The 56,574-nt window shown below is 63.0% G+C and carries 53 protein-coding genes and 2 tRNA genes (2 of these 55 running past the window's edge); 24 read left to right on the top strand and 31 right to left on the bottom strand.

Going from position 1 to position 56,574, the window contains the following annotated elements; translation table 11 throughout:
• The 3 genes from ACIGJE_RS05160 to ACIGJE_RS05150 all read right to left on the bottom strand — a co-directional run.
• Positions 1-1,101, bottom strand: the 5' portion of a protein-coding gene (locus ACIGJE_RS05160) for a KpsE/RkpR family capsule polysaccharide export protein (RefSeq protein ID WP_483679449.1). 195 nt of this gene lie to the left of the window's left edge; 1,101 of the gene's 1,296 nt are visible here — the first part of the coding sequence; the start codon lies at positions 1,099-1,101; its stop codon lies beyond the left edge, outside the window.
• A complete protein-coding gene (locus tag ACIGJE_RS05155) occupies positions 1,073-1,804 on the bottom strand; it encodes an ABC transporter permease (RefSeq protein ID WP_367623726.1) in 732 nt (243 codons plus the stop codon). Before ACIGJE_RS05155 ends, ACIGJE_RS05160 begins: the two co-directional genes overlap by 29 nt.
• A gap of 98 nt (positions 1,805-1,902) precedes the next feature.
• Positions 1,903-2,973 (bottom strand): KpsE/RkpR family capsule polysaccharide export protein, encoded by a 1,071-nt coding sequence (locus ACIGJE_RS05150; protein ID WP_311934753.1) that lies wholly within the window; start codon positions 2,971-2,973, stop codon positions 1,903-1,905.
• A 706-nt stretch (positions 2,974-3,679) separates the two neighbouring features.
• On the opposite strand from ACIGJE_RS05150, the gene ACIGJE_RS05145 reads away from it, so the two are divergent.
• The 5 genes from ACIGJE_RS05145 to ACIGJE_RS05125 all read left to right on the top strand — a co-directional run bounded on the left by ACIGJE_RS05145 (position 3,680) and on the right by ACIGJE_RS05125 (position 11,853).
• Positions 3,680-4,600 carry a WcbI family polysaccharide biosynthesis putative acetyltransferase gene (locus ACIGJE_RS05145; protein ID WP_415082901.1) on the top strand — a complete coding sequence of 307 codons (921 nt, stop codon included), beginning with the start codon at positions 3,680-3,682 and terminating at the stop codon, positions 4,598-4,600.
• A gap of 20 nt (positions 4,601-4,620) precedes the next feature.
• Complete coding sequence (locus tag ACIGJE_RS05140) at positions 4,621-5,685, top strand: GSCFA domain-containing protein (protein WP_311934755.1); 1,065 nt, start codon at positions 4,621-4,623, stop codon at positions 5,683-5,685.
• Positions 5,686-5,795: 110 nt separating this feature from the next.
• On the top strand, positions 5,796-8,738 hold the full coding sequence (locus tag ACIGJE_RS05135; RefSeq protein WP_415082899.1) for a glycosyltransferase family protein: 2,943 nt from the start codon (positions 5,796-5,798) through the stop codon (positions 8,736-8,738).
• A 100-nt stretch (positions 8,739-8,838) separates the two neighbouring features.
• Positions 8,839-10,299: a hypothetical protein gene (locus ACIGJE_RS05130; protein WP_311934757.1), complete on the top strand. Its 1,461-nt coding sequence runs from the start codon at positions 8,839-8,841 to the stop codon at positions 10,297-10,299.
• Positions 10,300-10,545: 246 nt separating this feature from the next.
• Positions 10,546-11,853: a glycosyltransferase family 4 protein gene (locus ACIGJE_RS05125; protein ID WP_311934758.1), complete on the top strand. Its 1,308-nt coding sequence runs from the start codon at positions 10,546-10,548 to the stop codon at positions 11,851-11,853.
• A 99-nt stretch (positions 11,854-11,952) separates the two neighbouring features.
• Here the strand turns inward: ACIGJE_RS05125 and ACIGJE_RS05120 are convergent, their stop codons facing one another.
• Both ACIGJE_RS05120 and ACIGJE_RS05115 read right to left on the bottom strand, forming a co-directional pair.
• Positions 11,953-13,392 (bottom strand): mannose-1-phosphate guanylyltransferase/mannose-6-phosphate isomerase, encoded by a 1,440-nt coding sequence (locus tag ACIGJE_RS05120; protein WP_415083024.1) that lies wholly within the window; start codon positions 13,390-13,392, stop codon positions 11,953-11,955.
• 478 nt (positions 13,393-13,870) lie between these two features.
• A complete protein-coding gene (locus ACIGJE_RS05115) occupies positions 13,871-15,043 on the bottom strand; it encodes a polysaccharide biosynthesis/export family protein (protein ID WP_367623722.1) in 1,173 nt (390 codons plus the stop codon).
• 354 nt (positions 15,044-15,397) lie between these two features.
• Between ACIGJE_RS05115 and ACIGJE_RS05110 the strand changes: the two genes are divergently transcribed.
• The 4 genes from ACIGJE_RS05110 to ACIGJE_RS05095 all read left to right on the top strand — a co-directional run bounded on the left by ACIGJE_RS05110 (position 15,398) and on the right by ACIGJE_RS05095 (position 20,212).
• A complete protein-coding gene (locus tag ACIGJE_RS05110) occupies positions 15,398-15,907 on the top strand; it encodes a hypothetical protein (RefSeq protein ID WP_311934760.1) in 510 nt (169 codons plus the stop codon).
• Complete coding sequence (locus tag ACIGJE_RS05105; RefSeq protein ID WP_311934761.1) at positions 15,907-17,946, top strand: capsular polysaccharide biosynthesis protein; 2,040 nt, start codon at positions 15,907-15,909, stop codon at positions 17,944-17,946. Before ACIGJE_RS05110 ends, ACIGJE_RS05105 begins: the two co-directional genes overlap by 1 nt.
• On the top strand, positions 17,930-19,261 hold the full coding sequence (locus ACIGJE_RS05100; protein ID WP_415082896.1) for a glycosyltransferase family 4 protein: 1,332 nt from the start codon (positions 17,930-17,932) through the stop codon (positions 19,259-19,261). The genes ACIGJE_RS05105 and ACIGJE_RS05100 overlap by 17 nt, the downstream gene beginning before the upstream one ends.
• Positions 19,262-19,522: 261 nt before the next feature.
• Positions 19,523-20,212: an outer membrane protein gene (locus ACIGJE_RS05095; RefSeq protein WP_068292809.1), complete on the top strand. Its 690-nt coding sequence runs from the start codon at positions 19,523-19,525 to the stop codon at positions 20,210-20,212.
• A 273-nt stretch (positions 20,213-20,485) separates the two neighbouring features.
• Here ACIGJE_RS05095 and ACIGJE_RS05090 read toward each other — a convergent pair whose 3' ends face one another.
• Both ACIGJE_RS05090 and ACIGJE_RS05085 read right to left on the bottom strand, forming a co-directional pair.
• Positions 20,486-21,748 carry a capsule biosynthesis protein gene (locus tag ACIGJE_RS05090; RefSeq protein WP_483679445.1) on the bottom strand — a complete coding sequence of 421 codons (1,263 nt, stop codon included), beginning with the start codon at positions 21,746-21,748 and terminating at the stop codon, positions 20,486-20,488.
• 209 nt (positions 21,749-21,957) lie between these two features.
• Positions 21,958-22,866, bottom strand: a complete 909-nt coding sequence (locus ACIGJE_RS05085; RefSeq protein ID WP_394313373.1) for a LysR family transcriptional regulator — start codon at positions 22,864-22,866, stop codon at positions 21,958-21,960.
• Positions 22,867-22,965: 99 nt separating this feature from the next.
• On the opposite strand from ACIGJE_RS05085, the gene wrbA reads away from it, so the two are divergent.
• The 4 genes from wrbA (at position 22,966) to ACIGJE_RS05065 (ending at position 27,109) form a co-directional block, all read left to right on the top strand.
• Positions 22,966-23,592, top strand: coding sequence for an NAD(P)H:quinone oxidoreductase (gene wrbA, locus ACIGJE_RS05080; RefSeq protein ID WP_311934765.1), 627 nt, complete (start codon positions 22,966-22,968; stop codon positions 23,590-23,592).
• Positions 23,592-24,806, top strand: coding sequence for an MFS transporter (locus tag ACIGJE_RS05075; RefSeq protein WP_483679443.1), 1,215 nt, complete (start codon positions 23,592-23,594; stop codon positions 24,804-24,806). Before wrbA ends, ACIGJE_RS05075 begins: the two co-directional genes overlap by 1 nt.
• A gap of 246 nt (positions 24,807-25,052) precedes the next feature.
• Complete coding sequence (locus tag ACIGJE_RS05070) at positions 25,053-25,727, top strand: response regulator transcription factor (protein WP_483679441.1); 675 nt, start codon at positions 25,053-25,055, stop codon at positions 25,725-25,727.
• Entirely contained in the window at positions 25,724-27,109 is a 1,386-nt protein-coding gene (locus tag ACIGJE_RS05065; RefSeq protein ID WP_483679439.1) for a sensor histidine kinase, read from the top strand. Before ACIGJE_RS05070 ends, ACIGJE_RS05065 begins: the two co-directional genes overlap by 4 nt.
• A 71-nt stretch (positions 27,110-27,180) precedes the next feature.
• Here the strand turns inward: ACIGJE_RS05065 and ACIGJE_RS05060 are convergent, their stop codons facing one another.
• Complete coding sequence (locus tag ACIGJE_RS05060; protein WP_311934772.1) at positions 27,181-27,504, bottom strand: ArsR/SmtB family transcription factor; 324 nt, start codon at positions 27,502-27,504, stop codon at positions 27,181-27,183.
• A gap of 49 nt (positions 27,505-27,553) precedes the next feature.
• On the opposite strand from ACIGJE_RS05060, the gene ACIGJE_RS05055 reads away from it, so the two are divergent.
• From ACIGJE_RS05055 to ACIGJE_RS05045, 3 genes are all read left to right on the top strand, one after another.
• A complete protein-coding gene (locus ACIGJE_RS05055; protein WP_483679437.1) occupies positions 27,554-28,048 on the top strand; it encodes an SRPBCC domain-containing protein in 495 nt (164 codons plus the stop codon).
• A 20-nt stretch (positions 28,049-28,068) separates the two neighbouring features.
• Positions 28,069-28,431, top strand: a complete 363-nt coding sequence (locus ACIGJE_RS05050) for a VOC family protein (RefSeq protein WP_483679435.1) — start codon at positions 28,069-28,071, stop codon at positions 28,429-28,431.
• A gap of 348 nt (positions 28,432-28,779) precedes the next feature.
• Positions 28,780-29,535, top strand: a complete 756-nt coding sequence (locus ACIGJE_RS05045) for an SDR family oxidoreductase (protein WP_483679433.1) — start codon at positions 28,780-28,782, stop codon at positions 29,533-29,535.
• Between the two features lie 88 nt (positions 29,536-29,623).
• Here the strand turns inward: ACIGJE_RS05045 and ACIGJE_RS05040 are convergent.
• From ACIGJE_RS05040 to ACIGJE_RS05005, 8 genes are all read right to left on the bottom strand, one after another.
• Positions 29,624-29,700 (bottom strand) — tRNA-Arg (locus tag ACIGJE_RS05040).
• A gap of 60 nt (positions 29,701-29,760) precedes the next feature.
• Positions 29,761-30,894: an ABC transporter permease gene (locus tag ACIGJE_RS05035; RefSeq protein ID WP_367623709.1), complete on the bottom strand. Its 1,134-nt coding sequence runs from the start codon at positions 30,892-30,894 to the stop codon at positions 29,761-29,763.
• Between the two features lies 1 nt (position 30,895).
• Positions 30,896-31,969: a microcin C ABC transporter permease YejB gene (locus ACIGJE_RS05030; RefSeq protein WP_367623708.1), complete on the bottom strand. Its 1,074-nt coding sequence runs from the start codon at positions 31,967-31,969 to the stop codon at positions 30,896-30,898.
• 243 nt (positions 31,970-32,212) lie between these two features.
• Positions 32,213-33,022: an LPS export ABC transporter ATP-binding protein gene (lptB, locus tag ACIGJE_RS05025; protein WP_376717713.1), complete on the bottom strand. Its 810-nt coding sequence runs from the start codon at positions 33,020-33,022 to the stop codon at positions 32,213-32,215.
• Between the two features lie 297 nt (positions 33,023-33,319).
• A complete protein-coding gene (locus ACIGJE_RS05020; RefSeq protein ID WP_415083022.1) occupies positions 33,320-33,988 on the bottom strand; it encodes an LptA/OstA family protein in 669 nt (222 codons plus the stop codon).
• Between the two features lie 15 nt (positions 33,989-34,003).
• Entirely contained in the window at positions 34,004-34,780 is a 777-nt protein-coding gene (locus ACIGJE_RS05015) for an LptA/OstA family protein (protein ID WP_311939747.1), read from the bottom strand.
• Entirely contained in the window at positions 34,777-35,574 is a 798-nt protein-coding gene (gene lptC, locus ACIGJE_RS05010; protein ID WP_415082877.1) for an LPS export ABC transporter periplasmic protein LptC, read from the bottom strand. Before lptC ends, ACIGJE_RS05015 begins: the two co-directional genes overlap by 4 nt.
• Positions 35,575-35,834: 260 nt before the next feature.
• A complete protein-coding gene (locus ACIGJE_RS05005; RefSeq protein ID WP_367623704.1) occupies positions 35,835-36,449 on the bottom strand; it encodes a ribonuclease D in 615 nt (204 codons plus the stop codon).
• 192 nt (positions 36,450-36,641) lie between these two features.
• On the opposite strand from ACIGJE_RS05005, the gene ubiB reads away from it, so the two are divergent.
• Positions 36,642-38,177, top strand: coding sequence for a 2-polyprenylphenol 6-hydroxylase (gene ubiB / locus ACIGJE_RS05000; protein ID WP_394313517.1), 1,536 nt, complete (start codon positions 36,642-36,644; stop codon positions 38,175-38,177).
• Between the two features lie 88 nt (positions 38,178-38,265).
• Here ubiB and ACIGJE_RS04995 read toward each other — a convergent pair whose 3' ends face one another.
• From ACIGJE_RS04995 to metB, 10 genes are all read right to left on the bottom strand, one after another.
• The gene (locus ACIGJE_RS04995) at positions 38,266-38,676 is read right to left on the bottom strand and encodes a DUF805 domain-containing protein (RefSeq protein ID WP_415082875.1); all 411 of its coding nucleotides are present in this window, start codon (positions 38,674-38,676) and stop codon (positions 38,266-38,268) included.
• Positions 38,677-38,950: 274 nt separating this feature from the next.
• Entirely contained in the window at positions 38,951-39,391 is a 441-nt protein-coding gene (locus tag ACIGJE_RS04990) for a DUF805 domain-containing protein (protein WP_483679430.1), read from the bottom strand.
• Between the two features lie 236 nt (positions 39,392-39,627).
• Complete coding sequence (locus tag ACIGJE_RS04985; protein WP_415082871.1) at positions 39,628-40,053, bottom strand: DUF805 domain-containing protein; 426 nt, start codon at positions 40,051-40,053, stop codon at positions 39,628-39,630.
• 156 nt (positions 40,054-40,209) lie between these two features.
• Positions 40,210-42,129, bottom strand: coding sequence for a sulfate adenylyltransferase subunit CysN (gene cysN / locus ACIGJE_RS04980; RefSeq protein ID WP_394313400.1), 1,920 nt, complete (start codon positions 42,127-42,129; stop codon positions 40,210-40,212).
• Positions 42,129-43,037, bottom strand: a complete 909-nt coding sequence (cysD, locus tag ACIGJE_RS04975) for a sulfate adenylyltransferase subunit CysD (RefSeq protein ID WP_311939757.1) — start codon at positions 43,035-43,037, stop codon at positions 42,129-42,131. Before cysD ends, cysN begins: the two co-directional genes overlap by 1 nt.
• Before the next feature lie 213 nt (positions 43,038-43,250).
• Complete coding sequence (locus ACIGJE_RS04970; RefSeq protein WP_311939759.1) at positions 43,251-43,598, bottom strand: cupredoxin domain-containing protein; 348 nt, start codon at positions 43,596-43,598, stop codon at positions 43,251-43,253.
• Complete coding sequence (locus ACIGJE_RS04965; protein ID WP_311939760.1) at positions 43,595-44,119, bottom strand: DUF4142 domain-containing protein; 525 nt, start codon at positions 44,117-44,119, stop codon at positions 43,595-43,597. Before ACIGJE_RS04965 ends, ACIGJE_RS04970 begins: the two co-directional genes overlap by 4 nt.
• Positions 44,120-44,188: 69 nt before the next feature.
• A complete protein-coding gene (locus ACIGJE_RS04960) occupies positions 44,189-44,863 on the bottom strand; it encodes an RNA polymerase sigma factor (RefSeq protein ID WP_415082868.1) in 675 nt (224 codons plus the stop codon).
• A 106-nt stretch (positions 44,864-44,969) separates the two neighbouring features.
• Complete coding sequence (locus tag ACIGJE_RS04955; protein WP_311939763.1) at positions 44,970-45,668, bottom strand: 5-formyltetrahydrofolate cyclo-ligase; 699 nt, start codon at positions 45,666-45,668, stop codon at positions 44,970-44,972.
• A gap of 31 nt (positions 45,669-45,699) precedes the next feature.
• Positions 45,700-46,893, bottom strand: coding sequence for a cystathionine gamma-synthase (gene metB / locus ACIGJE_RS04950; protein ID WP_415082865.1), 1,194 nt, complete (start codon positions 46,891-46,893; stop codon positions 45,700-45,702).
• A 195-nt stretch (positions 46,894-47,088) separates the two neighbouring features.
• Between metB and ACIGJE_RS04945 the strand changes: the two genes are divergently transcribed.
• The 4 genes from ACIGJE_RS04945 to ACIGJE_RS04930 all read left to right on the top strand — a co-directional run bounded on the left by ACIGJE_RS04945 (position 47,089) and on the right by ACIGJE_RS04930 (position 51,388).
• Positions 47,089-47,964, top strand: a complete 876-nt coding sequence (locus ACIGJE_RS04945) for a LysR family transcriptional regulator (RefSeq protein WP_415082863.1) — start codon at positions 47,089-47,091, stop codon at positions 47,962-47,964.
• Between the two features lie 140 nt (positions 47,965-48,104).
• A complete protein-coding gene (locus ACIGJE_RS04940; RefSeq protein ID WP_415082861.1) occupies positions 48,105-48,989 on the top strand; it encodes a sugar phosphate isomerase/epimerase family protein in 885 nt (294 codons plus the stop codon).
• A gap of 180 nt (positions 48,990-49,169) precedes the next feature.
• The gene (locus ACIGJE_RS04935; RefSeq protein WP_367623695.1) at positions 49,170-50,396 is read left to right on the top strand and encodes an ROK family protein; all 1,227 of its coding nucleotides are present in this window, start codon (positions 49,170-49,172) and stop codon (positions 50,394-50,396) included.
• 44 nt (positions 50,397-50,440) lie between these two features.
• Positions 50,441-51,388 carry a tagatose kinase gene (locus tag ACIGJE_RS04930; RefSeq protein WP_415082859.1) on the top strand — a complete coding sequence of 316 codons (948 nt, stop codon included), beginning with the start codon at positions 50,441-50,443 and terminating at the stop codon, positions 51,386-51,388.
• 178 nt (positions 51,389-51,566) lie between these two features.
• Here the strand turns inward: ACIGJE_RS04930 and ACIGJE_RS04925 are convergent, their stop codons facing one another.
• The 4 genes from ACIGJE_RS04925 to ACIGJE_RS04910 all read right to left on the bottom strand — a co-directional run bounded on the left by ACIGJE_RS04925 (position 51,567) and on the right by ACIGJE_RS04910 (position 53,295).
• A complete protein-coding gene (locus ACIGJE_RS04925; protein ID WP_311939775.1) occupies positions 51,567-51,824 on the bottom strand; it encodes a GlsB/YeaQ/YmgE family stress response membrane protein in 258 nt (85 codons plus the stop codon).
• Positions 51,825-51,914: 90 nt separating this feature from the next.
• The gene (locus tag ACIGJE_RS04920) at positions 51,915-52,346 is read right to left on the bottom strand and encodes a hypothetical protein (protein ID WP_483679426.1); all 432 of its coding nucleotides are present in this window, start codon (positions 52,344-52,346) and stop codon (positions 51,915-51,917) included.
• Between the two features lie 290 nt (positions 52,347-52,636).
• Positions 52,637-52,712 (bottom strand) — tRNA-Ala (locus ACIGJE_RS04915).
• Between the two features lie 187 nt (positions 52,713-52,899).
• A complete protein-coding gene (locus ACIGJE_RS04910; RefSeq protein ID WP_311939779.1) occupies positions 52,900-53,295 on the bottom strand; it encodes a TIGR02300 family protein in 396 nt (131 codons plus the stop codon).
• A gap of 268 nt (positions 53,296-53,563) precedes the next feature.
• Here ACIGJE_RS04910 and ACIGJE_RS04905 point away from each other — a divergent pair, with 268 nt between their 5' ends.
• The 3 genes from ACIGJE_RS04905 (at position 53,564) to grpE (ending at position 55,754) form a co-directional block, all read left to right on the top strand.
• Complete coding sequence (locus tag ACIGJE_RS04905; protein WP_415082855.1) at positions 53,564-54,349, top strand: 3-phosphoshikimate 1-carboxyvinyltransferase; 786 nt, start codon at positions 53,564-53,566, stop codon at positions 54,347-54,349.
• Positions 54,350-54,378: 29 nt separating this feature from the next.
• Complete coding sequence (gene cmk / locus ACIGJE_RS04900; protein WP_311939783.1) at positions 54,379-55,002, top strand: (d)CMP kinase; 624 nt, start codon at positions 54,379-54,381, stop codon at positions 55,000-55,002.
• Positions 55,003-55,100: 98 nt separating this feature from the next.
• Positions 55,101-55,754 carry a nucleotide exchange factor GrpE gene (grpE, locus tag ACIGJE_RS04895; RefSeq protein ID WP_415082853.1) on the top strand — a complete coding sequence of 218 codons (654 nt, stop codon included), beginning with the start codon at positions 55,101-55,103 and terminating at the stop codon, positions 55,752-55,754.
• Positions 55,755-55,817: 63 nt separating this feature from the next.
• Here the strand turns inward: grpE and ggt are convergent, their stop codons facing one another.
• Positions 55,818-56,574, bottom strand: partial view of a gamma-glutamyltransferase gene (ggt, locus tag ACIGJE_RS04890; RefSeq protein WP_483679423.1) — the end only. Its footprint extends 989 nt past the window's final position; 757 of the gene's 1,746 nt are visible here — the last part of the coding sequence; the start codon falls outside the window, past its right edge; it ends in the stop codon at positions 55,818-55,820.

Below are 56,574 nucleotides of genomic sequence, written 5' to 3'. Positions count from 1 at the left end.
TTCCGCGCTGGCCAACGCACGCGCTGCAATGTCCCGTTCCAGAGTGAACTGCTCGAACTTCGCCATCTTGGCAGCAATGGATGTCGTACCGCCGGCCATGAGCTGCTTCTGATTGTCGATCTCACCCGTCAGGGCCCGGATACTCTCCCTCAATTTCGACACCGCCGGACTGTTCGGCGTGAGCGCGAGCTGCAGACTGAGATTGATCTGGGCCTTGGACAGTTCGGTCGACAGGCTGGTGATGGTCTTCATCGCCGCCGATGTCTCGGTCTCCGGATCGACGATACCGTTGCTGTTGCGATAATCGGCAAGGCGGGTTTCGGCGGCCTGAAGCTTCGAGCCGGCCTGCAGAACCATACTGTCGGCATAGGAAAGCTCATTCTCCTGAGCCCGACGGTTGAGAACATTGACAAGCCCTTCTGCATTGGTCAGCAGGGCTTGGGCAATGGCCTGCGCATCCTCCCGCCTGAAAGCCGTCACCTTCACCGTCGAGATGCCCGTCACGGGGTCGACCTCGGCGCTGACCATGCGCTTGAAATAGGCGAAGAGCTCTTCATTGTTATCGCGCTCCCAAAATCGCGGGTAGCGATTGAAGATGTCGGCCTCGTTCCTGGCAATGATGGTTTTGAGATCGTTTTGCTGAACCAGCTTGGCGAGCAGGTCGCGGGAAGTGACGTAATCGCCGACGATATAGGCTTCATCGCCGGCACGGGCCAGGCCCTGGCTGGCGAGCAAAGCCGCCGCCGTGTCGCCCGTACCCGTCGTAACCGACCGAACGATGAAACGAGCTTCGGATACATACTGATCCGAAGCCACGAAAAACAGGTAGATGAAGCCGGCCAGCATCGGCAGCACGAATGACAACAGGAAAAGCAACGGCGGCGACGAACCCGTCTTGGTGCCGGCTTCCTCGTACGGAATGATCTCTCTGTCGGTGTCCGAAACCTGCCCATCCTGTACAAGCGAACGCCCGGCAGCGGAGGCAACCGGTCGTACCGGACGCAGGACGATCTCCTGCAGAGGCGGCGGCAAGGATGTCGTGTTTTCCTGATCGTCTTTCACGACATCACTCCTAAGCACTCTCGACCCTGCGCTCGGCATAGCGCACGAGCGGAAGCGCGATCACGGTCAGGGCCAGGCTCCAGGCCACGATGTACCCTGCATCCCACTCGGTCGGAACGTCCGGCGGAAACAGGCCGGCCCGGAACATTTCAACGCCATTGACCATTGGCGACCACAACATGATTTCACGAGCACGCGGCGGCAGCCAATCGACCAGGAAAAAGGCGCCCGTCAGCGGCATGGTCAGATACATTGCCGGGCCAACAATCTGGTGGACCGTTTCACTGAATTCAGAAACCGCGGCGATGATCAGCGCAAAGGAGAAGGAAAACCAGGAGCACAGCAGCCAGCCGACCACCAGAAGCAGCGGATCGTTGATACCGGGACACAGCCCCACCAACCACAGCGGCAAGAGAGCGATCAGGAAGGCAGCAAAGATGCTGATGACCTCCAGGAGGCCACGCGCCAGGAGGATGTCGAAATATTTGACATAGATATGATAGACAAGCGGCGAACCATTGGTCATGACGCGCATCGATTTGAAGACGAGGTGCCGCCACAGCGTCAGGAACGAATATCCCGTCAGCGCGAATGGAATGACGCCGACCTCCTCCCCGCCATGGCTCTGTCCTGTAAACGTCCAGAGAACCATGACGCCCAGGGTGAGCAGCAACGGCTCGCCGATGATCCAGAAGAAACCGAGATTCTCGTGGCCATATCGCGCCATCACCTCGCGGATCATCAAGGCACCGATGACACGCAGCTGAATGGCCAGTCCGTGCAGGAAGCCCTTCGCGCGAGCCTCCTTGCGGATGGGGGGCAGTTGAGGGACGCTATGGGTCATTCCGACACATGCTCCTTCGAGCCCGTGACCAACAGCCACCCAACGGCGGTCAGCGCGAAGGAAAACACCAGGAAGGTTGCGATCATGCGCAGCCGGCGCGGCTCGGTGGATTTATCGGGAAGATTGGGCTCGGTGATTTCCTCGATATAGATCTGCTGGCGACGAGCCTCCTGACGGGCCGACCCCAAGGACGAAATTGCCGCCGCAAGGCGTTTTTCGGCCATGGTGCGTTCGAGGATCAGCCGATCATAGGTGGCGAGCTTTGATGCCAGGGCAGCGGCCGAACCGGCCAATTTCGCGCGCTCGGCCTCGATCCCCGCGCTATAGGCCGCGCTTTGGGTCTCCAGTGCGGAAGCAGCCGGGTTCGCCGGCGCATTCTTGGACGATTGCGCAATCTGAGCCCTGGTATTTGCCAGGGCTGTAGACAAAGTCGTGATCGTTTGAAGCACGGATTGGGCATTCGCGCCTGGGTCGATCAGGTACTCCGCATTTCTGAAATCTGCGAGAGCCTGCTGGGCGTTCTTGAGAATAGTTTCCGCACCGTCGACATCACGCTCGGCCGAGCCAATCGCGTCACCATGTGCGCGCTCGTTCATCTCGTTGACCTTGGCCTCGCCGAGCTTCAGCAGTACCTCGGCGATCGCCTTGGCTTGCGCCGGTTCGAAGGCCTGGACACGCAAAACCGAAATCCCCTTGGAGGGTTGCTGCGTGACACTCACACGATCGAGATAGTAATCATATAGATCTTCGAAGCTTTCTCCCGCCCAGAATCGAGGAAACCTCGAGATTATATCCGCTCCCGCGGGAGAAAAATAGCTACGCAATGGCACCTGTTTCTCCAGGGCCCGAACAGCATCTCTGGACAGTAAATAATTTTGAACGACGTTGGTGTCATCTTGAGTTCTCGCCAGCCCAAACGTTCGAAAGAACATTTCCAATCCCGACGTCCGACTGCTCGAAATACCTCTGACGACGAAACTAGCCTCGGAAACATAGCGATCGGTGGCAACGAAACCATAGTAAATCAACGCCACGAGCGTCGGTATGCCAACCCCGATGAGAAACATCGTGCGGGGGCGCAATAGCTCCCTAAGGCTACGCTTGGCGCCTCCCTTCCTGCGAAATCCCTGAGAGCTACCGAGCTTCGGCTGAAGAAGGTTTACCGGCAAACCGCCCTACCTGTCCGCGTGTTGGCTGAACGCGCCATAACCTGCCAATGTGACCAAATTTACGCTCGGGCCCTACAGGCCCGCTCGACCTGGATCACCTCGGTCACCAAATGGCGATATCGCTGAAGAGTTTCGTCTGTCACCGAGTGTCTCGTCAATGCCGAAGCGGCATATCAATCATGACCAAGCACCCTCGATCGCACTTGTCAAACACCATAATGCGATTCGAGTCGTTCCAGGCTCATGAAATTCCACAACGCCTAATACTAAAGACTTATTGACACATATATACATATATAGCCCTGCAAAAAAGCCACATTTCTGATCGCCTAGAGTCTCGCTATCAACCCAATTGTCGCATATCCGATTCAATGTCTGCCTATATGAAAGTATCTATGTACGAACATAAGGGAAGGCTCCGCTCGGGCCGCGCACCACTCGTCCCCCGCACCGAACGCGCGGCACAATCGGTTCATCCGATCATCTCATGACGATCGCGAGGCCGGCGCCCAGTCCGTTTCATGTCCTGGCACGAAAGTGGGGAAGAAGTTTTCGTGCACGCAAGCACCAAGGCCCAACAGGAATTATGAGATCAGAGGTAAATATGCCGCGAATTGCCGTCGTAGGAAATTGTCAGGCTCTCGGCGTGGCAGAAATACTAAAATACCTCCTCCCCAATTCTTTTATCAAGCAATCAATTTCGTGGGAAATTCAAAACTGGATTAGTTCTTACGAGGATTTTGTTCGAGACCTCGCAACTTTCGATCACGTATTCGTTCAAGACGTTGCATTTGGAAATTTCCCCGGCGCCAACCTCGAACGGCTTCGTCAAGATCTCCCAAACGTCGTCGAATTTCCCATCGTCGTATTTCCCGCTTTCCATCCCGATTTGGTTTATGTTTCGAATAAAAAGAGAGAAAATTCTAATTTTATATTATCTCCAATTGGACCATACAATTCGGCCATAGCATTGTATGCATACAAGAGGGATTATACTGTTATCGAAACTCTCAACCTCTTCAAAGAGAACGTCTATAAGAGACTTGGATATTTTGATTTTTGGGATTCCTCTACAGACGCGCTATTGGCCAATGGCAAACGCCTCGGATTCGACCTGACCGAAAACCTCGCACGCTGGAGCCGCGAGGGATGCTTCATGCATTCCATCAACCACGCGAAATTGATCGTTCTGGCTGACATAGCCCAGCTTCTCCTCGAGAAAGTTGGCATCCGAGCTCGCCAAAACAATTGGAAAGACTATGTCGTCGATCCGGCTCAGATGGATGCGATATGGCCTGTATATACGGAAGTAGCCTCAAAATTCGCCTTCAATGGCTCATACATTTTCAAAAAACCGAACTACGCCTTGAAAGAAAATACTCAATTCTTCACTTTGGATACTTTTGTATCGAAGAGTTTTGAATCCTATAAGCACTTTCCAAAAACCGACCTGCTTTGCGAGCGCGTCGACCAGTGGCTGGCAGACGAGAGTCTCGCTGCCTTCCTCGACAAAGCAGCAATGTGAGAGCCTTGAAGGAGGGTAAAATGCCGGAGAATCCTTATCGCGGTCTCCCATCGCATCACTTCTGGCGGCAGTCGGTGGCCGCAATTCCCCCGTTTGCGATCGATCCGCTCGTACGTTTTCCGTTCGAACTCGCGCAAGACCACAAAGTGGCGGCCGCCGGCTCATGCTTTGCGCAGCATATATCCCAGGCCTTGCAGCGACACGGCTTCAACTACTTCATGACGGAGCCACCCCCGGCCGGCATGTCCAGGGAGGCGGTCCAGGCTGACAATTATGGCGTTTACTCCGCACGCTACGGGAATATCTACACCGCGCGGCAATTGCGGCAGCTGATCGAGCGGGCTTTCGGTGAATTCTCACCGGATCTGCCTGAATGGCGCGACCGGCGCGGGCATTTCGTCGATCCTTTCCGTCCCCAGATCCAGCCGTCGGGCTTCGCCTCGACGGACGCCATGCGCTCCGCGCGCGAGGCGCATCTGGGCCAGGTTCGCCGGCTCGTCGAGGAGTTGGATGTTCTCGTGTTCACGCTCGGCCTGACTGAAGGGTGGGTCCATATCGCCGATGGCGCCGTGATCCCGCTCGCACCGGGAGTCGCAGGCGGCACCTTCGACGAGTCTGTCTATAAATTCGTCAACTTCTCCACCGCGGAGATCGTTCAGGATCTGTGCGCCTCGATCGACCTCATTCGAAAGGTCAACCCAAACGCTCGCTTTATCTTCACCGTATCCCCCGTGCCGCTGATCGCGACCTACCGCGATCAGCACGTATTGGTCTCGAATACATACAGTAAAGCCTCGCTGCGTGTAGCAGCAGAAGAAATTTCTCTCGCCAGGCCTGGGGTTGCCTATTTTCCTTCCTACGAAATTATCACCAGCCCCGCGACATCGCGAAATTACTATCTCGACGACTTGCGTTCCGTCTCATTATTGGGCGTTGATCACGTCATGCGCGTCTTCTTTGCTCACTGTGTCGCCGGCAGCAAAAAGACCGCAGCTTCTCCGCCTGCCCTCCCCTCCGAGTTACGGGAGGAAATCAGGAACGTTGGACAAATAGTCTGCGACGAGGAAGCTATAGTTAAATTATAAAAATACGATCTTCTTCTATCGAATTCCGCAATAATTGTGATCTGCATATAGACTGATCACAATATGCCTCAAAAGAATGAGCAAAACTTGAGTTTCGAGAGAGCTGCACTATGAACGGTCTCCAGAGGATGTTCGGCTTCAGATCTTCAAAACGCTGGGTCTCGGAGGGGCGAGACGCCAGCCGCCGGCGCGACTGGACGGCGGCAGCGTCCGCCTATCGCGAGGCCCTGTCGATCAACCCCAAATTATGGAAGATCTGGGTCCAGTATGGCCATGCCATGAAGGAAAGCGGCCACCTCAAGGAAGCGGAGGATGCCTATCGACGCTCGCTCCAACTCTCGCCCGGCATTTCCGACACGCATCTGCAGCTCGGCCATGTCCTCAAGCTGAAGAAAGATGCCACGGCGGCAAGCTCGGCCTATCTGCAGGCCGCGGTCCTGGATCCAGACAATCTGCATGCCTTTACGGAACTGGGTGCACTGGGCTGGACCAAGGAAGAGGTCATCGAGATCGTCGACCCGCAGGGGCGTCAACGCACCAAGGCCAGCATTCCCGCAGGTCGGTCGGAGATCACCAGGATCGCGACGGCGGGCTCACCATCCTTCGACGCCCAGGCCTATGTCGGCCGTTTTGCCGACGTCCGTACGCTGCTGGATCTGGGCCTGATCAGTTCTGCTGAACAGCACTATCTGCATTACGGCTATCGCGGCGGCCGGGACATCCTGGCGACCTTCGCCGACAAGCCACCGACGCGCGTCTTCGTTCTTTGCCCCAGTTTCTTCAAACGATGCGGAATCGGCGAACATGCCCGCTATCTCGCCGACAGCATCGAAACTTTCGGCCTGGAAACGCACCGGGTCCGCACGACAGCAGTGCTCGAGACCTATCCGCCGGAGCAACTCCGCGACGCCGTGGTCATTGTCAATCACGGCCCGGGCCTGTTCGATGGCTACAATCCCGAGCTTTCGGAGGGCGAAGCGACCACGGACCTGATCACCAAGCTCCTGGCGCTTCACCGCGCTCATGGCCTGAGGCCCGTGGTCTTCATGCATTCCTTGCTGGATCGCGACAACGTCATCATGTTTCCGCGCCAGCAATTCTGGCTCGAGAGCCCGATTCCGGTCGTCACCACGATCGAGGCGGCCGGGAACGTCTTCAACATCTTGCGGGTGGAGCACGGCATGCAGCCCGCTCCGACGCCGGTGCGCAGCGAGAAGGCGCTGAATCGACGGGACCGGCCTGTCATCGGCTTCTTCGGTTTCTTCCAATGGGGTGGCAAGAATTTCGATGCGCTTCTGGATGTCGTCCAACGGCTGAAGGGCAAGCTCGTCGGCTCGGTCGCCACAGGCAGCGAATATGATGTCGAGAAGTTGCGGGGCCTCATTGCCGACCGAAACATCCAATGCAACCTCGGCACCGGCTGGGTCGAAGATTCCGAACTCATGCAGCGCCTCGCCGAGGCGGATTACTATTACCTGCCCCAGCATGACTACGACCATTGGAACAACAGCGGTACAGCGCGCCTGGTGATGAACTTCCATCAGCCGGTCATCCTGCCGCCCCACAATCCCTTCCTGGACCTGCGCGAATTCGCCATCTTCGCCGACGAACACGACCTGCCCGGCCTCATGGCCTGGATGCGCGACGAAAAGGTCTATCAGAGCGCTTGCGCCCGGGCCGCCCGCTATGCTGCCGAACATCCGATGACGGTCGAGATGCCAAAGCTGGCTATGTCGCTGCACGAGGTCGCGTCGGAAACCGGCGCCCGCAACTTCATCGACGAGAGCGCATTCAGTACCTGGTCCCTGCTCGCGATCCCGTTTGAGCAGTTCCTGGCAAGGGTTCGCCGCAGACTGCCAGAAAACGCCCTGTATTATCTGGAGAAGACACAATCGGATAGCGCCGACCGGGCTGCGCAGATCAAGACATTGAAGCTGGACAATCCCGGAAAATTCGAAACCACCTACTCGGCCCCTCTCGGCATCCAATATTGGAAAGATCACTACGAGATCGACAGCTTTTTCTTTCCCCGCATGACGGAATGCTTCGTGAATGCCTATCGCTGCTTCTTGAAGCGAGAACCGAGCATGACCGACAGGGACAAGATGATCCGCATCCTCGGAGTGGATCTCCGCGACGAAACGGCCATTGCCTGGCCCGCCAAGGTCGTGGCCATGCTGGCACTTCTCCACGACGAGGCACCCGCGCTCGAATTCGCGGCCCAAGCGCAAATATACGATCAGGGAGAGCTGTTGACGAAGACCGAGCTGGCATCGACCGCCTTGATCGAGACGCTGGAGCAGCGCTGGGTCAAGCGGCTCAAGCTGTGCCAGGATACTGCAACGGTGGGGCAGCCCGCATTCGGAACCGCTCAGGATCGGAACATCGTGCAATTGCTGCTGCTCCCGGGCCCGTGGCTGGAGGCGGCTCTGCATGCGAGCGCCCGAGCTGCTGGCCTCGATCTCAATTTCGATGGCATTGGAGCCCGGATCGGCCCCCTGTCCCGCTACCAGGGCATCATCCAAATCCTGGAGAGAGCGAATGTCCGCCTGACGGAGATCGGCCTGTTCGATCGCCCTATCGTGTCCGCCATCAACCACGCGCGCGCGCAATACAGCCTTGCCGACTTCTGGCCCCTCGAAGGCGATGCCTTTGTATTCCATGTCGTGCGCTGCCTGCTGAAACGCGACCCACTCACCCAGGAAATGTTCGGCCTCGGGGAGCTGCTTTCCAAACAAGGCAAGCTCGCGGTGATCCGCCAGGTGGCCGGCCGGCCCTTCGTCGCCACGAGCGTGGTGGATATCGCCGACGATCAAGCGGCCGCCGAGCTCGACACATTACTGCCCAATCTGGAATTGCTGGTTTCGCAATTCAGGGCCGTCTATGCGGGCGGATGGGATCTGCGGAATGCCTATCTGGAAGCGCGCCGCAATTTTGACCGCGTCTGGCTCAGGATGAAGAAGCAGAAGGATGTCTGGTGGGCCCAGGCCAACGGCGACGTCTCCCGTATCCTGCCGGCCAAGCATGCGGCCGGCGCCAAGCAGGGATCCTGAGCCGGTGTGGCGGCGACATCGCACCGAAGGCCTGCCCGCGAAGGCAGGTGAAAAACGCTCTCGGTCCCCGGTCTCCCCGATGCGCCTATATGCAGCCCTCTTGGGGATCGCCGCTGCCATGTTGGCTTGCCACCCCGGTTCGGCAGAGACAGCCCTGACCGGACTCGGCAAGGCCGATGCGGCAAGCGCCATAAACGCCCTGCTGGCCTCCGGAGCGGACGTCGAGCTTCCGGCGGGACAATATGCCTTGCGCAGCCGCTGGATCGAGATGCGAACCCCGGGACAGGTGCTGCGGTGCAAAGGGCCCAACACCACCTTGGTCGTCGACCGGCCGGGCACCACGGCCTCTCCAGCGCTGATCATGACGCAGGCGGCGGTCGGCGCGAAGGTGATCGGCTGCAAGTTCGACATGAATGGCGGACAATTCGTCAATACCGCCTTCGCTCCGCTCGCTTCGAACGACGCCATCAAATACGTGCCCGGCACCGGCCTGGTCGACAACCCACAAGGCAAGGCCAAGGCGAATGACGGCATGGCCGTCGCCGTCCTCGTGATGTGCGATCGCTGCGAGATCGCCGAAGCCGAAGTGACCCGCGGCTTCGACAACAATATCATGGTCGCAAATTTCGACCTCTCCAATGGCAAGCAGTCTCTGGGGCCCTGGGGCGTGTCCATCCGCGATACCCGCACCAGCTATGCCGGCGCTGGCCGGCACAATTGGGATCCGGACTATTATCAAGGCTGCGGCATCGACATCGGCTCCGGAGTCGCTGCTCGCCTGACCAATGTCGAGGACCGCTATTCGCGCATCGGCTTCTGTGTCGATGAAGGGGGCGGGGCATCGGCCCAGATCGTCAATGCTGCCAGCTTCAACGCCCAGGTAACCCAGAAGCCTTTTCTCCGGCCGGACAAGATGAGCAGCTACTATCCCGCTGCCGACGATCCCTGGCATGGCTCCAGCATTGCCGGTACAGGCTTTTTCTTCGGCGGCTCAGACCGCCGCGCCAATCTTGGCCAGGTCCAGCCGGGCCTGATTTCGACCACCTGCATCAACTGCCTGGCCTATGAGCCACAGGGCGTTGGCTTCTGGTTCTCGCGCTACTCCAACGGTGCTCACCTCGTCTCGCCGCACGCAGCGAGCCCGGGACTGGAATGTTTCTGGGCCGTCGGTGGCAGCCACTATCTCACCGACGCAATCTGCGACCAACCGAATGCACTGGCCGGCAGCACGAAAATCTGGGGTGGTAAATTTCCCTGGCCTCGGACGGCCGCCGTCCGGGCGAGCTGCGCCAATTGCGGTCCGTTCAGTTCTCTTCCCGCGATACGAGGCACACCAGACCAGCTGAACACCACACTGCACTTCAACGGCCTCACGATGACAGACAGAAGCCCTCTTGATGCAGCCAAGAAACCGAACTTTGCCTATTCCTTCTCAACGGCTCCAGGGAATAAGGATGAATTTTCTCGAATCCAAGTCTTAAGAGGTAATATTCAACCTGGAACATCTGGACTTATTGACCAGGGGGACGGCACAAAGATCGAAATCATCGACGGAAAATGAGGAAAGATACTGATAAGTGTTTATATTTTGAACTGATATGACGTATAGGAATCTCAGTTCAGTGGTGCGAATGGGAACAGGCCTGAATGGATCGCACAAGCCAGTGGATCGAAGAGCGCCCGGTTCGGTCTTCGACGCCTGAGGAAGGCATCAGCATACCGTCCGCCAAGGGGCCCAACACCGCCTGCAGAACGCAGACGATTTCCCGCAAAGCCTTGCTCCACCTGGGAAATAAGGAGGCGAGGAATGCGCATCCTCTATGAGCTCTACAATCTCTCCCTCCCGTCGGGGACAGGCATCGCCACCTATGCGCGCAATCTCTGCAAGACCTCCAAGGAACTCGGCTACGACATAGGGGGATTGCTGCACACGAACCGCCGCCTTCGGCTGGGTGATCCGCAATCTACGGAGGCCGGACTCTTCAGCCCTCCGGGAAGACGCAAGGCGCTCGTCGGCACGACGCTGCGCCGCATGCTCGGGGCGCCCTTTGGCATACCGACCGTGCGGCTCGAAAGCGACAAGATCTCCGTCCAATCCGAGCAGTGGGAGAAACGTAGCGGTGGCGTGCAGGACGCCTATGTCGCATCGCGTTATCACGAAATGGCTCGCCTGCATTTCCAGCGCTACGGCAAAAGCGCCAGGATACTTCTCGACCAGCCGCCGGACATCTTCCACACCACGCAAGTCATTCCGCTCAGCGTGCCGGGCGCCAAGAATATCTACACGATTCACGACCTTGTGCCCCTGCGCATGCCGGAGGCGACAACGGACGACAAGAGCTATTTTGTGAATATGATCCGGTATCTCGCGCAGACCGCGGATAGGATCGTGACCGTATCGGAGACCTCGCGGAACGACATCATCGGCTTGACGGGCGTTTCCCCTGAAAAGGTAGTCAACACCTATCAAGCAGTATCCATTCCCCAAGATCTTCTCGAAATTCCGACGAATGAGGTCGAGGACATCGTGAAGAGCTTCTACGATCTAAACTATAAAGACTATTATCTTTTTTATGGGGCGATCGAACCGAAGAAAAACCTGTCCCGCCTGATCGACGCCTTCGTTGCAAGCGACACCCGGAGTCCGCTCGTCGTGGTCGGAGGCCTGGGCTGGCAATACGGTGCCGATCTTCGGAAAATAAGAGAGCACAAATCGCGCGGCTATCTTTTTGACGGTCGGCATCTGAAAGAGGATATCCGTATCCGGCGCCTCGACTATGTACCTCTGCTTCAATTGATCTCGCTGATCCGGGGAGCAAAGGCGGTTCTGTTCCCATCACTCTACGAGGGCTTCGGCCTGCCCGTGCTCGAAGCGATGCTGCTGGGTACGCCAGTCCTCACTTCAAAAGGTTCCTCGCTGTCGGAAGTTGCGGGCGATGCTGCCGTTCTGGTGGATCCCACCGACACCGTCGATATGATGCGCGGCATCCGTGCTCTTGACGGCGACGCGGAGCTGCGCGCCGAGCTTGTCGGGCGCGGACAGGCGCAATCGGCCAAATTCTCAGAACAGGCTTACGCGGAACGGCTCACCAAGCTCTACGAAGGCCTCCTGTAGGGAAGGGAGGGGGAAAATCGAAACGGATTTTCCATCCTCCTTCGCCCCCTGCCGTTGCAAATTTCGGCAGAGGCTTTTCACCGGCCTAACGGCTCGCCGTCACGACGCCTCGCGATTGTAGATGTCCTCGATGCGGATGATGTCATCCTCGCCAAGATAGCCGCCGGTCTGCACTTCGATGATTTCCAAATCGATCTTGCCGGGGTTCTCCATGCGATGCACCGCACCGATCGGGATATAGACGGATTCATTCTCATGCACCGACTTGACCTCACTACCGATGGTGACGAGAGCGGTACCACGCACCACGATCCAGTGCTCGGAACGGTGATGATGCTTCTGCAATGACAGGCGCCCGCCCGGCTTGACCACGATGGACTTGACCTGGTGCCGTTCGCTCAAATCCAGCGAGCGATAGCTGCCCCAGGGGCGGAAGGATTGCCGGTGCTCCTGTGTCAGGAGGCGGTGGCTCGCCTTGAGCTGTTCGACCAGCGCCTTGACGCCGGCGGCATCGTCACGGCGGGCGACCAGGACGGCATCGGGCGTGACGATGACGGCGACGTCGTCGAGACCGGCAATGGCGACCAGCGGGCCATCCGTGGAGACGAAATTGGCACGGGCGTCGACGAAGGCCGCCTGGCCACGGGCGGCATTGCCCGCCTCATCCAGGGCGTAGAGATCGCGCACGGCACTCCAGGAGCCGACATCCGACCAGTCGAAGGTCGCGGCCACCACGGCCGCGCGCGCCGTACGCTCCATCACCGCATAGTCGATGGAGCGGGCCTCGGCACGCGCGAAAGCAGTTGCATCGAGGCGCAGGAAACCGAGATCGCTCTGTGCCGTGGCGACGGCCTCGCCCACCGCGTCAGCCGTCTCAGGGTCATGCATCGCATAGTCAGCGAGCATCACGCCCGCCTGGAACAGGAAATTGCCCGAGTTCCACAAAAAGCCCTCGCCGACATAGCGTTCCGCCGTCGCGGCATCCGGCTTCTCGACAAAGCGGACCACGTGCCGTCCGCCCGCGACGATCTCCTCGCCCGGCTCGATATAGCCATAGCCGGTGGCAGGGCCTGTCGGCTCGATGCCGAAGGTGACGATATGGCCAGCCCGAGCGGAACTGCCGGCTTGCCTGCATGCCCGCTGGAAGCCCTCGGCATCCCGCACCATGTGATCGGCAGCCAGGGCAAGCACCAGGGCCGTTTCACCGTCCTGATCGGCGATATGGCGCGCACCGGCGAGGATGGCCGGACCGGAGTCACGCGCTTCCGGCTCCAGCAGAACATCGGCCTCGATGCCGAGCGCCTCCAACTGATCGGCGACCAGAAAGCGATGGTCCTTGTTGGTGACGATGACGGGGCGTCCGAACAGGCCCGCATCGGCAACCCGACGCAGGGTTTCCTGAAACGTCGACAGCGCCCCGAAGAGAGGCAGGAATTGTTTGGGACGGTTGGAGCGGGAAGCCGGCCAGAGCCGGGTTCCTGAGCCGCCGCACATGATCAGGGGACGAATCGGATTGGACGGCTCGCGCTTGAATTCCATGATTTCGGACGCCACAAATACCTCCAGACAGGTTCCAGCCTTGCAACAAATCCAGATAACGTAACGTTATCTCAGCAAGGATTCGTGCGCACAAACATCAACTCCTCCACGACAAGCAAGCGAAATTCCAGAACATCGAGGCAAAGATAAGGCCGCCACCTCTAATAATACCTTCGTATGCGTCGTCCGCTCGTCCGCTCTGAGCAAGGGGCGCAATCTCCGCCTAAAAATAAAATCTTTATTACCAACAAGTTATGCAGCAGCGCATCAGCCCTGCCCATCAGAGCACAGGGCTCTCCTACTCCATCGCGACGATGACTAGTATTATATTACTATAGTTACTCAAGGTAATTTCAAATTTACAACACGGCTGCCGGCACCAGCTCGATCCGGGCAAGCGAGGCCATGTTGCCAAAACAAACGCGCCCCGCCCTTTCGGGCGAGGCGCGTTGAAGAAAAGCCGTTCGAGAGCTTGGGCTCAGCGCCCGATCGTCGAGAGATTGGCACCGGCACTGACGATGCCCACGCCCCCGCCGATCATCTGCAGGAACTTGGCGAGATCGGTCGACGGTGCGTTGGAGATGTAGAGCACGTCCTTGTTGCGCATCAAGAAGCGTTGCGACCACAGGAAGGAACCCGGATTCTTCATGTCGAGGCGATAGACGACGGGCACGCTGCCCGAACGATAGCCACCGGATGTCGCGCCGCCCCTGAGTTCGCGAAAGGCAGCTGCATCCTCGTAGCGAAATACGAAGACGCCGCTCGCATCCGAACGCGAATCGTTCAAGCCGCCCGACTTGCCGATGGCTTCGGCGAGGGTGACCCTGTCGCTCGTAAAATCGATGGTGTCGTTCTTGCCGGTGGCGCCGAGCACCGTGAAGGTACGCGGCTCGCGATAGATGAAGAGCTGATCGTCCGCGCGCAGATAGATGTTCTCGCGCGGATTGGAGACCAGGGAGGTCAGGCTTTCCACGCCCGTGCGCGACCCCCGCGTCAGGCGGACGAAGAGGTCGTGGGCCGCTGCCTGCGGACCACCGGCCAGGGCGATCGCATCGAGCACGCGCGTGCCCTTGACGGCGAGGGGGAAGCGGCCGCCCTGGCCGACTTCGCCGGAGACCGTGACGAGATTGGCGGCATTCTGGGTGAGGGTGACCAGCACCTGCGGCTCGATCGCCTTGGACGACAAGGCGCTGACGATGGCCTGGCCGACCTGGGCCGGCGTACGGCCGGCGGCGACGACGCTGCCGGCATAGGGCACGTTGATGCGCCCGCCGCGATCGATCTGCTGGGGCGGCAGCTGCACGCTCTTGCTGCCGGCGCTGCCGGTAGCGTCGGAGGTGCCGAACAGGCCACCCGAACTCGCCTCGAAGATGGAGACCGACACCATGTCGCCGATGCCCAGCGTCCCGCTCGACGGCGGGCCGCCTGCCGCGAAACTGCCGAGGAAACCGGTCGGGCGATGCCGCGACAGTACGGCAACCGTCCCGGCATTGACGTCGAAGATGGAATAGGGACTGGCGACGCCGCGCGACTGCGCACCGCCATTCTGCTGACGGCTCAGAATGGTTTTGGCCGTGGGGCCAGCATTCGGCAAGCTGGAACAAGCCGCAAGGCTGGCGGTGATCAGGAGAATGATTGGAATACGCAACACTTCGACATCACTCGCTTTTCAACGGCACCCTATCTTTTTTCCCATCACTGACGGACTGGAACAAGCCTTGATGCTTTTTGTGGTAAAGATCTCTGTTCAGAAGGAGGTAACATTTGCCCAAACATCAGGCCCCTTCGAGCTTTTCTCGCCGGCGCCGATGAAATGAACGTCACAACTTCAAACCCGAATCGACTTCCATCCAACCCACCATGGAGACCTCATTCGCTCGGGCGACCTCGCAGTCCCGCTTTCCGTCGCTCCCATATTTTCGCTTCCGTTTCGGTCTCCCGAAAGGTAAGTAGGAGCCATAGGGATTGGCGGAGGGCTCTGGCAGTGCCAACCGAAGGAGGCTGCATGGCAGCCCGCGCCAATTTGCAAACTTTCCGTGATAATGCAACAGAAATTGCGCCGCTCCTGGCAGCCGTCCCGTCACGAAATCTACACATTAGATTCTCTTGTGAGAAACTTTCCTTAATTTGCCACCTGATTTTTTCCACTTTCTTCAAGAGCAAAAAAAGGTATTCTTATAATATACTGACAATCGACAGCGAGGTTTTCGCTCGAACTCCCCAGAGAGACATCTCGACTGAGAACCGTAAAGGCTCAAAGCCTGCTGAAGATACAAAGATTACTCCTTTAGTAGTAGGACGCGCCTCTTTGCCGGCGGCGTTTGCGCGGGCCCGTGCAGTTCCATTCCGCTGGGAACGGCAAGCGGTCACGTCTTTCAGATTCAGGTCATCGATCCTGGCCATGCGCCACCTGATGCAGGCGCCCCTGCAACCATCCCCGAAGCCGCCTTCCGTCATGGGCATCTTGGGCACCCTGCACGCCGTGCCCGCCACTGCCTTTCCAGGGTCATGCTGATGGACCGGTCCTGGTTGCCACGTCCTGGCAGCGTTATCGGCCTGCCGCTGGTCACCCTGCTGCGTTTCCCGGATCTCGGCGAGTTGCTGCCGGAGTATCGGCTGGTGGCCTTGGAGCGGGCGGGACGCAGGGTGGATGCCGTCGCCGGCTGGGGCCGCAAGCTGCCGGCCCGCTGGGCCAGGCATGCGGCTGCCCGGCTGGCTCGCCCCTTTTTCACCCTGGAGGACGGCTTCCTGCGCTCTGTCGGCCTCGGCAAGACCGGGGCGGCGGCCGTTTCGGTGGTGATGGACGACCTCGGCGTCTATTACGACGCCCGCACGCAATCGCGGCTCGAGCACGAACTGGCACTGGGGAATTTTCGCGAGACCCGGCCACGCGCCACCGCCCTGCGCGACGAGATCGTGCATCATCGGCTGACCAAATATAACCATCTGCCCGACAGGCCATTGGGGCTCGGGCCGCGCGGGAACCGCCGCATCCTGCTGGTGGAGCAGGTCGCGGGCGACCTGTCGATCGCCGGCGCCTGCGCCGACGGGACGAGCTTTGCCGCCATGCTGGCCGATGCCCTCGCCTTGCAGGACGCCCAGATCATCATCCGCTCGCATCCGGATGTGATGGCGGGCCGAGCCCGGGGCAGCTTCGCCGGCCTCCCGGCCGCCTCCCATCTGCGCCGGCTCGACGATGCCGTTTCCCCCCACGCCGTGCTCGATGAAGTGGATGAGGTCTGGACCGTGTCGAGCCAGCTCGGCTTCGACGCCCTTCTGCGTGGATTGCCGGTGCGGTGCTATGGCGTGCCCTTCTATGCGGGGTGGGGATTGAGCGAGGACCGGCCGGTGCTGCCCGGCGCACGCGAAGCCCTGGTGCGCCGCCAGGCGCGGGCCGGGAACCCGCTCGACATCGTCGACCTCGTCGACGCCGCCCTGATCCGCTACCCGCTCTACGCCGATCCGATCACCGGCCGCGCCACCGGCCCCGAACAGGCGATCGCAAGGCTGCAGGGCTGGCGTGCCCATGCCGGGCGCTGGCGCGGGGAAACCGAGGCCGTCGCCATCAAGCTGCACAAGCGGCCGATACTCCGGCGCTATTGCGCCGCTCCGGGCGCCACCCTTCGCTTCAACGCCACGGCATCCGGAAAGGCACGTCAGCTCAGCTGGGGCCTGCCACGGTCTTCCGCTAACGGGGCAGCGGCGATCGCGGTCGAGGACGGCTTCCTCAGATCGGTCGGACTCGGCTTTCCCGGCACCGTCCCGATCTCGCTGTGCTTCGATGCGAGCGGTATCTATTATGATGCCACCACCGCCAGCGATCTCGAGACCCTTCTGGAGACCGGCATTTTTCCCGTCGAACTCACCGAGCGCGCCGCGCGGCTGCGGCAGGCGATCCTGCAGGCCGGCCTGACCAAATATAATCTGCGCAGCGATGTGCCCGACGAGGCCCATCGGCAGGCAAGGGGGCGCCGGCGCGTATTGGTGGCCGGGCAGGTGCCCGATGACCAATCCCTCAGGCTCGGCCTGCCCAGCCATGCCAGCAATCTCGAATTTCTCCGGGCCGTACGCCGCGAATGCCCCGACGCCTTCATCATTTTCAAGGAGCATCCCGATCTGGTGGCCGGCAAACGGCCCGGCCTGAGCGACCCGACTGCCGCCGGCGCCCTGGCCGATCATCTGGCGGTGTCGGGGGATGCCGCGGCCTGGATCGACTTTGCCGACGAAGTGCATGTACGCACCTCGCTGGCAGGGTTCGAAGCCTTGCTGCGAAACAAGCCCGTCATCTGCCACGGAGCCCCCTTCTTCGCCGGCTGGGGCCTGACGACCGACCGCGTCGCCATTTCCCGCCGCACGCGCCGCCGCACGCTCGATGAATTGGTGGCTGCCGCCCTCATCCTTTATCCGAGCTATCTGCACCCAGTCCGAGGGCTGCCGATGGAGGCCGAAGATGCGGTGAGCTGGCTGAGCGCGGCGCGCCAGGCTCCCGCCGGCAGAACCAACCCCTTGCGCCGAATCATACGCTGGTGGCCCCGCAATGCAGTTTCTTTTTGACGTATCGCGGCATCTGCGCCGGCTCATCCGCACCACGCCCACCGGCATCGATCGGGTCGATGCCGCCTATATCCGGCTCCTGCCCGACATGGCCGGGGACGTTTCCTTCGTCGCCAAGATGCCGGGCTTCAACGGTTTGCGGCGCGTCGACAAGCTTCTCCCTTCCCCGGAATCTTCGGCCTGGCAGGGATCCGATGTCGAAAAGGATCGCATCTACACCGATCTGACCGATTATCTCGCCACGCCGGTGTGGGCCTCCGAACGCGGCTGCCGGCGCCTGGCCGAAACCAACCGGGCCGAACCTTCCGCCGCCCGGGTGGCGCTCACCGGCATGCGGCAGGTCTTCGGCACCCGCGACCTGCCTCTCAATCTGCGCGGATCGGTGTATCTCAATACCTCTCATTCGGGCCTGGAGAACACCCTCAAGATTCAGGAGATGAAGCGGCGCGGGGCACGCATCGTCGCCATGCTGCACGACCTCATTCCGGTCGACTTTCCGGAATTCTGCCGCGAAGGCGAGGCGGCCAAACATCACCGCCGCATGCTCTCCCTGCTGCAGCATGCCGACCTGATCATCGCCAACTCGGCCTATTCGCGCGACCGCTTCATGGCCTGGCTGGCGACGGCCATTCCGCGCGGCGAGCGCCGGCCTGCCGCGCCGCGCGTGGTGGTGGTGCCGTTGGCCGTCGAAAACGAATTCCTCACGCGCACCGCCCTGCGCCCGCCTTCTTCTCAGATTCCTTATTTCGTCTGCCTCGGCACCATCGAGGCGCGCAAGAATCACGCCTTGCTGCTGCTGCTCTGGCGCCGTCTTGCCGAGAAGCTCGGCGCGGCCTGTCCGCGCCTGGTGCTGGTAGGACGGCGCGGCTGGAAGGTCGACCAGGTCCTGGACCTGTTGACCCACGCCGCCCCGCTGGCCCGCCATGTCGTGGAAGTGGCCGACCTCAGCGACGCCGCCGTCGCCTGCCTGATCGCCGGCGCACACGGCATGGTTCAGCCATCACTGGTGGAGGGTTTCGGACTGCCGATCCTCGAAGCCAATGCCCTCGGCGTGCCGGTGATCGCTTCCGACATTCCCGCGCATCGCGAGGTGGCCGAACTCGCCGGCCATCATGGCATCAGCCTGGTCGATCCCATCGACCTGCCGCAATGGATGGGTGCGGTGACGGCGCTGGCCTCGGACCGCTTCGAGCTCAGCACCCGTGCCGCCCTCCCCACCTGGCGGGATCACGTGCAGCAAGCCCTCGAAGCCGTGCGGGATCACTTCGAGCATGCGGCTCCGAAAAACAACTTTGCCAGCAGGAGTCCCGCCTGAGGCGAGCTACCGCATGATACCACATGACCTAACGACATTTTCCCATTCGAGACACAATTTTCTACTATATAGAACCGGCCTTCGATAAAACTCCTTTGTGATTATAGGCAAATCATCTTACCTTGCAAAAATCAGAGCGGCCCTGCACCTTAGGGCACCCATCGAAGTAAGGACGTTATTTCCCCGCTACCTGTTGCATCAAAGCTACAGACTCGCGTTTCGAAAGCTGGCATGGTGGTTTCACCTTTAGGAGTAACGCATATGAGAATCTCTGCAGCAGCAATTGCTCTCCTGCTCTCGTCGACGGCAGCTTTCTCCGCCGACCTTGCGCCTGCACCCGTTGAGCCTGTGGCACCGGTTGTCCTGCCGTTCTCCTGGACGGGCTTCTATGCTGGTGCGAACGTCGGCTATGCTTTTGGCGGCCGCGACACGGTCGGCATCCACGATCCGGATTTCCTCGGCGACATCGGCAAGCTGACGGGCAAGGGTTTCCTTGGCGGCTTGCAGGCCGGCTATAACTACCAGTTCGACAACATCGTGGTCGGTATCGAAACCGACTTCCAGGGTGCCCAGATCAAGGACACCGTGCATGGTGTGGTCGCCGGCGCTCCCGGTCGTGCCCGCTCGGACATCAAGTGGTACGGCACGCTGCGTCCGCGCATCGGCTATGCCTATGACCGCTTCCTGATCTACGCCACCGGCGGTCTGGCCTATGGCAACATCGACTACAAGCTCAGCTATGACGGCGCTTCGTTCAGCGACAGCAACACCAAGGTGGGCTGGACGGCCGGTGCCGGTCTCGAATATGCCTTTACCGACAATCTCTCGGGCCGCATCGAATATCAGTATGTGAACTTCGGCAGCTACACGGTGCGCGGCAGCGGCACCCTTCACTCCAAGGCCTCGCCGGACTTCCATGCCGTGCGTCTGGGTGTGAACTACAAGTTCTGATCCGACGCTGCTGCATCAGATCTCATTGCATCAACGGGGGCAGGTTTGCCCCCGTTTTTGTTTGCCGGATCTGCAACGGCCGATGATGCAGACGGGTGGGTCCGGCCCCGCATCGTCCGATAGCGCCAGCCCTCTCTCTTGTAAGCCGGCTCAATTCAGCGCAGCCGGCCATGCGTTGCCGCGACGGGATCGCCTGTCTGGCCGCGGCCCCTTACCACCGATTTCGGGACGCCTCTCAGGGCTGGTCGTCTCTCAGACGACCAAAGAAGGATTTCAAGCCGACTTCGGTGCGCGCACAGGCGCCTTCTTCGGCAATTCCACCACATTGTCGTCGATGCGGCCGATCAGGTTGCGGATGGTCAGGTCAAAGTAACGGCTCAGATAATAGGAGCCGTTGATCTGCGTCTCCGCCACCATGTGACTGACGAAGGCGTCCCTCGCGGCCGCGTTGGGCAGGAAGGGCGCGCTCCAGAACTGTTTCAGCCTGTCTTCGCCACCATGGGCGACAAGGCCGTCAATGGCATAATGTGCATTCCCCAGCACGAAGACCGGGCAATTGCGCTGCAACGCCAGAATTCCCGTGGTGCTGTTGACCGTGATCATGCCACGGGCATGCCGGATCAACAGCCCGGTCGGCCCGTCGTCGATCAAGGAGACTCGATCGGCCACACCCGCCAGCTTGGCGAGCTGCGCCACGAAGCGGTGATAGGGCCGATGCCCGCGGTCGAGCGGATGGGCCTTGAAGGCAAGGCGGGTGCCGGGCGGGGCGTGCTTGGCAAAGGAGCGGATCGTGGCCTCGATCATGCGCTCCATGGTCCAGCCTGCGCCGTGGACCCTCAATTGCAGGTCATCATGCACCTGCAGGGCGGCGACGAAATATTTGCGGTCGAAATTGTCGACGAGGTCGATGATCTTCTTCGCATTGGTCCAGCGATCGGTGTATTTGCGCATGGCGTTGCGGCTCCAGAGCATCGCCTCTCCCAACAAGGAGCGCTCGCGATGATGGGAATATTGCCGAAACACCACGCTGCCGGCCGACATCGCCAGGTAATATTTGAAAGCCCACCAGGCCATGGGCTTGAAGCTGGCGGCGGGGATCGTCACCGGCGCCTCGACAGGGGTCGCCTTGTTGCGATCATAGGCCGACAGGACCCGCGGCAGCAGGGACGCCGCATTGTTGCCCTCGCGTTCGGCGGTCACGTAATCGGGTCGTAGATACCCTTCCTCCAGGCACCACACATCGATGCCGAGCTCCCGGCACAGCGCCACCGCCACCTGGTGATAGGGACGCTGATCGCCGAACAGGATCACCTTGTCCGGCTTCTGACCAAGCAGGAACTGCGAGAACCAGCCCCGCCAGGCCGACAGGCTGTCGGAAAACATGACAAACGGAATCCGCCTCGAATAGATGCGGTCGCCGAGATTGAAATTGATCTTGAGGACTCTGTCGCCACGCGCCAGGAGCGATTGCGCAAGCTCGGAAAAAAAGGGGCCGACCGGTCCCTGGAGCAGCACAATGAACTTGGGACGCGGCATAGGCAATCCGACAATTGATTCAAACTGAAACAGCTTACACATACTGATAGTTCTTGTCGCAAATATGTACATACCGCTGATTTGACAGGCTACCGTTTCGGCAGGCATTGCGGCATCGAATCCGGTTTCGGAATCGGGTCCAACCCCGCGGGCCGTTGCTGCTGCATCGTTTTTGCCGAAAGCCGGCATCCACTTTTCGGCATGATGCCCTACGCTGCGGCAATGTCCTCGATCGCACGGCCGAAAGCGCGGGCGGCCGGCCCGAGCGGTTCATCGAGACGATGGGCGAGATAGGCCTGCGTACCGGCCCTGGCATGACGACCCAGATCCTTGGTGTGCAGCCGGACAAGGCGGCCTTCCCGCAGATCCCGTTCCACCTGCCAGGCGGGGAGGCGTCCCCACCCCAACCCCGCCAGGATCATGGCGTGCTTGGTATCCTGGCTGCCAACGCGGCAGGTCTGCGGCGACAACACGCCGAAATCCCGCCCCTGTGACAAGGTGGTCGGATCCACCTGGACGATCTGCAGATGATCCGCAAGTTCGGCGACTTCGATCGCCTGGTCGTCGATCCGAGTAGCCAGCGGGTGGCCTGCCGCGGCAACCGCCACGATTTCGATCGAGGAGAGGCCCTGCAGCACCACGCGCGGATCACGAAAATTCTCGCCGGTGATCACCGCCAGCGTGCTGCGCCCTGCCAGCAGGGCCGTGAGCGGGCCACCCAGGGGTTCGAAGGCCAGGCGGATCGCGACAGAAGGATAGTCCTGCCGCATCGTCCTGAGCGCCTCGCCGACCCAGGCGACCGGAAACAGCGTGTCCACCACCAGCGAAAGTTCGAGTTCCACCCCCTCCCCCAATCCTCGGGCACGGGCGCGCATGGCGTCGACGCGCAGGAGGATGTCACGGGCATTGGCGAGCAGGGCCTTGCCCTCACCGGTCAGCACCGGGCGATGACCGGTGCGGTCGAACAAGGCCAGCCCGAGTTCCGCCTCCAGATTGGCGATGGCATGGCTTACCGCCGATTGCACGCGTGAGAGCCTGGCGGCCCCCGACCGGAAGCTGCCGCTGTCGACCACCGTCACGAAGGTGCGCAGTTGATCCAAGGTAAGGGCATCGATCATGATCAATTCTTTCGATCGGTTTGATGCCAATTATATCACTCCGATCGATAAGCCCGAAATGCGATGCTCCCGTCATCCAGGAATGACGAGGAGCTGACAATGACATCCGTGCTGGTGCTGTACTATTCCTCCTACGGCCATATCGAGATCATGGCGGGTGCGGTAGCCGAAGGCGTGCGTGAAACCGGCGCACGCGCCGTGGTGAAACGGGTACCGGAAATCGTGCCGGATGCCGTCGCCATCCGTGCCGGCTACAAGCTGGATCAGCGGGCGGCGATTGCCGATGTCGCCGAACTGGCCGACCATGATGCCATCATCTTCGGCACGCCGACACGCTTCGGCACGATGGCCGCGCAGATGAAGAACTTTCTCGATCAGGCCGGCGGGCTGTGGGCACGCAATGCCCTGGTCGGGCGCGTCGGCAGCGTCTTTACTTCCACCGGCAGCCAGCATGGCGGGCAGGAGGCCACGATCCTGTCCACCCATATCGCGCTGCTGCATCTGGGCATGGTCGTCGCCGGCCTGCCCTATACCTTCGGGGGCCAGTCGCGCATGGACGAGATCACCGGCGGTTCGCCCTACGGCGCTTCGACATTGGCCGATGACGGCCGCGGCGGCAATCGCGAGCCCAGCACCAACGAACTGGACGGTGCGCGCTTCCAGGGACGTCACGTCGCCCATCTCGCCCGGGCCCTCGCCGCCGCGCGGCTCCAGGATGCCGCCTGATGGCTCCCCCTCTCCTCCTGCCCCGCAGCACCGCGGCCTGGCCGGCAGTAGCCGTGGTGGTCGCCTCCGGCATTGCAGCCTCGCTGCAGGTCGGCAAGACGCTGATCGCCGCTCCCATGCTGCAGGCCGATCTCGGCCTCGGCCTTGGCGCCATCGGCTGGCTGGCCGGCATCTTCGCCGTGCTCGGCCTGGCCGGCGGTATCCCGGCAGGAGCGGCCATCTCCGGCTTCGGCGATCGCCGCATGCTGGTGCTGGGCCTGGGCGCCATCGCGGCCGGCAGCGGACTTGGTGCCCTTACCTCCCACTATGGCGTGCTGGTCACCTCGCGCATCGTCGAAGGCCTCGGCTTCCTGCTGGTCACGGTGGCGGGTCCCGCCATCCTGAACCGGATCAGCCCCGCCGGGCAGCGCGATCTCGCCTTTGCCCTGTGGAGTTGCTTCATGCCGGCCGGAATAGCGCTGGCCATGCTCGCCGGCCCGTTCTTCGGCAATTGGCGCGCCATCTGGTGGTCCGGCGCGATGATCACAAGCCTTGCCATCCTGGCCGCGCTGGTCACGGTGCCGGGCAGCCCCCGCCGGAGCCCGACGCCGCCGCAGCGCCTTGCCCGAAATGTCCTTGCCGTGCTGACGGCCGGTGGCCCCTCGCTGCTCGCCCTATGCTTTGCTCTCTACAGCCTGATGTTCTTCGCCCTGTTCAGTTTCCTGCCGGTGCTGCTGATGCAGCGCATGGGCTTGGGCTATGGCACCGCCGGCATGGTCAGTGCCCTCGCCAGTGCCTCGAACATTATCGGCAATCTTGCGGCCGGCTTCCTGCTGTCGCGCGGGGCCCGCCGCGCCGTGCTGATCGCAAGCGCCAGCCTGGTGATGGGAATCGCCGCGCCTTGCGTGTTCCTGCAGATCTTCCCGAATGGCCCGCTGCTGCTGTTATGCATCATGTTTTCGGCCGTCGGCGGCCTCATCCCGGCGACACTCCTGTCCTCCGCCCCCGTCCTGGCGCCCGCCGCTGCGCTGGCTCCAATGGTGGTCGGCCTCACCATGCAGGGCAGCAGCCTCGGTCAGGTCGCCGGGCCGGTTGCGGTGGGCGCGCTCATCGACACCTATGGCTGGGGATCGGCAAGCCTGCTCGTCGCCGCCGCCGCCGCGGCTGCCATCGCCCTCGCGCTGGCCCTCGGCCGCATCGACCGGCCGGCTGCACCTTCCCCGTCAGGCCCGTGAGGAAGGACCGGCCCCGCGATTGCACGGGAAGGCCGCGGATCGCCTTCTCGCGCCACCGAGGCAGGCGACAACACAAATCGCCAGCCCCCTGCGGCTCGGGCGCATTCGTCAACATGCGTCGGCCGTGGTGGTGATCGCCCCTTTCAACCGCTGCCCGGCAGGAGCGTGCGCAAGGTTCGCGCAATGCAGGACGGGTAACGCTATGTTGGCAAGGCGCGAGGCAAGGGGACATGGGAGAGACGGGCAATGCGGATCCTGCTGGTGGAAGACGAGCCTGAGATGGTCTCGGCCTTGCGCTCCGCCCTGGTCCGACACGACATGATCGTCGACCATGTCTCGAGCATCGCCGCCGCCGAGGAAGTCCTCTGCGATCGGGTGCACGACGCCCTGCTTCTCGACAGGCAGTTGCCCGACGGTGACGGACTGTCGCTGATCCCGACCCTGCGTGCCAGCGGTAATGCCGTGCCCGTGCTGGTGCTGACCGCCCGCGGCGAGTTGACCGATCGTGTCAGCGGTCTGGAACATGGCGCCGACGATTATCTCGGCAAGCCCTTCGCCTTCGAGGAATTGCTGGCGCGGCTGCGCGCTTTGCTGCGCCGGCCCGCCAATCTGCAATCGCATATGGTGCGGGTCGGGCGGCTCTGCTTCGACTTCACCCACCAGGAGGCCAGCGTGGCGGGCACCCCGCTGGACATGCCGCGGCGGGAATTGCTGGTACTGGCCGCTTTGGTGCGGCGCATGGGGCGCATGGTGCTGCGCCCTTTCCTGATGGAAGCCGTGTTCGGCCTGGATGACGAGATCCAGTCCAACGCGCTCGACACCCATATTTCGCGGCTGCGACGCAAGCTTGCCGATGCCGATGCCGGGGTTGTCATCAACGGCATTCGCGGGGTGGGCTATCTCCTGCGCGAAACGTCATGACGGTCGCCTCGTCGCCTTCTCTGCGCTGGCGCCTGGTCAAGCGGCTGGTCGCCTTCCAGACTGTCATGCTCGCGCTGATCGTGGTGATCGTGGTCGTCGCCGTCTGGGGCACGGCGCGGTTCGCCGATGCCTATGAAGACAGCGCCCTCGACGTGCTCCGCGACGCCCTGGTGCGCAACACCGACGGCCTCGTCGTCCTGGGGGAGACCAGCGATCTCCGGCGGCTGCGCCAGGAAGCGCCCGATCTGTGGTTCATCATCCGCGACAAGCAAGGCCGGGATCTGAGGGAAGGCCGCGTTCCCGCCGACTATGCCCCGTTCGCAGCGGGCATGAATCACATCCAGCTGATCCGGCTCGGAGAAGACCGGGCCGGCATCGACAAGCCCGCTGCCGTGCTCAAATGGGTGGACAGCGCCGCCGGGCGCGTACAGATCCTCACCGGCACCCAGGGCCATATGTCCTGGCAGCATTTGTTCTGGGGTGTCTCCCTGAGTTCGGCCACCGTGATCGGTCCACTCTTCGTCCTGATGGCGCTGGTCACCCTTATGGTCACGCCGATCGTGGTGCGCCGAGCCCTTTCCGGGCTCGGTGCCGCCGCGACGCAGGCCGGGCGCATCGACATCGGCCAGCGCGGCGTTCGCCTGCCCCAGGCCGGTGTGCCGGCAGAGATCATGCCGCTGGTGAAGGCCGTCAACGACGCGCTGGCCCGTCTCGACAAGGGCTATGAGCGGCATCAGCGCTTCCTGGCCGACGCCGCGCATGAATTGCGCACGCCGATCGCCATCCTCACCACCCGCATCGCCTCGCTGCCGCCAGGGCCGGAGAAGACGCGACTGCTGGAGGACGCTTCGCGCCTGGCGGTGTTGACCGGGCAATTGCTCGATTTCCAGCGCCTGGACCAGCAGGAGAGGCCGACGGCGACGGTCGATCTCGCCGCGCTCGCCCAAAGGGTGATCGTCGATCTCGCACCACTGGCCTTCGCCGCCGGCTACGAGATCGACTTCAAGGCCGATGACGGGCCGATCCTGGTGACAGGCGACCAGACCTCGCTCGAGCGGGCGCTGACCAATCTCATCCAGAACGCCATCGATCATGGCGGGCGCCGCGGCACCATCGGCATACGCGTCGACCGCAGCGGCCGCATCGAGATCTGCGACGAGGGCGACGGCATTCCCGAAAGCGAGACCGAGCGGATCTTCGAGCCATTCCACCGCCTGCGCCAGGACGGCCGCGGCGCCGGACTCGGTCTCAACCTCGTGCGCGAGATCGTGCGCCTGCATGGCGGCCATATCGCCGCATCCAACGGCCCCAAGGGCGGCGCCTGCCTGGAAATCGACCTGCCTTTGGCGGCGCGACAGGCTGAAGGAAAGATGCTGTCTTGAGCAATGGCCCGTTCATCGGGCTGTACTCGTCTTGAGGACGGTATTTCAGGACAGGACAGGCACTTTTACGGTCATCCTTCCAGATCGGCCTTGAGCTTGTCGAGAAGGGTGAGGGCGTGGGCGGCGTAGCCGCTGATCCAGCGGTCGTGGATGCGCTTGATCGGCAGGGCGTTGAGATGGTTCCAGCGCTCACGCCCTTCCCGCCTGACGATGACGAGATCGGCCTCCTCCAGCACCTTGAGATGCTGCATCACCGTGCAGCGATCCATGTCCGCGAAGGCTTCGCAGAGCATGCCGGTGGTGCGCGCCTCCTCCTTGAGGTGGTCGAGCATGGCCCGTCGGCGCGGATGGGCCAATGCCTTGAAAACCAGATCTTCTTCGTGCTCGCTTGACATGTTATAAATTTATAACATATTGTTGCCTCCTGCAACAGGGAGAAGCCCGATGAAGCCGAAATTCAGGGTTTCCGCACGGATCGCAAAGCCGGTTCGCGAGGTGTTCGAGGCCGTGGTCAACCCCGGCAAGCTCAGCGCCTATTTCACCACGGTCGGCGGTGCCAGCGCCCCATTGGCGGCCGGAGCGACCGTGGTGTGGTGGGGCAAGGTCCCCGTCGAAGTGGACGAGGTGACGGCCGACAGCCACATCGTGCTGCGCTGGGATGGGCCGAAACCCGCCGATGGCGCCGCGCGCTACAAAACCCGCATCGAGATGAATTTCGAGGCGCTGGGAGACGACGCGACGCTGGTTACCATCGCCGAGACCGGCTGGAGCGAGGACGCGCAGGGGCAGCACGCCTCCTACCTCAATTGCGAGGGCTGGTCGCAGATGCTCTGCTGCCTCAAGGCCTATCTCGAATACGGCATCAATCTGCGCGAGGGCTATTATCGAAGCGAACTGGCTGGCGTGCCGGCAAGCGAACCCTCCAGTGACACCCCATGACGGGACAAGGGAAACCAACCATGGCTGCGACCATCTATGGCGGCATCGATATCGCCATGAAGATCCCTCCGCATCAATATCAGGCCACGGTAGCGTTCTATCGCGATGTGGTCGGCCTGATGCCGATCACCGACAAGGCGCCTGCCATCGGCTTCGAGCTCGGCCCCAACAAATTGTGGCTCGACGAGGCGCCGATGCTGAGCCAGGCCGAAGTCTGGCTGGAGCTGTTCACCGACGATTTCAACAAGGCATCCGGCCATCTGTCGGGTGCCGGCGTGGTCCGTTGCGACGCAATCGAGCCGCTGCCGGACGGATTCAAGGGCGGCTGGGTCACCAATCCCGCCAATATCGTCCACATGCTGCGCGAGCCGGACGCCTGGTGAGCCGAGGGCGGTCAGCCTCGCTCTCGGGCTGAAGCGACTTGACCGTGGTGACGCGCCCTATTACGAAAATGCTTGCAGCGGCCATCCATGCTGCTGCCGTAGGCGTTACCGTCATCCAACGCGTCCTTTGTCGAGGGGTTCCCAGCAGGGAGATCTCGATTCAACAGGGCGCTACGGTCATGCCATCCCACTTCTGCTCAGCCTTCCCGTCATCCCCTGGGGCTTCCATTCCGGTGCGGCTTGCCGCTGCCATGATGGTCGATGCTCACCTGGGATTGCAGGCGGCCCGCTGCCTCACGCGCAGCGGCGGCGTTTCCGTGCCCCCAGCTCAACGGAGACGCAATACCCATGAAGATGACCGGCAACACCATCCTCGTCACCGGCGGCACCAGCGGCATCGGCCGCGTGCTCGCCGAAGCCTTCCACCAGCACGGCAACCGCGTCATCGTGACGGGACGACGGCAAGGCCTGCTTGATCGGATCACGGCAAACCGGCCCGGCCTGGTCGGGCTGCCGCTCGACCTCGCCGATCCCGGCTCCCTGTCGCGCCTCGCCAACGAGATACGCAGGCATTTTCCCGACCTCAACATGCTCATCGCCAATGCCGGCATCTCGCGCGCCGAGGACCTGACGGCGGACGGCTGGGATGTCGGCGATGCCGAGGCGATCGTGGAGACCAACATCCTGGGCGTATTGCGCGTGACCGCAGCACTCCTCCCGATTCTGAAGGCTCAAGCGGATGCGACGATCATCGCCACGAGCTCCAACCTCGCCTTCGTGCCCCGTGCCGACTTCCCGACCTATTGCGCCAGCAAGGCGTTCCTGCATTCCTGGCTCCAGTCCCTGCGCCACCAGCTTCGCAAGGTGCCCGTCGAGGTGCTCGAGCTGGCACCCCCTTATGTGCAGACCGAGCTCACCGGCAGCCAGCAGGCCTCCGATCCGCGCGCGATGCCCGTCGACGCCTATGTCGCCGAGGTGATGCAGTTGCTCGACCAAGGCGACCATCCGCAAGGCGAGGTACTGCTCGAACGTGACCGCGCTCGCCGCTGGGCCGAGCGGGACGGCCGCTACGAGGCCGTCTTCGCCGCCATGAATCCAGACTGAACCGCCGGTTCGCCGCATCTCCTGCGACCGACAAGCCTCGCCGCCCGGGCACATCTCGAGCGGCTTCAAATCATTTCAAAGGGGAAAATGGCGCACCCAGCACGATTCGAACGTGCGACCTTTGCCTTCGGAGGGCAACGCTCTATCCAGCTGAGCTATGGGTGCGTCGTTCGTCCTTCTAAACGATCGTTTCGCGTCCTGCAATCGCCCGATGCGATTTTAAGCTCAGCCGAATGTCTTGCGCGGATCGAGCGCATCGCGCACCGCTTCGCCCACCAGAATCAGCAGCGAGAGCAGCAGCGCCGTCACGGTGAAGCCGGAGATGGTGAGCCAATAGGCATTGGGCCGCGCCTGGGCCTGCTTGAGCAATTCGCCGAGCGAGGCCGTGCCGGGCGGCAGGCCGAGGCCGAGATAATCCAGCGCCGTCAGCGTCGAGATGGCGCCGGAGAGAATGAAGGGCAGCATGGTCAGCGTCGCCACCGTCGCGTTCGGCAGGAGGTGCTTGATCATGATGGTGGTGTCGGACAGGCCGAGCGCCTTGGCCGCCCGGACATATTCGAGATTGCGGGCGCGCAGGAACTCGGCACGGACCACCGCCACCAGCGCCATCCAGGAAAACAGCAGGAGGATGCCGAGCAGCACCCAGAAGCCCGGCGCCAGCACCGCCGAGATGATGATGAGCAGATAGAGCGAGGGAATGCTGGTCCAGATCTCGATGGCGCGCTGGAAGATCAGGTCGACCCAGCCGCCGAAATAGCCCTGCACCGCGCCGGCCGTCACGCCGATGAGCGAGGAAAAGAAGGTGAGGATCAAGCCGAAGAGCAGGGAGATCCGGGTGCCGTAGATGATGCGGGCCAGCACATCGCGGCCGGTATCGTCGGTACCGAGCCAGTTCCATTCGATGTCGCGGCACCCCGTCCCGCCCACGGTCTGGGCGGCGTCGCGGCACTGCTCGTCGCGCAGGGCCCAGGTGGGCGGCGAGGGCACGCCGCCGGCCGGCGGGTTCTTGTTGATGGTCTGCGGGCCATAGCGAATCGGTGCCCAGAGCACGAAGGCTCCGCGATCGGCCAGCAGCTTGACGAGGTAGGGATCGCGGAAATTCGCCGGTCCCGGCAGGTCTCCGCCAAGATCGGTCTCGTCGTAATCGACGAAGACCGGCGCAAAGACCTGGCCCTTGTCGACGATCAGCAGCGGCTTTTCATTGGCGATGAACTCGGCGAACAGCGACAGGATGAAGAGGGTGAGAAAGAGCCAGAACGACCAGTAGCCGCGCCGATTGGCCTTGAAATTGTTGAGGCGCCGCCGGTTGAGAGGCGACAGGGCAAGCCAGCCTCGCCGGGTTTGGGTGGCAGCCTCCATCTCAAACCTCACGCGCTTCGAAGTCGATGCGCGGATCGACGAACATGTAGATCAGGTCGGTGGCCAGATTGATGACCAGGGCCACCAGCGCCAGGATGTAGATGGAAGCCAGCACCACGGGATAGTCGCGGTTGATGACCGATTCATAGTTGAGCCGGCCGAGACCGTTGAGCTCGAAGGTCTGCTCGATCAGCAGCGATCCGGTGAACAGCGCCGCGATGAAGGCGGCGGGAAAGCTCGCGATCACGATCAGCATGGCGTTGCGAAAAACATGACCATAGAGCACCCGGCGCGGCGACAATCCCTTCATGCGCGCCGTCAGCACATATTGCTTGCGGATCTCGTCGAGGAAGGCGTTCTTGGTCATCATGGTCAGCGTGGCGAAGGCCGAGACCCCCATGGCGATCAGCGGCAGCGTCATGTGCCAGGCATAGTCGGCGATCTTGCCCCACAGCGATAATTCGTTCCAATTGTCGGAAACCAGCCGGCCATTGGGAAAGATCTGCCAGAAGGCGCTGCCGGCAAACAGCGTGATCAACAGGATGCCGAGAGTGAAGCCGGGAATGGCATAGCCGATGACGATCACCGCGGAGGTCCAGCCGTCGAAGAAGGAACCGTCCTTGACCGCCTTGCGGATGCCCAGCGGTATCGAAATCGCGTAGGAGAGCAGCATCACCCACAGGCCGATGGAGATCGACACCGGCAGTTTCTCGGCGATCAGCGTGGTGACGGGCGTATCGCGGAAATAGCTCTGGCCGAAGCTGAAGGTGGCGTAGTTCTTGATCATCAGCCAGAATTGCTCATAGACCGGCTTGTCGAAGCCATATTGCTTGCGCAGGCTGGCGATGAAGGCCGGATCGAGGCCCTGGGAGCCTCGATATTGCGAGGCGCCGGCATTGAAGCTCGGTGCCGGCCCGCCGAGATCGCCCCCGCCCCCGGCATTGCCCGACAGCATCGACACCATGCGCTCCACCGGACCGCCGGGCACGATCTGGATGATGGCAAAGGAGATCAGCATGATGCCGAACAGGGTCGGCACGATCAGCGCGAGACGGCGCAGGACATAGGCGAGCAAATCGACGTTCCGGGTTGGCCTGTCGAACCTAGAGGAGAATCAGGGCGATGGGAATCCTGGCGGGACGCGGAACCCCCCTCATCCGGCTGCCGCCACCTTCTCCCGCAAGGGGAGAAGGCACCTTGTTCGGATTGCGTATCGCCTTCGCGCTGCCCAACGTCGAACGGCCTTAAACCATTGCTCCCCTTCTCCCCTTGCGGGAGAAGGTGGCGGCAGGGGGATGAGGGGTGATCCGCAGCCTCCTCACATCCTGAATTCGCTGCCGAGATAGAGCCGGCGAGCTTCGGGATTGTCGATGATCTCCTGGGGCGTGCCCTGGGTCAGCACATGGCCGGAATGGATGATGTAGGCCCGGTCGATCAGGGCCAGCGTCTCGCGCACATTGTGATCGGTGATCAGCACGCCGATGCCGCGATTGGTCAGATGGCGCACCAGGGTCTGGATGTCGCCGACTGCGATCGGATCGATGCCGGCGAAAGGCTCGTCGAGCAGCATGAAGGACGGCCGGCCAGCCAAAGCGCGCGCGATTTCGACGCGCCGGCGTTCGCCGCCCGAGAGCGCGATCGAGGCGGTCTTGCGCAGGCGGCCGATCTTGAACTCGTCGAGCAGTTCGTCGAGCTGGCGCTCCCGCTCGGCCTTGTTGGGCTCGACGATCTCGAGCACGGCGCGGATATTCTCCTCGACATTCAGGCCGCGGAAGATCGAGGCTTCCTGCGGCAGATAGCCGATGCCGAGCCGGGCGCGCCGATACATCGGCAGCGCCGTCACGTCATGGCCGTCGAGCTCGATGCGGCCGTGGTCCGGCGGCACCAGGCCGGTGATCATGTAGAAGACCGTGGTCTTGCCGGCGCCGTTCGGACCGAGCAGGCCGACGGCCTCGCCGCGCCGAACCTCCAGGCTGACGTCGCTCACGACCGTGCGCTTGCCATAGGTCTTGGCAATCGACACCACCGAGAGCGTGCCCTCGACACTGACGGCCGGCCCTGCTTCATCGCCATCAGCCGCATATTGCACCATCTCGTTCATGCCTGGCCCGCACTCTTCCTGCGGCATCGGGCCCGATGCCGCGTTATCCTGTTATATCAAGAGGCATTTTCAATGCCCCTGGATTCTATCCGACGACTTTCGCCAAATCTTTGATTTGGCATCGAAAATCGTCGGATGTCCAAGCCGGGAATGCTTTAGCATTTTCGAGGCTTGGTTCCATTAAGCTGCCCATACCGAAAACCGGCCTGCATTGCGCATTCCGGTGTCCAATGACAGCTTTGCCGCACGCCGGTGAATATCTCGTTCATCGGGCAAAAACATGCCGCCTATAGCGTTTTTCTCTGGGGACGGTACGTGCCTGGATCAACACTTCTGGTCGCCCGAGACGAAATGGCCGGTGGTGCCGCCGGTGACGGTGGCTCGGCCGGTCTGGGTGTTGACCACCAGCTTCTTGCCGCGCAGCACGTTGCAGCCCTGGGTCATCACCACTTCCTGGCCCGTCAGCGTGGCGATGTTGGTCTCCATGTCGAGGATGCCGTCGTCGCCGGTCGCCTTCTGGTCCGGGGCGGTGACGACGACATTGCCCTTGGCTACCAGCTTCTTGACCTTGTTGTCAGGCGCAGGCGCCGCATCGGCATCGGCGGCTTCTGCAGTCGAGGATGCGTCGGCCGGCAGGGCAGCCGAGGGGGCCGGCGGCTTGGCCGGGCTGGCACCGGCAGCATCGGCCGGCTGCTTGCCCGGCAGGGACGCGGCCTCGTAGAAGACCGTCAGTTCCTCCGAGGTCAGCGTCGACTCGCCCTGGGTCGCCACCACATTGCCGGTGAAGATCGCCTTCTGCTCGTCCTGATGGGTTTCGAGCTGATCGGCCTTGATGTTCACCGGCTTGTCATTGTCGGAGGAGAAGCCCTGGAAAGGCGTGGAGGGCTTCTTCTCCTGCGCACCGGCCGGCAAGGCCAGTGATGAAACGAGCAGCGCCAGAGGCAGCAACAGCGCCGGAGCGAGGCGGCGAGACGTCGGGCTGGGTCGCATCATCACGGGCCTGCTCCCTCAATTGCTCTTCTTCTGGCTGCCCTGGGTGAAGACGCCCGACACACCACCGGTGCCACCGCCTTCGACCCTGGCGATGCCCGTCTTGAGGTTGACGGTCAGCTTGGTGCCCTTGAGCACGTTCGGACCCTGGATCATCACCACCTCGCCGCCCGTCAGCGTGGCGACATTGGTGGCCATGTCCATCACGCCATTGGCGCCGGTCGCCTTCTGGTCCTTGGAGGTGACCACGACATTGCCGCGGGCGACCAGCTTCTTGATGGAGCTGGCCGGCGTGCCGGAACCGGAGGCCGGCGCCTTGCTGGCGTCGGCCGGTTTCGTCTCGGCAGGCTTCGCTTCGGCAGCCTTGGCATCGCCAGCCGGCTGGCCGTCTGCCGGCTTGGCATCGGCGGCCTTCGGGTCGGTGGGCTTGGCATCCGCGGATTTGGCATCGGCCGGCTTGGCATCGCCCGACTTGGCGTCCTTGGCCTTGCCATCCTTGGCGGCGCCGTCCTTGGCGTTGTTGTCGACATTCTCGTAGAAGACGGTCAACTCATTGGTGCGCAGAACGGATTCACCCTGCGTCGCCACCACATTCCCGGTGAACACCGCCTTTTGCTCGTCCTGATGCACTTCGAGCGAGTCCGACTTGACGTCGACGGGTTTGCCGCTGTCGGAGGAAAAACCCTGGAAGGGGCTGGCCGCCTTCTTCGGGGCGGCGCCGGCATCGGCAGCCGTCAGGGCCAAAGCGAGCGGCAGCACCGCGAGAGGCACCAGGCGGCGGATTTTCATCGTCATTGGGTGGGATTTCCCTGCACTGGGTTGGCTGGATTCGGGGGAGCGGCATTCGGAGCCGCAGCATCGGGAGCCGGCGCATCGTCGGATGGGGTAGCGGGCGTGTCGGCGCTGTCCGTGCCGTCTTCCGCGTCCGGCTTGTAGGGTACCTTGAAGCTGGCGCTGACGCCGTCCTTGAACAGGATTTTCGAACCGCCCTGCACGATGCTCAGGCCATTGCCCGAAATCGTGCCGGAGGAGAGATTGACGGTGACCGGCTCCTTGCTGTTGACCGTGCTGGCCTTGAGGTCGATGCTGGCGCTCTTCAAGGTCGCGTCATAGCCCTTGGTGGACTTGACGCGCACATCGCCCTTGAGATCGAGAAGCTGGCCAACCGTGTCGAAGGTACCGGTTTCGGCGCTCAGCGTGGCATCGCTCTGGTCGGGCGCGGTGATCACGGCCTTCAATCCGGTAAGGCTGACCACGCCGGGCACGTTGACTTTCTGCGTGCCGCCGGTGGCGGTGACGTCATATTTCTGCCCGCGATTGTTGGAACCGGTCAGATGCGGCCTTTCGACGGCCAGAATGCCTTCGCCGGACGGCTTGACCGGATCGGGAACGACGATGGGCAGCGGCGCGAAGGGGTTGAACACCGCCAGAAACACAAAAATACCCGCTCCGGCAACCGCTATTGCGGGCACGGCAAACTTCAGGAAACGCACCAGCCTGCTGTGAGCGCGGGCAGCTTTGAAAGCGCTTTCACGCGAAGGCATGGCGGGTTGGGGGATCTTGACCCGCGCATCCATGATATCGGCCAAACGAATACCTATCCAAACGCTGCTAGCGGCGGGAAACCATCGCCACCGACCATCATATTGCGATGCGAAGTGGAGACGTCAACCCGGCGCCACAGGCGCCGTCCATCCCTGTCTGCAATTCCTCAACTTTGGGTGAAAATCGCAACAGGTGCGCCCTCATAGCAGATTTCGGGCGCAGGGGGAATGTGCCGAAGGGAACGCGTCACGCCGCCGTCACCCGCCAGGCCTCCCGGACGGGTGCGAGGCGTGCGGCGCCGGCTTCAGCTATGGGCGAAGATATCGGTCTCCGGCCAGCCATTGAGGTCGAGCAGAGCCCGCGTCGGCAGGAAGTCGAAACAGGCGCGCGCCACTTCCGAACGTCCTTCCCGCGCCAGGGTGGCGTCGAGCTTGGCCTTGAGTTCGTGCAGATAGAGCACGTCCGAAGCGGCATAGGCGAGCTGGGCGTCGGTGAGTGTGTCGGCGCCCCAATCGGAGGATTGCTGCTGCTTGGAGAGGTCGATGCCCAGCAGTTCGCGCACCAGGTCCTTGAGGCCATGGCGATCGGTGTAGGTGCGCGTGAGCCTCGAGGCGATCTTGGTGCAATAGACCGGCTTCGTCGCCACGCCGAAGGCGTTCTGCAGCGCGGCAATGTCGAAGCGGGCGAAGTGGAAGATCTTGGTGACCGAGGGATTGGCCAGCAATTGCTCGAGATTGGGGGCGCTCTTCTGGCCCTGGGCGATCTGCACCACATCGGCGGTGCCATCCCCCGGCGAGAGCTGCACCACGCACAGACGGTCGCGATGGGGGTTGAGGCCCATGGTCTCGGTATCGATGGCGGCGCTGGTGGTGTAGCGGGACAGGTCGGGCAGATCGCCGCGGTGGTAGCGAATGGTCACGGAAGCTTCCTGAACTCGATATCATTGGGTCAGACGGCAAATAGAACCCTCGCAAGACGATGTGCAAGAGGGAGGAGAGCTTGAAGCCCACATCGGGAGAAGGTTTGCCAATGCGCCTGCGCGTGCTATCGACCTCCCCGCGAATTCATTCGGCTGGTACCCTTGGCTTCTTTCCTCGACCCTTTTCGTCTCATGCGCGCCGGCTGGACGCTGGCCCGCGAGGGCGCGCTCGGCCTCGTCGACATCCATGATTTGCCGGCACCGGCGCGACTGGCGGTGCGCCTCGGCCGGCTGGTCGAAAAACGCAACGTCAGCGGCGGCAAGGGCCTCGCGGCTGCCCTGGTGAAGCTCGGGCCGAGCTGGGTGAAGCTCGGGCAGTTCCTCGCCACCAGGCCGGATGTCGTCGGCTTTGCGGTGGCGCGCGACCTGGAAGAGCTGCAGGACCGCATGCCGCCCTTCCCGCAGGCCATCGCCATTGCCGAGATCGAAAGGGCGCTGGGCGGGCCGCTGAACCAGTTCTTCGCCGAGCTTTCCGAGCCTGTCGCCGCCGCCTCGGTGGCACAGGTGCACAAGGGCGTCATCCGCGATGCGGACGGCGAGCGCGAAGTGGCGGTGAAGGTGCTGCGCCCGGGCGTCGACCGGCGCTTTCGCTCCGACCTTTCCACCTTCTATTTCGCCGCGCGCACCATCGAGCGGCTCGACCCGCGCTCCAAGCGCCTCAAGCCGGTCGAGACCGTCGACATGCTGGCGCGGACCGTCGCCTTCGAGATGGATTCGCGCCTGGAGGCAGCGGCCCTGTCGGAAATGGCGGAGAACATCGCCGAAGATCCCGATTTCCGCATCCCTGCACCGGACTGGAATCGCACGGCCCGCAGCGTGCTGACGCTGGAATGGATCGAAGGCATTCCCCTGTCCGACATCGACAGGCTGAAGGCGGCCGGCTTCGATCTCGTCGAGCTCGCCCGCATCATCATCCAGTCCTTCCTGCGCCATGCCATCCGCGACGGTTTCTTCCACGCCGACATGCATCAGGGCAATTTGATGATCGATGCCTCGGGCCAGCTCGTGGCGGTCGATTTCGGCATCATGGGTCGTGCCGGCCTGAAGGAGCGCCGTTTCCTCGCCGAGATCCTGCACGGCTTCATCACCCGCAACTACCGGCGGGTGGCCGAAGTGCATTTCGAGGCGGGCTACGTGCCTCGGAGCCATTCGATCGACGATTTCGCCCAGGCCATCCGCGCCATCGGCGAACCGATCCACCAGAAGCGGGCCGACGAGATCTCGATGGCCAAGCTCCTGACGCTGCTGTTCGAGATCACCGAGCTCTTCGACATGAAGACCCGGCCGGAGCTGATCCTGTTGCAGAAGACGATGGTGGTGGTGGAGGGCGTCGCCCGGCGGCTCAATCCCAAGCTCGACATGTGGGCGACGGCCGATCCTGTGGTGCGTGACTGGATCGAGCGCAATCTCGGGCCGCTCGGCAAGCTCGGCGATCTGGGCCAGCAGACGCTGGAGGCGGGCAAGTCGTTCACCTTGCTGCCGAGCCTGCTCAACCGGGCCGAGACCTTGGCCGAACGCCTCAACGAGGCGGCGGAAAAGGGCTTTGCCCTGCTGCCCGACAGCATCGAGGCGATCGGCAAGGCCGAGGCCCGCCGCAATCGCTGGGGCAATGCAGCCCTATGGCTGATCGCCCTCGCCGCGCTCTATTTGGCGTGGAAACTGGTCTGAGCGCAGCGGCGTAGGCGACGGCATCATCTGGGGCCAAACGCTTCAGCGCCGAAAACCAGGGGCCGAACGAGTTCGGCCCCTTTGCTGTTCAGGAAAAGACACCGGCGACTTCGTTGCCGCCGATACCCTTGGGCGAGGGACCGTATTGGTTGGGACCCTGGGTACCGTCGAGGAAGCCGAGTTCGATGAGAACCCAGATGGCGCCGACGAGGGGAATGAAGCTGACCAGCAGGAACCAGCCACTCCTGTTGCGGTCGTGGCAGCGCCGAACCCCGATGGAAAGCCCGGACCAGACGAAGCCGACATAGACGACGATGCCGATCACGCCCAGCACATAGATGAGCGGACTATCCGGCGTCACGGTCAGCGCCAGGCCGTAGAAGATTCCCACGACGACGCACAGGGCGAGCCATTGCAGAAGATGATAGATCCAGTAGTTGCTGCGGCGCAGCCGGCCCTGGAAACTGAACAATTTCTCCGCAAGTGTCGGTTCATTCATCGCACTCAACCCCTTTTGCTCATCAGCTCTTGCGATTTCGATGTTTGCCGGCCTATCAGCACAAACGATTGAAAACAAGACGTCAATCTCGATCGGTGGAGAAGCGTGTTTCCAGCGTGACAGAAGAACAGCAGCCAGGCCGCCTGATCTCGTGGCACTTTACAATTCAGGAAATTGTCACAATACGAGCCATGGTCTTCATCTCACCTTGGCCTTGCAGGCCATAGGCGAGAAACCTCTTCGGCATCCCTGGGCTTTGACCGTCAGCTTGCCTTCAACGATCCTCGTTCGCTGCCCGCCATTGGCTGGCCATGCCCTCCGGTTCAGGGCCGAAGCGATTGACAGCACGGGTACCGCGCCAGAAAAACAGATCGACCAGCAGCCAGAGATTGGCAAGCGGGATCAGTCCCATCAGCAGGAACCAGGCTGAATGGTCGCGATCATGGCAGCGCTTGGCCAGGATGCAGAAGCCCATCCAGCCCGCCAAGAGGCCGAGCCCTCCGAGCGGCGTCCAAGGCATCACCTGCAATGCCGCTGCCGGATCACGGCGGTAATAGGCGAATACCCATCCACCCCAGACGAAGGCGGCCGCCGCGAACATCACGCCCAGGCAGGCATAGGCGAACAAGGCGTCGAAGCGAGGAATCCGGCCCTTCGGGCTGAGCAGCATCCGCCCGACGGTCATGCCGCCATCATTTGCACCGGCCTGTGCCATGTTACATTCGTCGCGCCTGGCGTTTCCTCGAGCAAAACGCGTTCAGGCGCGAGCGCTTGTTTGCTCTATCTCTTTGGTTCGACGCGTCTTTGCGATTCGAGAGGCTTCCGTCCAATCGCAAAACACCGGAACGAGGATACACCTGGAACGATATTGCGCCAACGGCCTGCAACTTGAGGTACCGGGCGGGACAACGGCCCGCCTGCTCGACGACGATTTCTTCAAGCCACGGGGTTCTATGCTTGCGGAGGCCATTCGTCGGCAGGCGGGCCGAAGCGGTTGGGGCCCGGCGTTCCCTTGATGAAACCCATCTCGACCAGGGTCCACAGCGCGATGAGATTGCCCAGCCAGGCCAACAAGGGCTGGACCATGATCGCTGCGATCCAGAAACCGAGGCAGCCCGCCGTCCAGCCGACATACCATAGGCCGGATTTATCGCGGTCGTGACAGCGCTTGAAGCCGGCGGCCAGATAGGGCCAGGCGCAGACGACCCAGCCGATCGCACTCATGCGGAAAATCTTGGCAGGCCCCTCGTCGTCGAAACTGGAGGTGGCGAACAGCCACCAGGCAATCCAGACCAGATAGACGAAAGCCAGCGGCACCGTGACGAGAAGATAGGCATGCCGGCCGATGCGGCCCTTGAAGGAAAACAAACCAGCCATCACGCCCCATGATCAATGATGCCGGTCCGACAAGGCCTCGCTGGACACCCGGCCGGCCCGACACAGGCCAGCTCCTCGTGCAAGAATCTCATCACGACGAGCCGGTCTATGCTAGATCGCGGCGGTATCCGGCACCAGCGCCTATTCGAAAATAGGTTACAGCCCCCAATCGTCCTGGTGGTCGAGCAGGCCGCGCTCGCGCAGGGCTTTCACCACGGCCTGCGCCAGGGTGTCGGGCGTCTTGCCCACGGTCTGCAGCACGATCTCGGCATTCTCGGGCCGCTCATAGGGGCTGCTGACGCCGGTGAAGTGCTTGATCTCGCCGGCCAGGGCCTTGGCATAGAGCCCCTTGGGATCGCGCTTGATGCAATCCTCGATCGGGGTGTCGACGAAGACCTCGATGAACTCGCCGGCTTCGACCAGGGAGCGAACGAGCGCACGCTCCGCCTCGAAGGGCGAGATGAAGGAGCACAGCACGATGGTGCCGCTCTCGACGAACAGCTTGGCCACCTCGCCGACGCGGCGGATGTTCTCGACCCGGTCGGCATCGGTGAAGCCGAGATCACGGTTGAGGCCATGGCGGACATTGTCGCCGTCGAGCAGCATGGTGTGATGGCCGGCATGGGCAAGCTCGGCCTCGACCAGATTGGCGATGGTCGACTTGCCCGAGCCCGACAGGCCGGTGAACCAGACGATCGCCGACTTCTGGTGCTTGAGCGCCGAACGGGCGAGCTTGTCGATAGTGAGCGACTGGCGATGGATATTGGTGGCCCGGCGCAAGGCGAAATCGATCATGCCGGCGGCCGCGGTCTGATTGGTCGCGCGGTCGATCAGGATGAAGGCGCCGGTCTCGCGGTTGTCGACATAGGAGTCGATCGCCACCGGCACGCCGGTCGCCACGTTGACGACGCCGATCTCGTTGAGCTGCAGCGTGCGGGCCGCCAGATGCTCCTGGGTGTTGACGTCGATCTTGTGCTTGATCGAGGTGATGGTGGCGGGCGCGAACTTGGTGCCGATGCGCAGCATGTAGGAGCGCCCCGGCAGCAGGGCGTCCTCGGACATCCAGATCAGGTGGGCGGCAAACTGGTCGGTGACGTCGGGCCGCTCGGTGGTGCGGGAGAACACGTCGCCGCGGGCGGCATCGATCTCGTCGGCGAGCGTGAGGGTGACCGCATCGCCGGCGACGGCCTCCTCGAGGTCGCCGTCCTGGGTGACGATGCGCGTCACCACCGAGGTCTTGCCCGAGGCCGCCACCGTGACGCTGTCGCCCGGACGAATGGTCCCGGAGGCGAGCGTGCCGGAAAAGCCCCGGAAATCGAGATTGGGCCGGTTCACCCATTGCACCGGGAAGCGGAAGGGTTTCTTCACGGCATCGGAGGCGACGTCGATCGTCTCCAGATGCTCGATCAGGATCGGGCCGTGATACCAGTCCATATGGGTCGAACGCATCGAGACGTTTTCGCCGAAGCGTGCGGAGATCGGGATCAGGGTGACCGAGGTGAAATCGAGATTGGCGGTGAAAGCCAGAATGTCGTGGACGATCTTCTCGAAGACGACACGATCATAATCCACCAGGTCGATCTTGTTGACCGCGACCACGATGTGGCGGATGCCGAGCAGCGAGCAGATGGTGGCATGGCGCTTGGTCTGCACCAGCACGCCCTTGCGGGCATCGATCATCAGCACGGCGAGATCGGCGGTGGAGGCCCCCGTCGCCATGTTGCGGGTATATTGCTCGTGGCCGGGCGTGTCGGCCACGATGAAGGAGCGCTTGGCGGTGGAGAAGAAGCGATAAGCGACATCGATGGTGATGCCCTGCTCGCGTTCAGCCTCCAGCCCGTCGACCAGGAGGGCGAAGTCGATGTCCTCGCCGGTGGTGCCGTGACGCTTGGAATCCTTTTCCAGCGTGGCGAGCTGGTCCTCGAAGATCAGCTTGGAATCATAGAGCAGCCGGCCGATCAGGGTCGACTTGCCGTCATCGACGGAGCCGCAGGTGAGGAAGCGCAGCAGCCCCTTTTCGCGGGGCTTGAGCATTTCGGCGAGCGAGAGCTGGGTCTGGGGGGCAGCAGCGTTCATCAGAAATAGCCCTCGCGCTTCTTCTTTTCCATCGAGGCCGATTCGTCATTGTCGATCAGGCGGCCTTGGCGCTCGGAGGTGCGGGCCGTGAGCATTTCGCGCACGATGTCGGCCACGGAGGTCGCCTCGGAATCGATGGCGCCCGAAAGCGGATAGCAGCCGAGCGTACGGAAGCGGACGCGGCGCATCTCAGGCACCTCCCCCGGCTCCAGCGGCAGGCGCTCGTCGTCGACCATCAGCATGGTGCCGGCCCGGAACACCACCGGCCGCTCCTTGGCAAGATAGAGCGGCACGATCGGGATGTCCTCTTCGAGGATGTATTGCCAGATGTCGAGCTCGGTCCAGTTCGACAGCGGGAAGACGCGGATCGATTCGCCCTGCCGGATCTTGGTGTTGTAGAGCGACCACAATTCCGGGCGCTGGTTGCGTGGGTCCCAGGTGTGGTTGGCGGTGCGGAAGGAGAAGATGCGCTCCTTGGCGCGGCTCTTCTCCTCGTCGCGGCGGGCGCCGCCGAAGGCCGCGTCGAACTTGTACTTGTCGAGGGCCTGGCGCAGCCCCTCGGTCTTCATCACCTGGGTGTGCAGGGAGGAACCGGAGGTGATCGGATTGATGCCCCGCTCGACGCCGTCCTGGTTGATATGCACGATCAGGTCGAGCCCGTAGCGCTTGGCGATCTCGTCGCGGAACGCGATCATGTCCTTGAACTTCCAGGTCGTGTCGACATGCAGCAGCGGGAAGGGCAGCTTGGAGGGATAGAACGCCTTCAGGGCCAGATGCAGCATCACCCCCGAATCCTTGCCGATGGAATAGAGCATCACCGGATTGGCGAATTCGGCCGCGACTTCGCGGATGATCCCGATCGACTCGGCTTCGAGCCGCTTGAGATGAGGGGAGAGGGTGCGGGACATTGGCGCCTATGGGCCCTTTTCACATTGGAAAATGTGTAATTAGGGCATTTTACATAGAATGTCAGGGCTGCCGGCGCAAGTGCGTTTCTTGCGCGGAGAATAGGCAGGACCCCAGCATGTCACCGCGGGAGCCGGGCTGCAAGGCGAGGCCCACCTCTCGCCCCTAGGGGGAGAAAAGACAATGCCGGCGCTCTTGCCGGCACTGTCTGGCCGTCACAGTTTCGGCTTCACCCGGATGATGCCGGTCATTTGCGGATGAAACCGGCAGAAATAGGACATCACGCCAGGCGCGGTCATGGGGATGCTCTCGCTCTTTCCCTCCGGCAGGGCGACGTCCCATTGGCCGCTACGGTCTGTCGCAGTATGGCCGACGAAATCGGCGTTCCGCCATTCGATGACGTCGCCGACCCGGGCTTCGACGACGGCGGGCTCGAAAGCAAGATCGCTGACCGTGATCGCGATCGTGGCGGCGCATGCCGTTCCGCCCCAGAGCAGTATCATGCCGGCTGCAATGCCGATCGCGGCGCGGCACGATGCTCTTGCCTCGGAGTGACGCCTCATTTCAGTGAGCCCGCCAGATGTTCGGCATGCAGTTCATGACCCTGGAAGATCTTGAGCCCGGTCTGCAGCAGGCTTTTGAGCTCGGCATTGCCGGCAGCCGGAATGAGCGTATCGGCGAGGGCGGCGTTGACGGTCTTGTGGTAGCCGACCTCATTGTCCGCATAGGCCTTGTCGAAGGCCGGCCCCTCGAGAGCCGCAAGGCTGGCGCGCTTGGCTTCGGCCTGGCTGACCAGACCCTTGCTGACATCGTTGTCTTCGGGCGCGACCTGCAGCTTCTTGACCAGCGCAAGCGCCTTGCCGTTCACGGCCTCATGGTCATGGACCATGTTCCGGGCGAAGGCCACGACCTCCTTGTTCTTCGATTTCTTCAGCGCCAGCCTGGCTGTCTCGATGTCCAGCACGCCCGCCGTGTAGGCGATATGGGCGATCTGCGGATCGGTAAGGCCGCCGGCCCGGGCCGGCGCGCCGGCGGTCAGAATGGCGAGAACGGCTGCCGTTCCCGCAAGCCTGGCAATCAACATGGCATTTCTCCTGTGCAAAGACGTCTGCAGGAGATTGGATGCCGGCGCCGCGACTTGGTTTCCGCTGCCTCAGGGGCTGGACAGAATTTTTTCGATCACGGCTCGCGTCATGCGTTCGCAGCGCCAGCCGTCGAATGGGAAGGTGTCCATCAGATGCGGGCCGGCCTGGCGCTCCAATGCCTCGCGCAGCAGGCGGCGCGCCCGGTGCAGACGGGTCTTCACCGTTTCGGGCCTGAGGCCGAGCAGCGCCGCCGTCTCCTCCAGGCTCATCTCCTCGACCAGCCGTGCCATCAGGACAACCCGGTAGATCGCCGGCAACTCGTCGATCGCCATTTCCAGCAGGGACTGGATCTGTCTCTGGGCCATGGTCCGCTCCGGATCGGCCGCCATGGCCTGGATTGGGAAGGGGATCACCTCGCCGGCCAGAAGGGCCCTACCCGTCTCGATCCCGATTGCGGGCCGCCTTGCCCGCACGCGGCCGAGCGCCTCGTTCATGGCGATGCGAGTCAGCCAGGTCGCAAGGCTGGAATCGCGGCGAAAGGCCGGCAGCGCCGCAAAGGCCCGCATATAGGCGGCCTGCACGGCTTCCTCCGCCTCGTCGTCGTCACGCAGGATGCTGCGGGCGATCCGATAGAGGCGGCGATTGTGCTGCGTCGTGATCGTACGGATAGCTTCGGGCTCACGCCGGATCGCCCTGTCGATCAGGTCGTCGACCGGATGAATCTGCAGACCGGGATGGGACATCGGAGTCGATACCTCGTTGGGAACGCGTGATTGGATGCGTCCCGTCTCCAAAGGTTCCCGATGAAATTCGGCGCTTCCCACTGCCCTCTTGGTGGGCAAGAGCCCATCAATCGCTGGGGTAGCGCCGTACACCCTGATCCGTGACGATGGCGTCGAGCGGGATATCGTGCGCCAGGGGATGGATGGTACGGATCGCCGCCTCGGCATAGCCGACGCCGAGCGCCACTACGCTCGCCGGGAGGCTTGCCAGCGTGCGGTCGAAATAGCCGCCGCCGTAACCGAGCCGGAAACCTCGGGCGTCATGGCCGACCACCGGCGCCAGGCAGATGTCGGGTACCACCTTGCGACCGCCCTCGGGCACCGGGATGTTCCAGAAGCCCTTGACCAGCTTCTCGCCCTGCCGCCAGGTGCGGAACACCAGCGGCGCGTTCCTTTCCACCACCAGCGGCAGAGCCGTGATTGCGCCACGTATGGCGAGCGCCTCGGCCCAGTCACGCAGATTGGGCTCGCCCCGCAAGGGCCAGTAGAAGCTCACCACCCGCCCGGCGACATCGCCGACGACGGCATCGAGATGTCCGGCGATCGCCTGGGTCTTCCCGGTTCTCAGATCGACAGGCATGGCCAGGCGCTCGGCGATCAGGCGCGCCCGCTCTCCTTTGCGCCAGGCCATGATCTCCGCGCGACGCTCGCCCTGCATCCGCGCTGCGGTATCGAGCTGGCCGCCCTCGGCCTCATGAGCGAAACAGGCTGACGAGGCGAAGGGACGCACAGCATCGTCGGCGTCGTTGCGATCGGCTTCCATCATGGCATCGGCCCCCTGATCGAAGGTACGGCTATCATGTCCCAAACGCCCGCTGCCGGCCAGTCTCGTGCGGGCGAGCCGCCTCCAGCGCCTGGGCGAGATCGGCCAGCAGGTCGCCCTCGGCCTCCAACCCCACCGAAAGCCGCAACAGGCTGTCCTTGATGCCCGCGGCTGCCCGCGCGGCCTCACCCATGCCGAGATGGGTCATGGTGGCGGGGTGGGCAACCAGGCTTTCGACGCCGCCGAGCGACTCGGCGAGGGTGAACACCCTGACGGCCTCGACGAAGCGCTTGACGGCCAGGGGGCCGCCGGCGATCTCGAAACTGAGCATGGCGCCGAAACCGGCCTGCTGACGCCGGGCGATCTCGTGGCCGGGATGGCCTGGCAGGCCCGGATAATACACGGCGGCAACGCCGTCATGGCCGGCCAGGAAAGCCGCGATCGCGCCCGCGGAACGCTGCTGGTGCTCGATGCGGGGAAACAGGGTGCGGACGCCGCGCAGCGTCTGATAGGCATCGAAAGGCGAACCGGTGACACCGGTCAGATTGGCCCAGAAAGCCAGCTCCGTAACATCCTCGGCCCTCGCAGCCACCACCGCGCCGCCGATCACGTCGGAATGGCCGTTCAGATATTTGGTGGTGGAGTGGATGACGAAATCGGCGCCGAGGCCGATCGGCTTCTGCAGCGCCGGCGAGAGGAAGGTATTGTCGACGGCAAGCGCCGCCCCCACCCTATGGGCCTTGCCGGCGATGGCGGCGATGTCGACGACGCGCATCAGGGGATTGCTGGGGCTTTCGACCAGCACCAGGGCTGGACGCCGGGCCATGGCGGCATCGAGTGCGTTCTCGTCGGTCTGGTCGACCAAAGTGAGGTTGAACTGGCCCTTGTTGGCACGCATGGCCAGGAGGCGCTGCGTGCCGCCATAGCAGTCATGCGGCGCCAGGATGGTCTCGCCGGGATTGAGGCGCGACAGCACCAGATCGACCGCCGCCATGCCGCTGGCGACAACCACAGCGCCGGCCCCCCCTTCAAGCGCCGCCAGCGTCTCGGCAAGCTGGTCCCGCGTCGGGTTGCGCGTACGCCCATATTCATAGGTCCCGGCCTGTTCGAAGCCGCCGAAGGCGTAGGAACTGGCGAGGTAGAGAGGCGGAGCCACCGCGCGGAAGGCCTTGTCGGCCGCCATGCCGTTGCTGGCGGCAATCGTTTCGGGAGACCTGTCGTCCGTCATGCCATTTCACTCGATACCACCGCGTTTCGATCGAAACGCGTCTTGCTTCCGCCAGGCCAGACACCGGGCCGACGCCCCGCCGCACGGCGGATCCGTCCTGCCGCATCAGGCGGTCCTGGAGTTGTGACATCGGAAATGAACTCAGACAAACGCATTGTTATTGCAGTTCAATGCAAAATCCATAATCTTATTTTCATGGATATCGGGCTTGCACGAACCTTCCTGGAAATTGCGCAGAACGGCAGCTTCGCCGCCGCGGCCGAGCGCCTGAATCTGACGCAGACGGCGGTCAGCGCGCGCATCCGGGCCCTCGAACAGCAGATCGGCCGCCGCCTTTTCGTCCGCAACAAGGCCGGGGCTCGGCTCACGCCGGCCGGCGAGCGCTTCGTCGGACCGGCCGCCGCCCTGGTCCAGGTGTGGGAACGCGCCCGGCAGGAGGTCGCGCTGCCGCCCGGACGGGAGGACGGCATCAGCCTGGGCGGCGAGCTCAGCCTCTGGCATCCCCTTCTCGCCGACTGGTTGGCCTGGATGCATCGCGAATGCCCGCGCGTCGCTCTGCGCGTCGAGGTCGATACGCCATCCCGGCTGGTCGAGCGCGTCAGGGAAGGCTCGCTCGATCTGGTCACGCTCTACAATCCACCGCAATATCGCGACATCGTCGCCGAACTGGTGGTGGAGGAACAACTGGTGCTGGTGACGACTGCCGCCGACGGGACAGTGGATCGCGACAGCTACATCCAGGTCGATTGGGGGCCGGCTTTCGCCCTCAACCACCGCGCCGCCTTTCCCGATTTCTCCGCCGCCCCCCTGGCGATTTCGCTCGGGCCCCTGGCGCTGACCCACATTCTCTCGGTAGGGGGCTCGGGCTATTTTCGCGCCGGCGCGGTCACGCCCTTCCTCGCCGATGGGCGCCTGCGGCTGGTGAAGGGGGCACCGGCCTTCTCCCATTCGATCTATGCGCTCCATGCCGCCCGGCGGGACAATCCGGCCCTCCATCGGGCGCGCGAGGGCCTTCGTTTCGTTGCCGCCCGCGCCGAGCGGCCGGGACTGGGCGTTGCGACCATCGGATAGCAATCGCCGAGAGGACGCGAGCGGCCTTGCTTGAACGAAAAGAAGTTTGCTGCTACTCACAACAAATAAGACCAAAAAAGCATGATCGAGCCGGCACGTTCCGGACGGAACCCGGCCGGCGCAACAGGGCAGGATCCACCATGGACAAACTCGGCATTCATTCCTTCGTATGGACGGGCGGCACCACCCAGCAGGATCTCGAAGGCGCGATGGAGAAGTCGCATCGTCTCGGCTACAAGCTGATCGAATTTCCCCGTCTCGATCCCCGCAAATTCGATGTGTCCTGGCTGGCGCAGCGCCTCAAGGACTATGATCTCGCCGTGACAGTCACCATGGGCCTGCCCCTGGAAGGCGACATTTCGAGCGAGGATGCCGCCGTGGTGCGCCGGGGCGAGGAGATCCTGTCCGACGCGGTCGCCATCACGCGCGATCTCGGCGGCCACAAGCTCGGCGGCATCATCTTCTCGGCCCATACCAAATATCGCAGCCTGCCCACGCGCAAGGGCTGGGACAACAGCGTGGCCGCGCTGTCCCGCCTGGCCGACAAGGCCAAGCAGGCCGGCGTCAGCCTCAATCTCGAAATCGTCAACCGCTTCGAGACCAACCTGCTCAACACCACCGCGCAGGGCCTTGCCTTCATCAAGGATACCGGTTCGGACAACATCTTCCTGCACCTCGACACCTTCCACATGAACATCGAGGAAGCCGATCCCGTACAGGCCATCCGGCTTGCCGGCGACAAGCTCGGCTATTTCCACATCGGCGAAAGCAATCGCGGCTATCTCGGCTCGGGCGTGATCGACTTCCCCGCCATTTTCGACGCCCTCGTTGCCAGCGGCTACGAGGACTGGATCACCTTCGAGAGCTTTTCCTCCGAAGTGGTCGACGAGGATCTCTCGATCATCTGCGCGATCTGGCGCAACACCTGGACCGACAATGTCGAGCTCGCCAAGCGCGCCAAGGCCTTCATCGACGATCGCTACGCCGAAGCCCGGCGCAAGGCCGAGACGGCCCGCACGCCGTGAAGGCGGCTTGCTATGCGGCCCGCTCGCCCGCCCCGCTTCGCATCATGCGCCATCCATGGAAGCAACCGGGACAACGCTGTTCTAACACGTTGTTTCGACGAGCCTTTGCGCGGTTTGACGATTCCATCGGGTCGCAAGACATTGTAGTCTCCTCCTCCCTTCCGAGCGGATCTCCCCATCTTGGCAACGCCGCAAACCGTCCGTCATCTCAATGAAATCAGGGCTCTCAATGCCCTGTTCCGCGACGCTGGCATGAGCCGGGCCGACCTCGCCCGGGCCCTCGGCCTCAACCGTTCGACCACCGGCAACATCATCACCGGCCTGATGACGGAAGGCCTCGCCGTCGAGCGCCGCGACGAACCGCGCAGCGAGAATGCCGGCAAGACCGGCCGCCCTGGCATCCGGGTGCAGATCGATCCTGCCGGCGCCAGCTTTCTGGGCGCGGAGATCGGCGTCGACCGGCTTACGGTCGTCGCCATCGACATGCTGGCACAGGAGATCCTGCGCCTCACTTTGCCCTTCCCGACCTATCGCGAAACCCCCGAGGCCGGCACCGACCGCATGGTCGCGCTGATCGCCGAGGCCATCGAAAGCCTCGATCGGCCCGAGCGCCTGCGCGGCCTGTGCGTGACCCTGCCGGCCCTGCTGGCCTCGGACGGCACCGTGATCAACGGGCTCATGCTCGGCTGGCGCGACGTGAAGCTGAGAGAGATGGTCACCGATCGATTGAAGCGGCGCTTCCCCTCGCTCGATCCCGCGATCTCGATCGAGAATGACGCCAATGCCTTCGCCATCGCCGAGACCTATCGCGACACCACGCATCGCTCGGAGACCGTCGCCTTCCTGCTGATCGAGAACGGTGCCGGCGGCGGCATCGTCATTGGCGGCCGCCTGTTGCGCGGCTCAGCCGGCTTTGCCGGCGAATTCGGCCAGATCGTGCTCGGCGGCGACAGTGTCCAGGCCGGCCGCTCCAAGCCGGGCCATCTGGAAAGCTATATCGGCAAGGACGCCATCCTCGGCTTCTATCGCAGCCAGGGCGGCGAGGCCGATCTCGACAGGCTGCTGCAGGGCCTTGCGCGCGGGGAAGGCGCGGCGGTGGCCACCGCGCGGGCCTGGGGCGAACGCCTCGCCGCCGGCCTGATCCAGGTCACCAGCGTGCTCAACCCCGGCCTGATCATTCTCGGCGGCTCTGTCGCGCCGGTCTTCACCCATGTCGCCGCCGAGGTCAGCAAGGCCATGCAGCGCGAACTGCTCGAGGGCTTTCCGCTGCCGCGCATCGAGGTTTCCGCTCTCGGCGTTGAAGGCCCGGCCCTTGGCGGCGCCCTCCTGATGCACCAGCGCATGTTCTCCATCGACGAGAGCGCGATCTATGCCAGTGAACAGCCCATCACGCTGTTCCAGAGCTAGGCCCCAGGCCTGGCCCCCTTTTCTCCGATATCGAGGAACCTCCCATGCTTGCAGGCAAGATCGTCACCATCGGCGAGATCCTGGTGGAGATCATGGCGACCACCACCGGCAACGGCTTCCTGGAGCCGCAACCCCTGGTCGGCCCCTTCCCGAGCGGTGCGCCGGCGATCTTCATCGACCAGGTCGGCAAACTCGGCCATCCCGCCGCGATCGTCTCGGCCGTGGGCGACGACGATTTCGGTACGCTGAACCTCGAGCGCCTGCGGCGCGACGGCGTCGACGTCTCGGCCGTGGCCGTGCATGCGGGAGCGGCCACAGGCAGCGCCTTCGTACGCTACCGGCCGGATGGCGGCCGCGCCTTCGTCTACAACATGCGTGACAGCGCCGCCGGGCGCATCGCCGCCACGCCCGAGGCCGAGGCGGTGCTCGCCGAAGCGGGCCATCTCCACATCATGGGTTCGGGACTGCCGGTGCCGGCGGTCGCCGACATGATCCTGAAGACATTGCCGGGGCTCAAGGCACGCGGCGGCACAGTCTCCTTCGACCCCAATATCCGGCGCGAGATGCTGCGCGACGGCAGCAAGGCGGTCTTCCATACCGTACTGGCGGCAACCGATCTCTTCCTGCCTTCCGGCGAGGAATTGTCGCTGTTCTCCGGCGAGGGCGACGAGGACAAGGCGGTGGCGGGCCTGCTGGCGACGGGCGTCAGGGAGATCGTGCTGAAACGCGGGGCCCGCGGCGCCAGCCATTTCAGCCAGGAGGGCCGCACCGACATGCCCGGCTTTGCGGTGACCGAAATCGATCCGACCGGCGCGGGCGACTGCTTCGGCGCAACATTTCTGGTGGCGCGCCGGTTCGGCAAGCCGGTCGCGGAGGCCCTACGCTATGCCAATGCCGCAGGCGCCCACACCGTGACCATGCAGGGGCCGATGGAAGGGAGCGCGGGTTTCATCGAACTCGACCGCTTCATGGCACAAACCCGCAGCCTCTGAAGCCCGACAGCCCGCTGCACTTGTTACGAAACTGTCGCAAGCCAACGATAGCATGGCCGGGCATCGGGCCTCTCTCTCGCCCTGCCACGGCCCGGCCGGGTTCTCCAGCAGCGTTCGCTGGCTGGGCCGTGCCCCGCACCCATCGTCCGGTAGCGGCCGGGCGCAGGTCGTCGGCGCCTCAGGCGGATCGTTTCAGCATTCTTCCGAGCGCGATCAGGATGCAGGCTCCGACGAATCCGGCGATGAGATACCCAATCCAGCCACCCAGAACCACGCCGAACATGCCCAGCACCAGATTGGCGACGGCCGCGCCGACGATGCCAAGAATGATGTTCATGAGGATGCCCATATCGCTCTTCATGAACATTTCGGCCAGCCACCCCGCCAGGCCGCCGATGATGATGGCTCCGATCCAACCCACTTGCGGATTCTCCATACTGCACCCCTCTTGTGAGGCCTGGAGCCAAGCACGCCCGCTGAAGGCAATCCCTGCGACTGGCGGCAAGGCTGCCGGCTTCGCTAGACGCTATGGCACCGAGACGGGACCCTGCTGGCCCCGCGGTGAGAACGCATGGATCGGGTCATGGTTCCACATCGAATCGGGAGGCCCGACCAGCGGGCCTCCCGACGACGAAACCCGCAGGGCTCGATAGCCGTAATAGTACCGGCGGTGGTAATAGGGCCGGTAATAGTAGTAGCGCGGCCGATAATAGCGCCGATAGGGGCGATAATACCGGTAGGGCCTGTAGTAGCGTGGCCGATAATAGCGCGGCCGGTAGTGCCGGCGATAATAGTAATACTGCGCCTGCTGGACCTGGGCCGTGCCTTCCAGCGTATTTGCCATGGGGGCCGTCCGCTCGACCGGCGCAACCGGCAGGGCCGAAGACGGCGCCGAAGTGAGAGCCAGTCCGCCGAACATCATGACGACAGCGAACAAGGCCTTGAGTGAAAAGCGCATGCTTTATCTCCCTTTGCTTGGCATCTCTTGCCTCGGTCATTTTCGCTGACCCCGGTCATCCGGGCTATCGCCTACGAAACACAGAACCAGGCGAACTCGGCAAGCAGCAATCGAGCTGCAATGATCGACGGGCATTCGAGATAACCGAACGGAACGCCATCAAACTCTAGGCGCTCATCAGCACAGAGGCAATGCAATCCTTGGGGGCTTTCGTCGCGCAATAAAAAAGCCCGCTCGATGCCGGCGGGCTTGGTGGAACCGGACTTTTGCCATCGAAGTCCGGAAGGAAGTGGTGGAGCCAGGCGGGATCGAACCGCCGACCTCTACAATGCCATTGTAGCGCTCTCCCAGCTGAGCTATGACCCCACTTTTGCGAAGCGGCCTGGGAGCTGCTTCGGTGTCCCTCGGCGTCACCGCCGACGGGCCGCTCGTTTGTCACGTTTCGCGGCCCGATGCAAGACGTCTTGTGAAGAAATTTTGTAAAATCTTTCGATTGGGGAAAAGACGCGGCTCCGGGCCGGTTCCGCGTCCCTGAACGGGCTCGTTGCGAGCCTCAGCTTTCCTCGTCGTCCTCGATGCCATCGCCGATCAGATCGGTGACGTCGTCATTCTCGTCCTCGTCTTCCTCAAGGAAGGTGTCGTCGGAGCCCGGATCATCCTCGACATCGATGTCGTCGTCGCCGACCACGGCCTTGGCGGCGCTCGCCTCGTCATCGGCCTCTTCGAGGCTGATCAGTTCGGCATCCGTGTTCTGATCGAGATCGTTGTCGTCCTCGGTCTGATCGGCGGCGCGCGGAGCGACCGCGTCGGGACGGCCGCGCAGGAGCGGTGCTGCAATGGTGACCACCTGGCCGGTATAGGGCGAGATGATCGGATCCTTGTTCAAATCGTAGAATTTGCGCCCAGTCGTCGGACAGACGCGTTTCGTGCCAAGTTCGGGTCTGGCCACGGCGTGTACCTTATGTCGGAAATCGAAGTGCGAGGCCGCTACAGACTAGAAGCCCCTATGTCAATCAGAATCGCAAAGATGGCGTTTTTTCGCGATCTGGCAAGGGGTTGAATCAAGAATTCCTCCCACCGCCGGCTTTGCCCTTCGGGCCATCCATGCTAGGGCGTTTGGCCGGGCAGACTTCCAGGTCTGCCCATGCGGGGCCGAGCCCCTCGCCATCGGCATTCCGCCCTGCCGCAAATTCCTTCCGCCTGTTCGGAGCCGCTCCTTGCCCGCATCGCCCTCCCACGCCGTTTCGCTTTCTGCGCACCGGTCCCCGGAGCAGGGTCGGGCAACCCTGGCGGCACGCGACGATACAGCCGGTCTGCTCGCCATCGTCCTCGGCCTCCTCAGCGTGGGCGAGACGCGTATCGAGAACCTTCCTGAAAGCGATGGCATCCTGGCAACGGCCGAGGCCTGCCGCAGGCTGGGTGCGGCGATCGAGCGCGCCGCGGACGGAAGCTGGCGCATTCACGGCGTCGGGGTCGGCGGCCTGCTCTCGCCGGAAGGCAGCCTCGATTTGGGGGGATCCCTGGCAGGCGCTGTCCTGATGATGGGCGTTGCCGCCAGCCACGGCGTAACGGCCAGCTTCGATGGCGATCCCCCCTTGCGGGCCTGCCCGATAGCGCCTGCCTTGGTGCCCCTGATGCGGATGGGCGCCGAGATCGTCACCTCGGCCGAGGGCACACGCCTGCCCCTGACCTTGCGGGGTGCCGTCGACGCGGTGCCGATCCTCTGGCAGATGCCCGAGGGCAGCACTTCATCCCCGATCAAGCCGGACCTGGCGATCTCGGCCGTGCTGCTCGCCGGCCTCAATGCGCCCGGTGAGACCCGCGTCGTCGCGCCGCAGGCGGCCGGAGACGAAGCCATATGCCTGTTTCGGCTCTTCGGAGCGGATGTCGCGACAGCGTCCGAGCGCTCCGCACGCCTCATCGTGCTTCAGGGTCGCCCGACGCTGCGACCCGCGACCGTAACCTTACCGGCGGAAACTCCGCCTTCCTCCGCTGATGTGTAGTCGCTGATGTTTAGTCCTGGTGCCTCGTCATGATCATCGCCATTGATGGCCCCGCCGCCTCCGGAAAGGGCACCCTGGCCAAGCGCCTGGCCGCCCATCTCGGCCTGCCCCATCTCGACACCGGCCTGCTCTATCGCGCCGTCGGACGGGCCGCCATCGATGGCGGCTTCGATCTCGAGGATGCGGACGCCACCGCCGAGATCGCCGACGGGCTCGATGTCGGCAGCCTCGACGAGAACCGGCTGCGCGGGCGGGAAATGGGCGAAGCGGCCTCGGTGGTCGCCGCCCACCCCAAGGTGCGCAAGGCCCTGCTCGACCTGCAACGTCGCTTCGCCCATCAGCGCGGCGGCGCCGTGCTCGATGGGCGCGACATCGGCACGGTGATCGCGCCCGGCGCCGAGGTGAAGATCTTCGTCACCGCCGATGCCGAGATCCGGGCACGCCGGCGCCACCTCGAGCTCGAGAAGCGCGGCGATGCCCCGCCTTTCGAATCCGTGCTCGCCGATATCCGCAAGCGCGATGCCCGTGACGCCGGCCGCGCCGATGCCCCCCTCAAACCGGCGCCCGACGCCCATGTGCTCGACACCACCGCCCTCGATGTCGAGAGCGCCTTCGCTGCCGCCCTGGCGCTGGTCGAGCGCCATCGGCGTTGACTCAAAATGGGCGGATTGAGGTTGTTCGCAGCATCAACCCTTGATTTTATCGGCCAGGACGCTGATATCCCGGCCGAACATGAGTTGGAAAAGGTGAAATGACCAGCAAGACCAAACCCGAAGCCGAAACCGAGACCCGCGCTGCGGCCGAGGCGGCCGCCCCGGCGGCGCCGACGGCGGCGGACAGCGTGGGCCAGGCTGGTGGCGAACAAGCCGGCGCCGACCAGACCGCCGTGAACGACAATGCCTTCGAGGTTCTCACCAAGCTGCAGGCCGAGAATGCCGAGCTGAAGGACCGCGTGCTGCGCGCCATGGCGGAGATCGAGAATGTGCGCCGCCGCGGCGAGCGCGAACTCAACGATGCACGCCAATATGCCATCGCCAAATTCGCCGGCGACATGCTCGGCGTCGCCGACAACATGGAACGCGCTTTGGCGAGCGTCCCTGCCGAGGCTCGCGAGACCGATGCCGCCGTCAAGGCGCTGATAGAGGGCGTGGAACTCACCGAGAAGGAAATGCTGCGCTCGCTGGAAAAGCACGGCGTCAAGAAGCTCGACCCCAAGGGGGAGCGGTTCGACCCCAATTTCCATCAGGCGATGTTCGAGATCCCCGATCCCTCCGTGCCCAACGGCACCGTGGCCCAGGTGGTGCAGGTCGGCTATTCGATCGGCTCGCGCGTGCTGCGCCCGGCCATGGTCGGCGTCGCCCGCGGCGGCCCGAAGCAGGCCGCCGAAGCCGAAAAGCAGGCCTGATCGACGGCGACATGTGGAGTGCGTTTTACCCTCCCCTGGAGGGGGAGGGTAAGAAACGCAGCCTCAATATCCGGCCGCCAGGCCTGATTCGACGCGGCTGTCCATGGCGCCGTTGTAACGGGCACCGTCGCCTTTCTTGATGGTGGCGAGATCCTTGCCGCCGACTAGGATGCCGGCCGCCTTGCCCCAGACCGGCCAGGCCGGGTCGCCCTCATCCACCTTGTAGCCCATCTCGACCAGCAGCTTCACCGTGTCGGGCGAGAGCGCCTGGGGCTCGGTATAGATCTGGTCGGGCAGCCATTGATGGTGGATGCGCGGCGCATCGACGGCTTCCTGGATATCCAGGCCATGGTCGATCACGTTGAGGATGGCCTGCAGCGTGATGGTGATGATGCGCGAGCCGCCGGGGCTGCCGATCACCATGAAGGGCTTGCCATCCTTGGTGACCACGGTGGGACTCATCGAGGAAAGCGGCGTCTTCTTGGGTTCGATGGCATTGGCCTCGCCCTGCACCAGCCCGTAGAGGTTGGGCACGCCGGGCTTGGCGGTGAAGTCGTCCATCTCGTTGTTGAGCAGGATGCCGGTACCCTCGGCCACCACGCCGGCGCCATAGGAGCCGTTCAGCGTATAGGTGACGGCGACGGCATTGCCGTCATTGTCGATGATCGAATAATGCGTGGTTTCCTTGGACTCGCCCATGCCCTTGGGCATCAGCTCCTTGGAAACGCCGGCCTTGTAGGGATTGATCTTGGCCCGGATCTCGGCGGCGTAGTTCTTGTCGAGCAGATGCGGGACGGGGTTCTTGACGAAATCGGGATCG

Source organism: Labrys sp. E2SS-1L, from assembly GCF_057073705.1.
Note: the sequence above shows the minus strand (reverse complement) of the source record. Positions and strands in the feature narration are given on the sequence as shown.

Bases quoted from the DNA above. Each gene is read 5' to 3' on its own strand.
- grpE (WP_415082853.1), top strand. From the start codon at position 55,101: ATGACCAGCAAGACCAAACCCGAAGCCGAAACCGAGACCCGCGCTGCG.
- ACIGJE_RS05065 (WP_483679439.1), top strand. From the start codon at position 25,724: ATGACGGTCGCCTCGTCGCCTTCTCTGCGCTGGCGCCTGGTCAAGCGG.
- ACIGJE_RS04945 (WP_415082863.1), top strand. From the start codon at position 47,089: ATGGATATCGGGCTTGCACGAACCTTCCTGGAAATTGCGCAGAACGGC.
- ACIGJE_RS05085 (WP_394313373.1), bottom strand. From the start codon at position 22,866: ATGATCGATGCCCTTACCTTGGATCAACTGCGCACCTTCGTGACGGTG.
- ACIGJE_RS05015 (WP_311939747.1), bottom strand. From the start codon at position 34,780: ATGACGATGAAAATCCGCCGCCTGGTGCCTCTCGCGGTGCTGCCGCTC.
- ACIGJE_RS05095 (WP_068292809.1), top strand. From the start codon at position 19,523: ATGAGAATCTCTGCAGCAGCAATTGCTCTCCTGCTCTCGTCGACGGCA.
- ACIGJE_RS05140 (WP_311934755.1), top strand. From the start codon at position 4,621: ATGCCGGAGAATCCTTATCGCGGTCTCCCATCGCATCACTTCTGGCGG.
- ACIGJE_RS05100 (WP_415082896.1), top strand. From the start codon at position 17,930: ATGCAGTTTCTTTTTGACGTATCGCGGCATCTGCGCCGGCTCATCCGC.
- ACIGJE_RS05110 (WP_311934760.1), top strand. From the start codon at position 15,398: ATGGCAGCCCGCGCCAATTTGCAAACTTTCCGTGATAATGCAACAGAA.
- ACIGJE_RS05055 (WP_483679437.1), top strand. From the start codon at position 27,554: ATGAAGCCGAAATTCAGGGTTTCCGCACGGATCGCAAAGCCGGTTCGC.
- ACIGJE_RS04965 (WP_311939760.1), bottom strand. From the start codon at position 44,119: ATGTTGATTGCCAGGCTTGCGGGAACGGCAGCCGTTCTCGCCATTCTG.
- ACIGJE_RS05105 (WP_311934761.1), top strand. From the start codon at position 15,907: ATGGACCGGTCCTGGTTGCCACGTCCTGGCAGCGTTATCGGCCTGCCG.
- ACIGJE_RS04995 (WP_415082875.1), bottom strand. From the start codon at position 38,676: ATGAATGAACCGACACTTGCGGAGAAATTGTTCAGTTTCCAGGGCCGG.
- ACIGJE_RS05035 (WP_367623709.1), bottom strand. From the start codon at position 30,894: ATGGAGGCTGCCACCCAAACCCGGCGAGGCTGGCTTGCCCTGTCGCCT.
- ACIGJE_RS04955 (WP_311939763.1), bottom strand. From the start codon at position 45,668: ATGATGGAAGCCGATCGCAACGACGCCGACGATGCTGTGCGTCCCTTC.
- ubiB (WP_394313517.1), top strand. From the start codon at position 36,642: ATGCGCGCCGGCTGGACGCTGGCCCGCGAGGGCGCGCTCGGCCTCGTC.
- ACIGJE_RS05045 (WP_483679433.1), top strand. From the start codon at position 28,780: ATGAAGATGACCGGCAACACCATCCTCGTCACCGGCGGCACCAGCGGC.
- ACIGJE_RS05150 (WP_311934753.1), bottom strand. From the start codon at position 2,973: ATGTTTCTCATCGGGGTTGGCATACCGACGCTCGTGGCGTTGATTTAC.
- wrbA (WP_311934765.1), top strand. From the start codon at position 22,966: ATGACATCCGTGCTGGTGCTGTACTATTCCTCCTACGGCCATATCGAG.
- ACIGJE_RS05060 (WP_311934772.1), bottom strand. From the start codon at position 27,504: ATGTCAAGCGAGCACGAAGAAGATCTGGTTTTCAAGGCATTGGCCCAT.
- ACIGJE_RS04990 (WP_483679430.1), bottom strand. From the start codon at position 39,391: ATGGCACAGGCCGGTGCAAATGATGGCGGCATGACCGTCGGGCGGATG.
- cysD (WP_311939757.1), bottom strand. From the start codon at position 43,037: ATGTCCCGCACCCTCTCCCCTCATCTCAAGCGGCTCGAAGCCGAGTCG.
- lptB (WP_376717713.1), bottom strand. From the start codon at position 33,022: ATGCCGCAGGAAGAGTGCGGGCCAGGCATGAACGAGATGGTGCAATAT.
- ACIGJE_RS04970 (WP_311939759.1), bottom strand. From the start codon at position 43,598: ATGAGGCGTCACTCCGAGGCAAGAGCATCGTGCCGCGCCGCGATCGGC.
- ACIGJE_RS05155 (WP_367623726.1), bottom strand. From the start codon at position 1,804: ATGATCCGCGAGGTGATGGCGCGATATGGCCACGAGAATCTCGGTTTC.
- ACIGJE_RS05050 (WP_483679435.1), top strand. From the start codon at position 28,069: ATGGCTGCGACCATCTATGGCGGCATCGATATCGCCATGAAGATCCCT.
- cmk (WP_311939783.1), top strand. From the start codon at position 54,379: ATGATCATCGCCATTGATGGCCCCGCCGCCTCCGGAAAGGGCACCCTG.
- ACIGJE_RS04930 (WP_415082859.1), top strand. From the start codon at position 50,441: ATGCTTGCAGGCAAGATCGTCACCATCGGCGAGATCCTGGTGGAGATC.
- ACIGJE_RS05125 (WP_311934758.1), top strand. From the start codon at position 10,546: ATGCGCATCCTCTATGAGCTCTACAATCTCTCCCTCCCGTCGGGGACA.
- ACIGJE_RS05020 (WP_415083022.1), bottom strand. From the start codon at position 33,988: ATGATGCGACCCAGCCCGACGTCTCGCCGCCTCGCTCCGGCGCTGTTG.
- ACIGJE_RS05070 (WP_483679441.1), top strand. From the start codon at position 25,053: ATGCGGATCCTGCTGGTGGAAGACGAGCCTGAGATGGTCTCGGCCTTG.
- ACIGJE_RS05120 (WP_415083024.1), bottom strand. From the start codon at position 13,392: ATGGAATTCAAGCGCGAGCCGTCCAATCCGATTCGTCCCCTGATCATG.
- ACIGJE_RS05090 (WP_483679445.1), bottom strand. From the start codon at position 21,748: ATGCCGCGTCCCAAGTTCATTGTGCTGCTCCAGGGACCGGTCGGCCCC.
- ACIGJE_RS05075 (WP_483679443.1), top strand. From the start codon at position 23,592: ATGGCTCCCCCTCTCCTCCTGCCCCGCAGCACCGCGGCCTGGCCGGCA.
- ACIGJE_RS04985 (WP_415082871.1), bottom strand. From the start codon at position 40,053: ATGGCTGGTTTGTTTTCCTTCAAGGGCCGCATCGGCCGGCATGCCTAT.
- ACIGJE_RS04920 (WP_483679426.1), bottom strand. From the start codon at position 52,346: ATGCGCTTTTCACTCAAGGCCTTGTTCGCTGTCGTCATGATGTTCGGC.
- ACIGJE_RS04925 (WP_311939775.1), bottom strand. From the start codon at position 51,824: ATGGAGAATCCGCAAGTGGGTTGGATCGGAGCCATCATCATCGGCGGC.
- ACIGJE_RS05135 (WP_415082899.1), top strand. From the start codon at position 5,796: ATGAACGGTCTCCAGAGGATGTTCGGCTTCAGATCTTCAAAACGCTGG.
- ACIGJE_RS04960 (WP_415082868.1), bottom strand. From the start codon at position 44,863: ATGTCCCATCCCGGTCTGCAGATTCATCCGGTCGACGACCTGATCGAC.
- ACIGJE_RS05145 (WP_415082901.1), top strand. From the start codon at position 3,680: ATGCCGCGAATTGCCGTCGTAGGAAATTGTCAGGCTCTCGGCGTGGCA.
- metB (WP_415082865.1), bottom strand. From the start codon at position 46,893: ATGACGGACGACAGGTCTCCCGAAACGATTGCCGCCAGCAACGGCATG.
- ACIGJE_RS04940 (WP_415082861.1), top strand. From the start codon at position 48,105: ATGGACAAACTCGGCATTCATTCCTTCGTATGGACGGGCGGCACCACC.
- cysN (WP_394313400.1), bottom strand. From the start codon at position 42,129: ATGAACGCTGCTGCCCCCCAGACCCAGCTCTCGCTCGCCGAAATGCTC.